The following is a 56,076-nucleotide window of genomic DNA, read 5'->3' as shown; positions in this document are numbered from 1 at the left end:
AGCAAGGATGAATTGCAGCGTGAAGTTGGCTGGGCCAGTGCAAACAAGCAACCAGGCCCGCCCGGGATGGTAGCAAGCCTGATTTCTGGCAGGTTAATTGCGCTGGCGGCGCCGACGTGTAACCAGGCCCAATACGCTGAATCCGGCCAGCAGCATTGCATAGGCACTTGCTTCCGGCACGGCGGCGATATTGGCAACTACCTGGATGGATTGCAGGTTGATCGCCGCGGTGCCTATCACGCCTTGGGACTCATATATATCCTGCCAGTAACCCTCCTCTACCCATTGGTCGGGTTCGCAGATTCCATATTCGTCACAAGGCCCTGGCACGTAATAGCCGCCGGTGATAATCCACTCCTGACCCATATAGACATCAATCATGGTGTAGTCTGCCCAAGCTTCAAAAGAACCAGCGATTGTGGGTAGAGTCGTACCAGGAATGATACCTGTTGCGCTGAAACTGGAGCCATACCCGTCAGTGCCGGAAAATGATGCTCCTGGGCCGCCAATGCTCACACCCGCGGCACCCAGGCTACCGTTTGACGCGTCATAAGTGCCGGAATAGGTGATGGAGTAGCTTTCGATGATCTGGCCGGGATGCGCAGTAAAGGACAAAGGCAGGGAAAAAGCGCCTGAAAAACTTTCGTAACTAAAATAACGGCCACCGTCTGCGCTGACATACAGCGAGCCGCCAAAGTTGATGGAGACGCCGTTGGTAACACCGGATATTGAAGCAATACTGTTATCCAGTATTTGCTCGCCGTAATATGCATCATTGATCTGGAACTGGAATGTATCCGGATCGTAGCTGATATCGACGGCGTTGGAGTTGATGGTGGTAGGGGCAGCCAGTGCGGGAGCAGCGGTTGCGAGTATGGCGACGACACTCAAGTAACGCATCTTCATTTTGAATCTCCCAGGGTGATGGAGACTATGATTATGGGCGCTTTAAAAGTATATTGATATTGCCTGTTAATGGTCCGAATGGACTATCGAGATTGTCTTTTGTGATTGCGCAGATTTGAGGTGGGAAGTAGTTCTCTATTTTTCGCTGTCGCATTCAGCCGTTATACTTCTTCCCATCAGGCTAAGCCTCTCGGGAGTCATTTCATGCAGCAGCAACATCACCAGATCATCCAGCATACCAACGGGCGCCGTTTGTATGATATTACGCCTGCTGTGACGCGGTGGGTGGAAGACTCCGCTATTCGGCACGGCTTGCTGACGTTGTATATCCAGCACACCTCGGCCAGTATTCTCATTAATGAGAATTACGATTCTGATGTGCTTGTGGATATGGAAAGCTTCTTTGAGCGCTTGGTGCCTGATGGCGATGCGTTGTTCATTCATACTGCCGAAGGACCGGATGATATGCCAGCGCATGTACGCTCTGCATTGACGCAGACCAGCATCTCCATACCGGTTATGGATGGCAAGGCCGCGCTGGGAACCTGGCAAGGCATCTTCCTCTATGAGCACCGACGCATGTCGCATACGCGTAAGGTGTTGCTGCACTTGCTCGGTGAATAGAAACGACAGAAAAGCGCGTGGTTTCTGATGGTTTGAATATACTTTTTATAGTCCGGAGTTGAGTGGTGCCCGGTAGGGGGGTTACTTTACCACGCTCCAGCTCAGCGGGTCGAAAGGCTTGCTCTGGAGCCGGAGTTCGAAATAAACGCCGTGTTGCTCGTTGCCGCCGCTATTGCCAACTGAGGCAATCGTATCCCCGCCCTTGACGTTGTCGCCGACCTGTTTCAATACGGCCTGATTGTTGCCATATAGGCTCATGTAGCCGCTACCGTGGTCGATGATGATGAGATTGCCAAAACCGCGTAGCCAATCTGCAAATACTACCTGGCCACTGGCGACGGACTTGACTTCGCTGCCCTCATTAGCGCGAATGAACAGGCCTTTCCATGAGATACCGGTGTCGGCGCGACTGCTGCCAAAACGATTGGTGATTTCACCGCGTACCGGCAGGTTGAGCTTACCCTTGAGTGAGGCGAAATTGGTGCCGTCGAAGGCATTGCTGGGCAAGGTTTCATTGCGGCCAACGATCTTGCTGCTGGGTGTTTTTTCACTGGGTGAAGTGGTTGCCTGTCTGGATCTTTCCCGAGCGGCTTCACGTTGTGCTTTTTCCCTGGCAGCCTTTTCACGGGCTGCTTGTTCGCGTGCGGCCTTGGCAAGCTTTTCCATCAATTGCGTCAGGCGTTGTTCGTCGCGCTTGAGTTTGTCGATCTCGTTGCGTTGAGCACTGATCTTGCTCGACAGCTGTTTGACTAGTTTATCGCGCTGGCTTTTTTGTTGTTGTAGCTCCGCGCGTTCTTTTTCCTGTTGCTCTTGCAGGGTATCCAGTTCCGCCAGGGTTTTGCTGGTTTCCGCATTGAGCGTCTCTATCTTGGCAATGTTTGCGGAGGCTGCATCCATCAGTTCCTTGCGCGCGCGTGAAACGTAGCCGAAATAATGCAACTGGCGCGTGGCGGCGTTCGGGTCTTGCTGTTGCAGCAGAACCTGGGCCTGGTTGGGTTTGCCATGCAGGTATTGTTGATAGAACTGCTGGTTCAGCAGTGATTGTTGTTGCTTGAGCTCAGCTTCGTGTGCGGTTTTCTCACGGCGCAGCGCTTGCAAGGTCTGGCTGCTTTCCTGTTGCTGCTGTTTGAGGTCAACCAGTTTGCGGTTGGCATCGCTGATCGCCTTTTCACTTTTCTTGAGGGCATCGGCAGCTTCGGCGTGTGCTTCCTGCGAGCTACCCAGCTCCTTCTTCAGTGACTCCAAGCGCTGATGGATGACATCTAGTGCTTCACGCGGCTTTTCAGGCTCGCTCTTGGCAGCCCATGCTGCTGGCACGGCAGAAAAGCTGCTTGCCAGCAGCATGCAGAGCCAGCGTTTATACATCAGCTATTGCGCCTGGAAGTTGACCAGGGATTTTCCGGTCATGTCGGAAGGCTGCCTGAGGCCCATCATGGCGAGCAGCGAGGGGGCCAGATCGCAAAGCGAGCCTGTGCCAGGGGCAGCCAGAGTTGCTGGCTTGCCGATGAAGAACAGCGGCACCACATTGGTGGTGTGTTGCGTATGCGGCTGGTTATTCTCGTAATCAAGCATTTGCTCGACGTTGCCGTGATCTGCCGTGATGAGCATTTGTCCGCCTATGCTTTCCATCGCCTTGACGATGCGGGCGAGGCAGGTGTCTATGGTTTCCACTGCCTTGATGGAGGCATTTAGGTCGCCGGAGTGGCCAACCATGTCGCAATTGGCATAGTTGCAGATGATGGCGTCATATTTCTTGCTGAGGATAGCGGCTTCCAGCTTGTCAGTGAGCTCAAAGGCGCTCATCTCTGGTTGAAGGTCGTAGGTGGCAACCTTTGGGGATGGCACCAGAATACGATCCTCCCCGGCAAACACCTGTTCTTCACCGCCGTTGAAAAAGAACGTGACGTGAGGATATTTTTCTGTTTCGGCGATGCGTAATTGCGTCAGGCCTTGCTGCGCGACATATTCGCCAAAGGTGTTTCGGATTTCCACTGGAGAGAAGATCGGCGTGGCGCGGGTTTCTGCCTTGTCATACAGGGTCAGGGTGTAGAAGCCTGCCAGTTTGGGCTGGCGACGGCGGTTGAAGCCTTCAAAGTCAGGGTCAAGCAATGCATGGGTCAATTGGCGGGCACGGTCAGAGCGGAAATTGACGAAAATCACCACGTCGCCATCTTCCATGCTTACCGCCTGTTCGCCAGCAGGGACGATGGCAGTTGCCTTGACGAATTCATCCTTCTCGTCGCGTGCGTAAGCCGCTTGCAAGCCTTGCAGTGCGCTGGTGGCAGTGAATTCACCCTGCCCATCGGTGATCAGGTTGTAAGCAGCCTCGACGCGGGGCCAGCGCTTGTCTCTATCCATGGCATAGAAGCGACCACAAATCGAGGCGATTTTGCCGCCGCCAATGCGTACACAGGCTGCTTCCAGTTTTTCCAGGTAAGGTTGGGCACTGATGGGTGGGGTATCACGGCCATCAAGGAATGCATGCACATATACCTTTTCCACGCCTGCCTTGACTGCCATTTCAATTGTGGCGTGGATATGATCCTGATGGCTGTGAACGCCACCATCAGAGACGAGGCCCAGGATGTGAATTGCCTTATGGCCAGCTTTGGCCTTGTTCACCGCTTCCAGCAATACTGGGTTGGTAAAGAATTCGCCTGATGCAATCGAGCGATTGATGCGCTCGAAATCCTGGAATACCACGCGCCCGGCACCAATATTCAAGTGACCGACCTCAGAGTTACCCATCTGCCCGCCCGGCAAGCCGACGAAGGTCTCGGAGGCATTGATCAGGGTGTGCGGGTATTCTTTCCAGAAACGGTCAATGTTGGGGGTGTTGGCTTGGGCGATGGCGTTGTCGCGGCTATCTTCACGGTAGCCGAAGCCATCGAGGATCACGAGTAGGGCGGGTGTTACAGTCATTGGGGTCAGGATTCCGGTGAACTCAATCAATAGCCCTGTATTTTAGAGAGTTTTTGCCAGTTACGCATGTTTAATCATGGATTTCGTCTGCCGGGAATGGTTTTTGTTCCGATTTTTACAATCAGGGCTTGAATTTTCCCTGGCTGGCATCATCTAGTCACAAATGGCCGCCTGTCAGGCGGGGTAATTTGAGTACAATAGTGCCTTTCGGGCATATTCTTGAGGTGACTGTGGATTTTTTTGCAAACAACGCATTGTGGATTGGGCTGGCAATAGGTTCTGGCGTGATGTTGCTATTGCCGACGATCAAGCGTGGTGCTGGGGCAAGTGTCAGCGCCAGTGAAGCTGTTATCTTGATCAATCGCGCCCATGCCGTCGTGCTGGATGTGCGTGATGATGCTGAATTTGCAGCCGGGCATATTGCCGATGCCAAGCATATCCCTTTGGCACAGTTGCCAGACCGTTTGAAGGAGTTGACCCGGTTCAAGGATAAGCCGGTGCTGGTGTATTGCGAAAGTGGCGCTCGCTCTGCCAAGGCGGCTGCTATCCTAGCTAAAAATGAATTCAAGCAGGTGCAGCAATTACAGGGCGGAATCAAAGCTTGGCAGGATGCCAAGCTGCCCTTAGTGAAAGGATAGAGTGTGGCGAATATCCTCATGTACACCACTGGTACTTGCCCTTACTGCATCAATGCCGAGCGCTTGTTGCTGAGCAAGGGCGTGACCCAGATTAATAAGGTACGTGTAGACCTTGAGCCAGAGCTCAGGGTGAAAATGATGGAACAGACTGGCAGGCGCACTGTTCCACAAATTTATATCGACGATGTGCATGTGGGTGGTTTCGATGATCTACGTGCTCTCGATATGGCTGGCAAGCTGGACCCGATGCTGGCGAAGTAGTGTCATGGTTTTGTAGTACAAAACCTGCGCTGATGCGGATAGAATGACAAGCTTGAATTTTAGACGCATCTAAATATTTTATTTAATTTATATATGGGGAAGCGCTTAGCGCGACCTGAATCAAGGGAAGAGTCATGGCAGAAGAGCAGGCAGTAGCACAAGAGCAACAACCAGCATTCGGTATTGAGAAGGTCTATGTGAAGGATCTCTCACTTGAAATCCCGCATGCCCCACAGATTTTCATTCAGCGCGAAGCTCCCCAAGTTGCGATTGAGTTGAGCAATGCGATGACTCAATTGGAAGAAGGCATTTATGAAGTTGTCGTGACGGTAACGGTCACTTCCAAAATTGCTGACAAGACTGTGTTCCTGGTGGAAGTTGCGCAGGCTGGTATTTTCCAGATTCGCAACGTGCCCGAAGACAATCTCGATATCATCCTGGGTGTGACTTGCCCGAACATCATTTTCCCGTACGCACGCGAAACTATCTCCGATATCGTGACTCGTGCTGGCTTCCCACCTGTCTTGCTGAACCCTGTCAATTTTGAAGCGTTGTATGCACAGCAAAAGCAAGAACAGGCCAAGGCTAATGGCGCAACAACCCACTAAGTGGTTGCTGGCGGCGGCTCTGCTGCTGGTGCCTGCATTGGCATCAGCAGTTGAGTTCCGTTCTGTTTCCGTACCTAAGGCCGTGCTGTATGACGCGCCATCCGCACAGGGAAAAAAGGTGTTCATTCTCGGCCAGGGTTATCCCGTCGAGGTGATCGTCAATCTGGGCGACTGGATCAAGGTGCGTGATGCGCAGGGCGGCCTCAATTGGGTAGAGGCCAAGCAGTTAGCCAACAAGCGGACCGTGCTGGTCAAGGGTGGCCAGGCCGATGTGCGGCAGGCTGCCGATGCAGCGTCGATATTGCTGGGCAAGATCGACAAAGATGTTGTGCTTGATATGCTGGAATCTCCGGTCAATGGCTGGGTCAAGGTCAAGCACAGGGATGGCATGACAGGGTATGTGTTAGCTTCATCCTTGTGGGGCTTTTGATGCGGCTTTATAAGTAGTTCATGATGAAAATTTCAGTTTTAGGCGCTGGCGCCTGGGGTACGGCGCTGGCCCTGCAAATCAGCCGTCAGCATCAAGTTTCGCTCTGGACGCGTAACCAGGCGCATATCATGGATATGCAGGTGACACGTGCCAATGTGCAGTATCTTGGTGATTTTGCCTTTGGCGACCAGCTGACGGTGGAGGGAGATCTTGCTCGCGCACTGGATGGTGCAGACCTCATTGTTTCTGTCGTGCCAACCAATGGTTTCCGTAATGCCTTAAAAGACATCAAGCGCCTGGGCTGCAATGCTCCTGTGGTATGGGCATCCAAAGGCCTGGAAGCTGCTACTGCCAAGTTACCGCATGAAGTTGCGCAAGATGAGCTGGGTGATAGTCGCGATTGGGGCGTGTTGTCTGGGCCGAGTTTTGCAGCTGAGCTGGTGCGCGGCCTGCCAACAGCAGTCACGTTAGCCGCGAATAATGCAGATTTTGCTGCAAAGGCAGGTGCAATGCTGCATGGAGGTAATTTCCGTGTTTACACCAGTACTGATGTCACCGGTGTTTCGGTTGGTGGTGCGCTCAAGAACGTATTGGCGATCGCAGCCGGTATTAGCGATGGTATGCAGTGTGGCAACAATGCACGTGCAGCCTTGATTACGCGTGGCATGGCTGAAATGACGCGTTTTGGTGTGGCACTGGGCGGTGCCAAGGAAACCTTTATGGGCCTCACTGGGGCCGGTGACTTGATACTCACCTGTACCGGGCAATATTCACGGAATCGTGAAGTGGGCCTACGTCTAGCCAACGGTCAGACCTTGCAGGAAATTCTCAAGACCCTGGGCCATGTGGCTGAGGGTGTGCATACGGCGCGTGAGGTCATCAAGCGCGCCAGCCTGCTGGGTGTGGAAATGCCGATTACGCATGAGGTGGATCAGGTGCTGTCACATGGCCGCTCTCCACGGCAAGCGATGGAAAATCTGTTGAGCCGTGAGCAGAAGTCAGAGTCGTTATAATCACGACATGATTTGTACAAAAAAGCACCAGTGATGGTGCTTTTTTGTTTTTAAGGACTATTCAATGGGAGCTTGAGTCGCTGGGGTATTCTTGCACCTAATTACACTAGATGCTTATACCGCGCCAGCAAAGTCATGTTGGCGCCATGCCTCGTAAAGCAATATAGCTGCCGAGTTCGACAGATTAAGGCTGCGGCTCTCTGGCATCATGGGCAGGCGCACTCTGTGCTCGGGGGTAAATTCGGCACGAATCTCTTCTGGTAGTCCGCGGGTTTCCGGGCCAAACACAAACACATCACCAGCCTGGAACTGGATATGGTGGTGATTGGTGCTGCCTTTGGTCGTGAGTGCAAACATCCGGCGGCTTGCCAACGCTTGCTTACATGCCTCCCAGTCTTCGTGGACAACCAGGCTGGCATATTCATGGTAATCCAGCCCAGCACGCTTGAGTTGCTTGTCTTCCAGAGTAAAGCCGAGTGGTTTGACCAAATGCAGGCGCGTGCCACTATTGGCACAAAGGCGAATGATATTGCCGGTATTGGGCGGGATTTCCGGTTGGTAGAGCACGATGTCGAACATGATATATAAAGGCAAGAGTTGGTAATCAGGCGCCATTTTACATGGCAGTGGCCATGCCCTGCTTGATGTTACTCCGATACTGTTCTCGCAACCACCCAGCACTCTACATACCTTGCACCCGCTGCCTTCACCGTTTTTGCCAAGGCGTTGAGGCTGGCGCCCGTCGTCATCACATCATCCAGCAATATCACATGCTGGCCGGTCAGGTCAGCGTTACACGCAAAAGCTCCTTGCATATTCTTGATGCGTTGCTTGTAAGGCAGGCTGGCCTGCGGTGGCGTAGGTTTGATGCGATGGCAGGCCTCTAGGTGAATGGGTAAATGTAGTTGTTTGCTAATGACTTTAGCAATTTCCGCAGATTGGTTGAAGCCCCGCTCTTGCAAGCGTTGCCGGTGCAATGGCATGGGAATCAGGCAGTCGGCTGGTAATGGCTGGCTTATATGAGCAGAAAACAATACTCCCATGGTGCGTGCCAGGGTAAATAATTGTCCATATTTGTATTGTTGCAGCACTGTAGAGAGTGGAAATTGGTACTGAAACAAACTGCGCGTTGCATCAAACATGGGCGGGGCCTGCAAGCATTGCCCGCATAACAGATTGCCATTACTGGGCAGTGCACATTGGGGGCAGACATGATCAGTGTGCCAAGGCATATCGCGCAGACAGCCATCACATAGCCCTAAGGTACCGCCTTGCCGACTTGAGCAAAGCAGGCATGACTGGGGGAGTAGTGCTTCGATGAGTCCTGCAAGATGCATCGCTTGTTATTCAGTCGCAGAAGGAAGCTAAATTGTAATGCTTAATTTCTGCCTGTTGGCACATGGCTCAATATGCAGTCATGTGGCCTACCTTGCTTACTGGGTTTCTAGCTTGATGTCCTGCCAGGATTCCTTTTGTGCCTTTATCAAGGCGGAGAGTCCTGCAGGGACAACGACTAAAAATGCAATGGCCCAGAGGATCAGGATTAAATGTACGGCACTTCCGGCCATTGGAATCAATACACCCGCAAAGATCATGGAAGCAAGCAGGCAGCCTGATATGCCATAGAATCTATAACCCGCATATTGGGTATATTGCCGTACCTGCGGGCTGGGGTGCTGAATATTTGCCGAGTATACAAAAATGGAAATCCCTATCCAGATAAATAGCACAGGGAAGGCTGGCATCAGCAAAGTCGCAATGATCGAGCCTAGATTGAATATCTGGGCGCATCGCTTTTGAGATTGAGCGCTGATGGTAGGGCTTGCTTGTTGCCTCATGATCTTGATGACCGAGTAGTGATGGTCAATCAATGATGAGCGCTTTTTTAAGATAAATATAACGAAACTTATTTGAATTTATTATTTAATATTTTTATATTAAATCTTGGCGGGAAGAACGAATTCCGTATGTTGTGACCAATTGGAAGGAGCATTGGCTACGTCGTGCAATAAAGCGATATAGCTGGCGAGCTCCTGATTATGCCGTTCACGTGGATACACGAGGTATATGGGATGAGAAAATTCCGGGGTTTGCGCCACAATCTCAAATATCCCTTCATCTAGGTATTTTTGCACGACCCGGGTCCTAAAATAGCCACTGCCACCGTGCTCAAGAATATGAAAAAGTGCCAGGGGGCCAAGATTGACAGCCATGCTGGATTTCAGCCGGCCCGATAATGCGGTGTCATGCTGCAGGCGGAATTCATCTCCCCAATCAATAAAAATATAGGGTTCGGGTTGCTGCTTGGAGCGAATGCAGATGAGTTTTTCTTCCAGGATTTCCGTGACCTGCATGCCTGGCCAATAGTCAGGATGGTGAACTAGTGCTGCATCCATTGTGCCAGCGACCATTTGGCTATGAAGTTGCTTGGGGTCTGCCACAATTGCTTTTACAAATAGCGTGGGATATGTGGTTTTGAGAGCGGATGTCCAAGATAAAAGTAATGGGTTCCACAGGCTGACCTCACCCCCAATGGTGAGCATGGCATTGGTGCCCTCGGGGAACGGCAGTTCTCGACGTGCCGCTTCCCAGGTCTGGACAATCTGGCTGGCATAGGAAACAAATTTTTCGCCATGCGACGTCAGCTTTGCGCCGCTACGATTCCTGACAAACAAGATGCAGCCCAGGGCTTCTTCCAGGTTCTTGATTCGTGTGGTGACAGCAGTCTGGGTGATATGAAGCTTTTTTGCCGCATTGATAAAGCTGCCTGTACGGGTGATCTCAAGAAATGTCAGCAGTAAGTTATGATCCATGATTATAAAAAATTGATATTAAATTAATTTAAATTAGTGAATATTTTATCTATGTTAATAGCGCAATATGCTGATGCGCTACTTTCTCACATGAAATTATTTCTTACATTCATCAGAGCCTAGACTGACAGCGAGATCAATCGCTCGCCTACATAGGTGGGTGAAAATCTCCTTTAGCATGAAGTTTCATTTCAATGACTACATTAAAGGAGAACGTGATGAAGATTTTCAATAGCGCCATCGTGTCAGCTTTTCTTGTCATCTTTATGCCGAACGCACATGCGGATAATTCCGTGGATATGCCACCCGCACACAAACAAAAACATAATGTTCCTGATTCCACTGAACACGGGAATTACTTGGAGCCACAGGATCAAAGTACTAGCGGTGGAGAGCAAATGAAAGACGGTGCTGTGCCAGGTAATGCCAAGGAAAAAAGCCAGCGCTTCAAGCAACAACCTGAACAAGGTGGCACTGACGTGCAACAGAAAAAGTCTAAATAACCCAGTGCCTGTCAGGGAGGCTTTCTCGCATTAATGATTCCGTTTTGATTAATATTTAATCAGTTGTTTAATTGTTGTTGACTTGAATGTTGACAAGCTATAATCCGGGTTTTCAATTCCATTTTAATATCATGGCTACCAAAATCATCACGGCTAAGCAGCAGATGCGGGCGGCGCAAAGCTTCCCCTTCTTTTCGAGTCTTGCTGTGGTGGTACCAGTGTTGATCCCTTTCTGGATTGCCGCCTCCATTTTTACCTACTGTGCCATGGCAAACCATCCCTGTACTCGCGTGTGTGACTATCTCGTGCCCGCGGGGTATCGTTTTTATGGTTTGCTGGGCGCCTGGGTGGTACTGCTCAACTTTAGTTCCAATATGGCAGGTTGGGTGGGTGGGGGCTTGAATCTGGCCCTCATCATCTGGGCAATCAGTATCCTGGTGATCGTCCCACTGGGGGTGCGCGATATCTTGCGTGCACGCAAGGAGCCATGGCAGGAATATACCGTCGAGACAACAGAATAAAAGGAAACACATGCGAGATTCAGTGATTGATATACGTGGCCTGGACCGTGTAGAGCGTGCCAAGGTCCAAGCGCGCGTGGAGGCGCCACAGCGCTGGACTGTTGATGAAATCGTGGCACTATTTGAGTTGCCGTTTTCAGATTTGATGCACCGTGCACAATCTGTACATCGCGAGCATTTCGACCCGAATGGCGTACAAGTGAGTACGCTACTGTCGATCAAGACTGGCGGCTGTTCCGAGGATTGTGGCTATTGCCCGCAAGCGGCTCGTTATCATACTGATGTGGAAAAGCAGGACTTGATGCAACTGGAGGAAGTGCTGGCTGCGGCTCGTGCCGCCAAGGAAAATGGTGCCAGCCGCTTCTGTATGGGGGCTGCATGGCGTAGCCCAAAGCAGCGCGATCTTGAGCCAGTCTTGAACATGATTCGCGAAGTCAAGGCAATGGGCCTGGAAACCTGCGCCACGCTTGGGATGCTGAAAGATGGTCAAGCCGAACAATTGAAGGATGCTGGCCTTGATTATTACAACCATAACCTGGATACCGCGCCAGAATATTATGGTGATGTCATTACCACACGTACCTATCAGGATCGTCTGGATACGCTGGATCGCGTGCGTGAGCAAGACATCAATGTTTGCTGCGGCGGTATTATCGGCATGGGCGAATCCCGTGCGCAACGCGCTGGCTTGCTGGCTCAGCTTGCCAATATGGAGCGTCCGCCCGAGAGTGTGCCAATCAACCTGCTAACCCAGGTGGAAGGGACCCCGATGTATGGTATGGATGAGCTGGATCCTTTCGAGTTCGTACGCACGATTGCGGCTGCGCGCATCACTATGCCACAGAGCTTTGTGCGCTTATCCGCTGGCCGTCAAAGCATGCATGAAGGCATTCAGGCTTTGTGTTTCCTGGCAGGAGCTAACTCGATTTTCTACGGCGAGAAGCTGCTGACTACGGATAACCCAGAAGCCGAAACTGACCGTAAGCTCTTCGGCAAGCTCGGCATTCATCCGCTTTAATCCGCCGCATGTCTTCCATGCTGGAATCTCAGCCGGTGAAGGCAAACCCTCCATTGCTTGAAGCATTGCAGGCCGAGCTCGCCGAACGTACGAGCCTGGGTTTGCTGCGCCAGCGTCGCGTTTTAAATGGCATGCAGGGTGTGCATGTCGAGGTTGACGGTAAGCGCTTGCTCTCGTTTTGCAGCAATGATTATCTGGGATTGGCTTCACATCCTCATTTGATCGCTGCGATGCGTGATACCGCAGCGATTGCCGGGGCGGGTAGTGGGGCTTCGCATCTTGTTACCGGACACCAGCAAGCTCACGAGGCACTAGAGCAAGCCTTGCAAGCCTTGATGTGCCTGCCAGGCATTCTATTGTTCACCACCGGTTACATGGCAAATCTGGGCGTGATCACTGCGCTTTGCGGGCGCGACGATGCCATCTTTGCCGATAAGCTTAACCATTCCTCGCTCAATGATGCAGCATTGCTGTCGCGTGCGGAGCTCAAGCGCTTCCCCCATAACGACTTGAGCAGCCTGGAACGTTTGCTGGCGCAGAGCCAGGCTAGGCGTAAGCTGGTGGTGGCTGATGCTGTATTCAGCATGGATGGTGACCTGGCTCCTGTGCCTGAGTTACTCGCGCTATGTGAGCGTTACGATGCTTATTTGATGTTGGATGACGCCCATGGCTTTGGCGTGTTAGGGAGCGAAGGGCGCGGTATTCTCGAACATTTTGCGCTTGATTCGCCGCGAATTATTTACATGGCGACGTTGGGAAAGGCTGCTGGCGCGGCTGGTGCATTTGTTGCTGGCCCAAAGATATTGACCGATTACCTGATGCAAACTGCCAGGCCATATATATATACCACTGCCAGCCCGGCCCCAGTAGCTGCAGCAGCCATGGCAGGTGTGCAATTGATCCAGCAAGATCATGCACGACGTGCACATTTGCATCAGCTCATTGCCGAGTTCAGGGCCGCATGCCAATTGCAGCGCTGGCAATTGATGGCTTCTGCCACTGCCATCCAACCCATCATCATCGGCAGTAACGACGAGGCTTTGCAGGTAAGCAAGCGCTTGCTGGAGCAGGGCATTATCGTGCCAGCGATTCGCCCACCTACCGTACCCAAGGGTACGGCAAGGTTACGCATTTCCCTTTCTGCCGCGCATACGCATGAGGACATTGAGCAATTGCTGCAAGCATTACATACACTGGAAGCCACATGAGCCATCTGCATGTCGAGATCGTCGGCAAAGGCCAACCACTGGTGCTGATTCATGGCTGGGGCATGCATGGTGGCGTTTGGCAACCCTTGGTGAAAAAACTATCGCAGTCCTTCGAGCTGCACATTGTCGATTTGCCAGGCATGGGCCTAAGCCAGGAGGGAATTGCTAGTAATCTGGATGAAATGGTGGCAGCGCTGCTACCTGTCTTGCCATCACATGCACATGTACTAGGCTGGTCTTTAGGTGGTCTGGTGGCCATGCGATTGGCAGTACATTATCCTGAGCGGGTGAGTAAGCTGGTGCTGGTGGGGAGTACGCCATGTTTTATCAATACGCCATCCGGGCATCCCCAACCGTGGGAGCATGGTATTAATGCCAGCGTATTCCAGGCATTTGCGCGCCAGGTGAGCGAGGATTATGCCGCCACCCTAATCAAGTTTCTCACCTTGCAGTGTATGGGGGCACAAGATGCACGTGCCACTATCAAGGAGTTGCGCCTAGCCTTGGCTGCACGTCCTGCACCATCGCCGTTGACGCTCGAATCGGCATTGGATGTATTGCTGCAAAATGATTTACGTCCAGACCTGACTGTATTGCAGCAGCCTGTGCTGCTGGTACATGGTGATCGTGATACTTTGGCACCCGTGCAGGCGGCACATTGGTTGTCCCAGCATTTGCTTCATGCCAGCCTGCGCGTGATTGCTGGTGCAGGGCATGCTCCTTTCCTCTCTCACGCATCGCAGTTTGTCGATAGTGTGCGCGACTTTCTTCAACCCAATACAGAAGTGAACGGATGAGTGACGGTTATCGCATAGACAAATCCAGAGTGCGCGCCTCATTTGACCGTGCGGCGGGTAGCTATGATGCCGCGGCTATCTTGCAGCGCGAAGTGCGCGAGCGCATGTTGCAACGCCTTGAACTCATCAAGCTGACGCCACGCGTTATTCTCGATGCGGGCTGCGGTACTGGGCATGCCACGGTGGCACTGGGTAAGCGCTATCGCGATAGCCAGGTGATCTCGCTGGATATTGCCATGGGCATGTTGCAGCAAACCCTGGGACAGTACCCATTGATGAAGCGCATGCTTGCGCCGCTCACCGGCCAGAAACGACCTGTGGCATTATGTGCCGATATTGAAAACCTGCCGTTGCAACCTGGCAGCGTGGATTTGATCTGGTCCAACGTTGCTATCCAGTGGTGCAATGATCTGGATGCGGCTTTTGCAGGCATGGCTCGCGTGTTGCGCCCAGAGGGCTTGTTGATGTTCAGCACTTTTGGCCCTGATACACTGAAGGAGCTGCGCGCGGCTTCCAGCGATGGCAATGTGCATGTCAGCCGGTTTATCGATATGCATGATATTGGCGATGCTCTGGTGCGAGCTGGGTTTGCTGACCCCGTGCTCGATGTCGAGCGCTTTGTGCTCACTTACGATGATGTCATGGCTGTCATGCGAGACCTGAAAGCCATAGGTGCCCACAATGCTGCCGAAGGCCGTGCGCGTGGCCTGTTGGGACGGGGCTTCCTCGGGCGTCTGACAGAGGCTTATGAGCAATTCCGTCACGAAGGTAAGTTGCCCGCGACTTATGAAGTGGTATACGGCCATGCCTGGAAGGCGCAGCCGAAACAGCCAGGGTTGTCGACCGTGACCTTGCATCCGAGAAAACCAGCATGAGCAACAAGCAAGCTTACTTTGTCACTGGCACCGATACTGGTGTTGGCAAGACCATGATCAGCAGTCTGCTGGTACGCCAATTTGCCCAGCGAGGGCTACGCAGTGTGGGCATGAAGCCCGTCGCCTCAGGATGTGAGAAGCGCGATGGTCAGTTGATCTCTGAAGATGTTACCCAATTGCTGGCGGCCAGTAATGTTGATTTGCCATTGGCCTATATTAATCCCTATGCTTTTGAGCCAGCCATTGCACCGCATATCGCAGCTAAACAGGCGGGTGTGCAGATAGACCTGGATCATATCCAGTCAGCCTTCCAGCGCCTGCAGGCTTATGCTGAAGTTGTTATCGTTGAAGGGGCAGGTGGTTTTTACGTGCCACTGGATGACGAGCATGACATTGCCGACCTGGCGCTTAAGCTTGATTTGCCAGTGATACTGGTGGTCGGCATGCGCCTGGGATGTATTAACCATGCCTTGCTCACTGCAGTAGCGATCCAGCAACGCGGCCTTACCTTAGCTGGCTGGGTGGCCAATCAGGTCGATCCTGACATGGCAATGCTTGAGGAAAATTTGCAGACTTTGCGACAGCGTATGCCGGCTGCATACTTGGGGTTTGTGGCTTGGATTGGTCCGTCGCATACTACTGATATAATAGATATTGTCAGCGAGCTATTGAAATAGACTGGCTTGAGTGTGAGTGGCGATAGATAGGTTGCCGCATAAATGCCTACGATTGGTGATATAAGGCCTGTTGGTTGATGTATGCCAGCACCTTGCCAGGCAATAAGTAACGTGGAGTTTTGCCTTCCGCAAACTGTTCTCGAATCTGGGTTGCGGAAATATCCAGCGCGGTAATTTCCTGCTTCAATATTCCATTTTCTGCTTGCCTACACAGTAATTGTGCACTGGCGATTGCATGTTGTTGCGACCATTCATCTAGCGCTGTATGGCTCACAGGCAATGTCGTCCCCGGCCTGGTTGCGACCACGATATGCGCAAACTGCAACAACGCCTGCCAGCGGTGCCAACTGGTAATGCCAGCAAAAGCATCCAACCCCATCAGCAGGCAAAGTCTTGCCTGGCCTTGCAACTCTTCATTGAGCGATTGCAAGGTGTCTATAGTGTAGGAGTAGCCTTCTCGCTGTAGTTCCCGCGTATCCAGCTTGAATAGTGGATTATCGGCAATCGCAAGCGCTACCATGTCTGCTCGTTGCTGGGCCGACGTCATGGGCAGGTCACGGTGGGGCGGGGTAGCTGAGGGGATAAAGCGGACTTCTGTCAGATTCAGTCCTTCGGCCAGCTCCTGCGCCATGCGCAGGTGGCCGAAGTGGATGGGGTCGAAGGTGCCGCCCATGATGCCGATGAGCGGTAAAACCTGGGCTTGAGGGTTGTCGCCCACGTCCATCGTTATGCTGGTGAAGTGCAGGTGTGAGGGCATCAGGCCCGGACTTCTCCATCGCCCAGCACAATGTATTTCAGGCTGGTCAGGCCTTCGAGGCCAACCGGGCCACGAGCGTGCAACTTGTCGGTGGAAATGCCGATTTCGGCACCCAGGCCATATTCAAAACCATCCGCAAAGCGGGTGGAAGCGTTGACGATGACGCTGCTGGAGTCTACTTCGCGCAGGAACTGGCGGGCGCGAGTGTAGTTCTCGGTGACGATAGCTTCAGTATGTTGAGAGGAGTATTGGTTGATGTGGGCGATTGCTTCGTCCACATCGGCAACCACTTTCACCGAGATGATCGCAGCGAGAAACTCCGTGTAGTAGTCTTCTTCTGTGGCTGGTTTGGCCTGCGGCACCAGTGTACGGGTCTCGTTGCAACCACGAATTTCCACACCTTTGCTGACCAGCATCGCAGCCAATGCTGGCAAGGCTTCTTGTGCAATGCTGCGCGCTACTAATAGCGACTCAGCGGTATTGCAGGTGCCCAGACGCTGGGTCTTGGAGTTTTCCAGGATACGCAAGGCCTTATCAAGGTCGGCACTTTCGTCGACATAAATATGGCAATTACCGTCCAGGTGTTTGATCACGGGAATGCGTGCTTCGTTGGAGATGCGCTCGATCAGGCCCTTGCCGCCACGTGGCACGATGACATCAACGTATTCTTTCATGGTGATAAGCTCACCTACGGCAGCGCGGTCAGTGGTAGCGACGACTTGTACTGCTGTCGCAGGTAGCCCCGCAGCAGCGAGACCTTCGTGTACGATGGCTGCCAGGGCGCGATTGCACTGGATGGCTTCGGAGCCGCCCCGCAGGATGGCAGCATTACCAGATTTGATACAGAGGCCAGCAGCGTCTACAGTGACGTTGGGGCGCGCTTCATAGATGATGCCGATCACGCCCAGCGGCACACGCATTTTGCCAATTTGAATGCCGGAAGGACGATATTTGAAGTCGGACATTTCGCCAATAGGGTCTGGCAGGCTGGCAATCTGCTCCAGGCCTTCGGCCATGGTGGTGATGCCTTTTTCACTCAATACCAGGCGGTCCAGCATGGCAGGCTCCAGGCCATTGTTGCGCGCGGCTTCCAGATCGGCGGCATTGGCTGTCAGCAACGTGTCACGCTCACGGCGAATGGCCGTGGCAATTGCGCGCAAGGCCTTGTTCTTGGTGTCTGTATCAGCGCGAGCCATGGCGCGGGAGGCAGCACGTGCCTCCATGCCAAGCTGTTGCATATAGTGTTTGATGTCTTCCATTCTTGCCTCTATGCCTATTATTTCCTGCTGCCTATGCGTGCCAGGCCAAAGCACAAGCGCGAGATTTCCAGCCATGGATCCTGGTTCAACAAGCCTTTGCCCGCTTTGTCGATTTCCGCCAGTTTCTGTAGCGCTGCTTCTAGTTGGCGCATATTCAGGCGAGATAGCGCTCGTTTAACCAGGTTTTGCCTATCACCATAAATCCTGGCCTGCTGCATGGCACTGCTGACGTTGCTGCCCTGGGTTTCAGCATATTTTACCTTGATTAGTCCGCGCAAGACCCAGGCCAGTGCACTCATGATAGCCACTGGCTGCGCACCTTCATCGCGTAAGCCATGCAGGATGCGTACAGCATGTTCGCTGTCGCCGCTCAAGACTGCATCGCCCAATTGGAAAGCATCATAACGCGATACATTGAGTACGGCTTCCCTTACTTTGCTGCCGTCCAGTGCTCCCTCGGGATAAAGTAGCCCCAATTTCTGGATTTCCTGATGGGCGGCCAGCAGATTGCCTTCCACCTGATGTGCAAGAAACTCCAGTGTTTCCTGGTCGGTATGCTGTCCTTGCTGGGAGAGGCGGGAAGCAATCCACTGTGGCAATGCCGATGGTGCAACCTCATGTAGCGCAAGCGAGACGCCGTGATTTTCCAGTGCCGCAAACCAGGCGCTGTTCTTGGCATCGCGTTCCAGCTTGGGCAGGATAATGATGGTGACGGTGTCTGGGATAGGCTCCATCGCAAGGGCTTGCAGCACCTTACCACCATCTACACCAGGCTTGCCGGAAGGAATGACGATTTCGAGGATGCGGCGGCTGGCAAACAGGGAAATGGATTGGCCAAAGGCAGTCACTTGCTGCCAGTTGAAGTTACGCTCAACAGTCAGGCGGGTACGTTCGTCATGCCCTGCGGCGCGCGCTGTGGCACGGATGGCATCCAGGCTTTCGCGCTGGGCGAGTGGCTCATCGCCCATGAGCACATATAGCGGTGCCAGGCCTTGGGCGAGGTGACGCTCCAGCTCCTGTGGCTTGAGCCTCATTCCACGGTGTCGTCCAGCGGCGATTTTAAGTCTGCAGCGCGAGGCTTGCCTTGAACCGGTTTGACCACCATCAGGCGACGCAATAGTTCGCGCACTGCATCGTCTTTCATGTCGTTGTAAAGCCGTTCCTGCTCAAGCTGTTTCGCCAGTAATTGCGAGTCATCATAAGTAATCTCGCGCCTGCCCTTGATCGTTTGTACCTCGCCCCAGGTTTCACTGGAAGGATCGCGCAGGCGAAAATTGACGGTGTAGAACAGCTCGTATTCACGCACCAGGCCGCGTCCGCTCAAGGATAAGATGCGTTGTTCCTGCGCTTCGCTCATGATTTCCAGCAGGAGTTCAGCCTGATCCTTGGCACTGACAATCTTGACGCCATTCACCGCGAGTGAGCGCTTGAATGGCTTGGAAATTGAGATCGTCGGCCCTTGTATGTACAGGGTGTGGAACTTGAGGTCGGCAACGCCCCGCATCTGGAAGCCACAGGCTGTCAGGGCCAATAGCATGGCAAGCAGAATCCAGCGGGTAGCGCGCATATACATGGTTTATCCTACGACGATGTTGACGAGTTTGTTGGGTACGACAATGATCTTACGCACGCTGCCTTCGGCCAGGTATTTCTGGATGCTTTCCTGTTGTACCGCCAGTGCTTCAATGGCTGCCTTATCCAGCGTACGGGCGACGGTCATGCTGCCACGCAGTTTGCCATTGACTTGCAGCATCAGTTCAATCTCATCCTGCACCATGGCAGCCTTGTTGGCAACTGGCCAGCGAGTATCAAGCAGTTGGCTATTGGGACGTAGCTCTTGCCAGAGCGTATGGCTGATGTGCGGCACGATAGGCGAAAGCAATAGCACGACATTTTCCAGCGTTTCTTGGCGGATGGCACGCGTGATGGTGTCGTCGCCTTCCAGCTTGGCATAGGCGTTCATGAGTTCCATCACCGCGGCGATTGCCGTGTTGAAGGAGTGGCGGCGACCATAGTCATCACTGACCTTGTCGATCGTCTGATGCAATTGGCGGCGGAAGGCCTTGAGTTCGGCAGATAGTTCGCCGGTGCTGAAAGCCGTTGTGATACCGGCTTCTACATGCGAGGCGACAGCAGCCCAGACGCGCTTGAGGAAGCGGTGCGCGCCCTCGACACCCGCATCGGACCACTCCAGGCTTTGCTCGGGTGGTGCTGCAAACATCATGAACAGGCGTGCGGTATCCGCACCGTAATTGTCGATCAACTCCTGCGGGTCTACCGTATTGCCCTTGGACTTGGACATTTTGCTGCCGTCCTTCAATACCATGCCTTGCGTCAGCAACTTAGTGAAGGGTTCATCATGCTGGATCAGGCCGACATCGCGCATCAGCTTGTTGAAGAAGCGTGCATAGAGCAAGTGCAGGATGGCATGCTCGATGCCGCCGATGTATTGATCAACAGGCAGCCAGTAGTTGGCGCGCTCATCCACCATGCCGTTGCTGGCATCAAAGCTCGCGTAACGGGCAAAATACCATGAGGACTCGACGAAGGTATCCATGGTGTCGGTCTCACGCGTGGCTTTCTCGCCGCAGCTTGGACAAGTAGTGTCGTAAAACCCAGGGTCTTTCTTGATCGGCGAGCCGACGCCATCCATGACGACATCTTCCGGCAAGACAACAGGCAGCTGATCTGCTGGCACAGGCACTTCACCGCAGCTTGGGCAATGCACGATAGGGATAGGGCAACCCCAGTAACGTTGGCGCGAGATGCCCCAATCACGCAGGCGATATTGCGTACGCTTGTTGCCAAGGTTCTTCGCAGCCAATGCCGTAGCGATGGCATCGCTGGCCTGGTTGAAGTCGAGACCGTTGAAGTCAGCAGAGTCAAATAGAATCCCATGCTCGGTATAGGCTGCTTGTAAGGGCAGCTCCAATTCGCCATGAGCAGGCTTGATGACAGTCTTGATTGGCAACTTGTACTTGCTGGCAAATTCAAAATCGCGCTCGTCATGCGCTGGTACGGCCATCACTGCACCTTCGCCATAGCTGATAAGCACGTAGTTGGCGACCCATACTGGTAGTTGCTCGCCAGTGATCGGGTGCAGTACGAACAGGCCGGAGGCCATGCCCTTTTTCTCGGCGGTGGCCAGGTCGGCTTCGGCAACGCTGCCTCGCTTGCATTCGTCGATAAAGGCTTGTAACTCGGGGTTGTTTTTGGCGGCTTCTGTGGCTAGCGCGTGTTCTGCTGCAACGGCAACGTAAGTTGCACCCATGAGCGTATCAGGGCGAGTGGTGTAGACCTTGAGCGTACCTTCACCGGTGGCGAGTGGGAACTCCACTTCGCAGCCATAGCTCTTGCCGATCCAGTTGCGTTGCATGGTCTTGACCTGCTCGGGCCAACCTTCCAGTGTGTCGAGGTCTGCCAGCAGTTCTTCCGCATAGGCGGTAATTTTCATGAAGTATTGCGGGATGTCGCGCTTTTCAACCAGCGCACCAGAGCGCCAGCCGCGACCATCAATCACTTGTTCATTCGCCAGCACGGTTTGGTCGACTGGGTCCCAATTGACGGTTGCAGTTTTCTTGTAGATCAGGCCTTTTTTATAAAGCTCGGTAAATAGCCATTGTTCCCAGCGGTAATAGTCTGGTTTGCAAGTCGCGATCTCACGCTGCCAATCTACGGCCAAGCCCAGGCTTTTGAGCTGGCCTTTCATATGTTCAATATTGCTATAGGTCCAGCCTGCTGGTGCGACATTGTTCTTGATCGCGGCATTCTCGGCAGGCAAGCCGAAAGCATCCCAGCCCATGGGTTGCATGACGTTAAAACCACGCATGCGATGGAAGCGGCTCAGTACATCACCAATCGTGTAGTTGCGCACATGCCCCATGTGTAGCCTGCCAGATGGATAGGGGAACATGGACAGGCAATAGTACTTGGGCTTATCGGACTGCTCCGTGGCCGCGAAAGTGGCATTGGATTCCCAATAGGATTGCGCTTGTTGCTCGATTTCACGGAATGGATACTGCTGCTGCATGATGGTGGTCTGGGTAAAAATTCGGAAAGCAAAATTATACCTGAAGCGGCAGTATTTTCCCGAGACAAGCGCGAGCATCTAATGAGATAGGTGGCATGCATGAATGAAAGTGTAGCCGTGCATGGCTGATGGCTATCGAAGTGTTAAGCACTTTGTTTTGCATAATGTAATTTGCAAATAAGCGTGATGGTAAAGTCAATGCAGGAATTGGGGTGTTGCTTTTTTTGGAGCTGTCAGGATTATGTAAGCATTGATTTTTTTGAAAGGTTTGATACGCCTTGGCTTAAGGTGGGTAATCTATTTTTTACAAAAATTTAACATTTTTTAGTAAAAATAAATTAAAGAAACTCTTTTTAAATGCCGTTGGGACATGAGTGTGTTCAGTCATTTATAAAGGGGGACGATGTTGGATCAGGAGTCCATATTAGAGGTGTTGATGTTTACCCTGGGAGGGGAGCACTACGGCATCAATATCCTGAGTGTGCAGGAAATTCGTGGTTATGAGCAGGTGACGCAGATCGCCAATGCGCCTGAATACCTCAAGGGTATCGTCAATTTGCGCGGCATTATTGTGCCGATTGTCGATATGCGTATCTGGTTTGGCCAGCTTGAACCTACATATAACCAGAATACGGTGGTGATCGTATTGAATCTGGAAGAGCGCATTATCGGCATGGTGGTGGATAGTGTGTCTGATGTGATGGCACTTGATGCTGGCCAGATCAAAGGGCCACCAGCTATGGGTGCCGCAATGGAAGCTACATTCCTGCTTGGGGTAGCAACTGTGGATGAACTCACAGTCATGCTATTGAGCATCGACAAGCTTATGACCTCAGTGGCATTGGGCAGTGCCATTCAGCAAGTGTCGGCATAAGTAAGAACAATAAAAGGAGAAACAACTATGAAGTTTGCAGATTTGAACATTGGAGTGCGTTTGGGGGTCGGCTTCTCGGTGATTTTGGTGTTGATGGCGATCATGGCTACAGTTGGCTTGACTAGGATTTCTGCTGTTGGTGCCACTGCACAAAAGATGGCGGATGAAGATTTGGTCAAAGAGCGTTTGGCAACGCAGTGGTTTGGGAACGTGAAGGAAAATGGCGTCAGGACGCTAGCGTTCCTGAAAGTTAGTGATCCGGCAACGTTGGAGCGCTATAGAAAACAGATGCAGGAAACAATCGCGGTCAATGCTGCATTGGTGCAAAAGCTGGAGCCCATGCTGCAAAGTGCAGACGGCAAACAAAAAATGGCGACAGCGCTAGCAAAGCGCGATGCATTCAATACCTTACGCAACAAGTTGGTTGATATGCGCGAGCACAATGTGGATCAGGCTACGCTAGATCAAATCGTGGAAAATGAGTTTCTACCGGCCCGCCAAGCTTTTTACGACAGCATGGATGATATTGTAGATTTCCAGCGAGAGGTCTTGAATGCTGCTAATGCTGATATCCAAAGTGTCAAGTATTCCAGCAGCTTGATATTGGCCATATTGGCGGTGGTGTCAATTTTGGTGGGGGCGATGTCTGCATGGCGCTTGGCATTAGGTATCACCCGTCCTTTAGGCAGAGCGGTAGAGGTGGCGGAGACAGTGGCAGCGGGAGACTTGACGACTTCTGTTGCGGTGCATTCCAAGGATGAAATCGGTCAGTTGCTTCAGGCCTTGAAGAAAATGAATGACAACTTGGCGGGGATTGTCGGTGAGGTGCGTACTGGTACAGAAACGATTGCCACAGCTTCCTCACAGATCGCTTCGGGTAATCTGGATTTGTCATCTCGTACCGAGGAGCAGGCCAGCTCCCTTGAGGAGACGGCTTCAGCGATGGAGGAACTTACTTCCACCGTGAAGCAGAATGCAGACAATGCGCAGCAGGCTAATCAACTGGCTGCATCTGCCTCTGGCGTAGCGGTGCAAGGTGGGCAGGTGGTCGAGCAGGTTATTTCTACCATGCAGTCCATCAGTGATTCCTCAAAGCGGATTGCAGATATTATCGGCGTGATCGACGGAATTGCTTTCCAGACCAATATCCTTGCATTGAACGCCGCAGTGGAGGCAGCCCGCGCTGGCGAGCAAGGGCGCGGTTTCGCTGTGGTGGCAAGTGAGGTGCGCAATTTGGCGCAGCGCTCTGCCAATGCTGCCAAGGAAATTAAGAGCTTGATCACAGATTCCGTGGAAAGTGTGGAGGTAGGGAGCAAGTTGGTCGAGCAGGCTGGAGCAACCATGCGCGAAGTGGTGAACAGCGTGCAACGTGTCACAGATATTGTTAGTGAGATCAGCGCTGCCAGCCATGAGCAGAGCACGGGCATTGAGCAAGTCAACCAGGCGATTGGCCAGATGGATGAAGTGACACAGCAGAATGCTGCATTGGTGGAAGAGGCGGCAGCGGCTTCGCAGTCGCTACAGGATCAGGCGGCTAGCTTGGCACAGGCGGTGAGCGTGTTCAAGGTCAGTCATGTTCAGGCTCGGGCAGTAGCCCCGCGTGCAGCCAGCAAACCTCAACCTGTTGTGGCTAAGTCTAAAGTCTCTAAGTCAGCACCGCCTGTAAAAGCAGTGGCATCTTTAATGCCTGCGAGTGCAGGCTCCGCAGATGAGTGGGCTGAGTTTTAGTTAGCGACCCGTTGGCATAAAAAAAGCCGAACCATCATGGTTCGGCTTTTTTATTAGTGGCAGGTTTGCTTAGGTGGATTATGTACCTAAATTATTTAGATGAATTATTTACCTAAGGCTTGCAGTACCTGCGCACGGATATTGCTGACTTCGCCCAGGCCTGTGATTCGGACATACTTGGGGGCCTTGGCGCTGGCTTCAGCAGCCCATGTTGAGTAGTAGTCCACCAGTGGCTTGGTCTGGCTGTGGTATACCTCCAGGCGCTTGGCGACTGTTTCTTCCTTGTCATCATCGCGTTGTACCAGGTCTTCACCGGTGACATCATCCTTGCCTGCAACCTTGGGTGGGTTGAACACCACGTGGTAGGTGCGGCCAGAAGGCAGGTGAGTGCGGCGACCGCTCATGCGCTTGATGATTTCTTCATCAGGCACATCAATTTCAACCACATAGTCAATGTCCACACCGGCTTGCTTCATTGCTTCGGCTTGGGGGATGGTGCGTGGGAAACCGTCAAACAGGAAACCTTGCTGGCAATCTGCATCCTTGATGCGTTCCTTGACCAGGCCGATGATCACGTCATCGGGCACCAGGCCACCGGAATCCATATAGCGCTTGGCTTCCAGGCCAAGCTGGGTGCCCGCTTTTACTGCGGCGCGCAGCATGTCGCCGGTGGAAATTTGTGGGATGTTGAATGCTTCCTTGATGAAGGTGGCCTGGGTGCCCTTACCTGCACCTGGTGCGCCTAATAGTATGACTCTCATGTGGTCTCCTCTGTTCAATCCGCGATTATATCAGCCGCGCTTCATGCTGCTAGATAGTTAGCAATCGCAACAAATTTGGCTGGTGAAATATTTTCTGCCCGCAATTGTGGGTCGATGTTGAGCGTTGCAAAACCTGCGTCATCCAGTAATCCCTTGAGGGTGTTACGTAGAGTCTTGCGGCGCTGGGCAAATGCTGCGGTGACCACTTTCGCAAACAAGGCTTCGTCCTTGGCTGGATGAGGCAGGGTGGCATAAGGTACAGCACGTACGAAAGCCGACTCTACTTTTGGGGCCGGGTCAAAGGCCTCGGGCGGCACTGTGAGCAGGTATTCCATCTGCAAGCGGTATTGCAACATGACCGACAGCCTGCCGTAAGCCGCGCTGGAAGGCTCTGCCACCATGCGCTCTACCACTTCCTTCTGCAACATGAAGTGCATGTCGATGATATGCGGCACATTGTCGAGCAGGTGGAACAAGATTGGGGTGGAAATATTGTAAGGCAGATTGCCGACGACGCGCAGGCGTGGGGCGATACTGCCAAAGTCAAACTTGAGTGCATCGCTGGCGTGAATACTAAGTTTGCCTGCGGGGTAATAACCCTGCATCCATTCGATGATATCGCGGTCTATTTCCACCACGTGTAAGTGCGCCAGGCGCTCCAGCAATGGTTTGGTCATAGCCCCCAGGCCAGGGCCTATCTCAACCATGCAATCTTCCGCTTTGGGGGAGATTGCTTCAATCAAGCTATTGATAATGGCTTTGTCGGTCAGGAAATTCTGGCCGAAGCGTTTTTTTGCTATGTGCTTCATTGTGCTTGCTTACGGTTCTTGGCTAGGGTGATGGCGAGCTGGATTGCACTGAGCAGACTGCCAATCTCGATATTGCCTTTGCCTGCAAGATCAAGCGCAGTGCCGTGATCGACCGATGTCCTGATCATGGGTAGCCCCAGCGTGACATTGACGCCACCACCAAAGCTGGCATGTTTGAGCACAGGCAGGCCTTGGTCGTGGTACATCGCCAGCACGCAATCTCCTTGCGCCAGATTGTGTTGAGTAAAAAGGGTGTCGGCAGGTAATGGGCCTTTAAGGAGCATGCCTTCGGCGCGCAATTTTTCCAGCACCGGGGTAATAGTGGTGATTTCCTCCATCCCCAGATGTCCACCTTCACCCGCATGAGGGTTGAGGCCGGTGACCAAGATACGCGGGTTGCGGATGCCGAATTTGTTGACTAGGTCCTCATGCAGGATGCGGATAGTTGTCTCCAGGCTATCTTGCGTAATAGCCCGACTAACCTCAGCCAATGGCAGGTGCGTGGTTGCCAGTGCAACACGTAATTCACCACCGACTAGCATCATGACGACTTGCGGTGTGTGGGTGCGCTCAGCGAGGAATTCTGTGTGTCCGGTAAATGCAACGCCTGCATCGTTGATGACGCCTTTATGCACCGGCGCTGTCACCATCGCATCAAACTCGCCTTGCATGCAACCATCAATCGCACGTTCAAGTGTTTCTAACACATAGGTACCGTTGTGTGTATCCAACTGCCCGGCGATGACCTCGGCAGGGCAGGGTTGATGCAGGACGGTGAGTTGATCTTGTCCCAGGTGGCTAGGCCAGTTGTCAGGCGCGTAGCGTTGAAGCTGCAATGGCAGTGTTAAGGCCTGGGCGCGCGCTGCCAATACATCCTGGTCGACAATCACAACCAGGTGGCATGGCAATGCTTGGCCAGCCAACATGACACAGAGGTCAATCCCGATACCGGCAGGTTCGCCAGCCGTGATGACGATGCGGGGCAAAGTTTGCAATGGCTGGCCTAGTATTTGTCTTCCAGGCGATATTCGACATAGGCACGATCACGCAGCTCGCCCAGCCAATCCTGGAAGGCATCATCGGCCTTGCGCGCGCGGATTTCTTGTCTTGCCTTCATCCGTGCGGATTCCTGGGTCATGTCCTGCTTACGGCGCTCCATCACTTGCAGGATATGCCAGCCAAATGGACTACGCACTGGTTCGCTGATCTGGTTGATGGCAAGGCCATTCATCACTTGCTCGAATGCGGGCACGGTGTCGCCAGGATTGGTCCAGCCTAAGTCGCCACCATTATTGGCGGAAGCATCTTCTGAATACTGGCGTGCCAGTTCGGCAAAATCGGCGCCGTGATCCAGCCGCTCCTTGATCGACTTAATCTTCTGCTCAGCTTCCATCTCCGAAACGACTTCGCTTAGCTTGATAAGGATATGGCGAACATGGGTCTGATCCACGACCAGTGGTGAGCTACCGCCGCGGCGATTGAGCAGCTTCAGGATGTGGTAGCCATTTGGGCTACGCAATATTGGGGAGAATTGACCTGGTTGCAGGCCTTGTAAGGCATCCGTAAACAAGGCAGGTAGCTGGGCAGATGTTTTCCAGCCCAATACCCCACCTTCGAGTGCATTCGGAGCATCCGAGTAACCTGCTGAGATTTGGGCGAAGTCTGCACCTCCTTGCAATTCTTTCAAGGCGGTTTCCGCCTTGGCCTTGAGTTTTTGCAATTCTTCTGGCGTACCTTCTTCCGGTGCGCGCACCAGAATGTGGGCTACCTCGAATTCATCCTTGATATCGTTACGAGAGGACTGCGTGGTAAGGAAGTTGTCGATTTCTGACTCGGTGACATTGACGCGGTTATCAACTTCACGCTCGCGCAATCGGGCCAGAATGATCTCATTGCGGATATCTTCCCTGAACTTGCGGTAAGGTATGCCTTCGGCTTCAAGCGCTTTGCGGAATTCGCCAGTGCTGAGCTTGTTCTGTTCGGCAATCCGTTCAATGGTCTTGTCGAGCTGCGCATCATCTACGCGCAAGCCCGTCTGCGTTGCATATTGCAGTTGCAGCCTGTCGTTGATCAAGCGTTCCAGAATCTGTTTTTGCAGCACTTCGCGCGGGGGGAGCTGCGTGCCTTGTTTTTCCAGTTGGGCAGTCACGGTCTGGATACGGTCATTGAGCTCTTTTTCAGTAATGACGCCTTGGTCAACAATGGCGACAATACGATCCATCTTGGCAATGTCTGCTGCCATGGCGGAGATGCTGGAAAACAAAAACAGGGCCAGCAGGCCATGCTTGGCGATAGTCTTGAAAACGTGATTGTGCATAAGATGATTACTGGTAGGAATCCGGGATCAGGCTGGAGCTAGTATAGCCGGGAATGGCGCGGTTAAGAAGTTTGAGCGGGTTCTGGCCGATAGAGGCTAAGCCTCCCAACTCAAGCTGGAAATAGAGTGCATAGTTGGCATCTGCGGTCGCGGTGGAAACACGTTGCATGACGGCTCTGGCTTGCCAGCAATCGGCGTCATACTCTAGGCCGGCAATCCCTTCAATCGGTTGGTTCTCGCGCAGCGAATAGTTCCAGCGCCCAAGCCCATACCAACCCTTCCCTAGAGGCCATTGGCCGGAGATATTGATTTGCTCTAGGCGATCTTCGGTGTAGCGGTAGCCAAGGTTGAGCGTCTTGCCGGGCTCGGGGTTGTAGCGTGCGCTGATGTTGTTACGCACATAGACATTTCGGTCCGTGTTGTACTGACCAAAGATATCAATGTTCCAGTTATTAAGCAGGCGGGCAGTGATTTCTCCGATGATGTCAGAGGTGTCGCCAGAACGTGGGTTCACACCGGGTAGATATACTTTTTCATCTGCAAAGTAATAGCGCTGTCCCACCGTGACAGCTAAGCGCTGTTCACCAGTCTTCTTGCTTATCATGCGGCTGGTGAAAGCCATCGTCAACTGGTTGGCATTATTAATGCGATCCTGGCCGGTGAACTGGTTTTCCAGGAACAGCGAACCCATGTTCAAGTCAGCTTGGCTGGAGTCGTAGACCGGCAGCAGCGATTGATCACGATAAGGGATATAGACGTAGTAAAGCCTTGGCTCCAGTGTCTGCGTGTAACGGTTCTTGACGATGCGTACGTCGCGATCAAAGTAGAGGCCGCTGTCTATACTGAATATTGGCAAGGTACGGCTTTGCGATTGATATTCGTCCTGCGATGTAATATTGCCGTTACTATCCCTGATGGTAAACGCGCCATTATCAACTTCATACTTTGTGTAATGCAGGCCTAGCTTCGGTGTGATGTAACCGTAAGGTTGTGCCATTGGCAGGCTGATGCTGGGGTAGGCGACCAGTCGTTTGCCTGTAACCAGCGTGTCGAGAGTGCCGCCACTCAAGGTGGATTGCGTGCTGATAGCATTGCTGTTGCGGTCAAAATTTGCCCACTGTGTCAATAGCTTGACGTCGAATGGGCCCCATTCGTCATTGCCGGTCAATGTGAGTTGTGGCAGGCGTTGCAGAGGATAGTTGAGTCCATCCAGTGTCTGGAATTTTTGCACCAGTGCATTGAACGTCCAGTTTTCATCAGCGTAGTTCACGTAGGCTTGTTGCGGCAGGTTCACCCGGCTGGTGGTGACAATACGGGTGGACATTTCGGAGAAATATTTATCGTCCGAGACTTTTTCCAGGTTGTACGCCGCAGTCCAACCATTGTGGAAGTTATGCAGGTGCGCAAACTTGGCGTAGTAGCGGTTGTCGCCCGTACTGGTGTCGCTAGGCAGATACTCTAGGTTGGCAGTCCCTTGGTAGTCTTCGTTCAGGTAGCGGAATTCGCCTTGGTATTGCATGCCGCGCTTACTCAGGAAGCGTGTACCTATGGTGGCATCCATGTCAGGTGCAATATTCCAATAGAACGGTACCAGGAATTCGAAACCGCTACGGCTGGTGGTACCCCAGGTAGGAGCCAGAAAACCAGATTTTCGCTGGTTCAGGAATGAGAAGTTGACCCAGGGTGTCCATAGGATAGGTACGCCCTGGAATTCCACACGTGCGTTACGCGCAGTACCTGTTTTGGTGTAATCATCCAGCTCCAGCTCCTTGGCGCGGATGTACCAATCATCGGAGCCTACTTCACATGTCGTATAGCGTGCACTCTTGAGGCGTTTGCGATCAGGACCTTCAAATACGACACCTTTTGCATCGCCGCGTGAGGCACCCTGCTTGCGGCTCAGGCCAGGCGCATAGCCGCTGTCTTCAATGTTTTGCTGCGTTAATGGAGTTGTATTGTTGCTGTTGTAGATCAGGTTGTCATTGTCCTGGCGTTGGTTGCCAGTGGTGCCGAATTGCGGCAGGTTGGCAAATTGCGAATCCAGTTCGAAAGTCGGGTTTTTCATTTCACCGATGCTTTCTGATGGCTTCATGCGCAGCTCGGGGCCTTTGATACGACCACCCTTGGTTTCCAGGCGAACGTTGCCAATAACGTGCAACTCCTCATTCTGCACATCATATTCTATGGTGTCGCCATGCACTTCCTGAGCACCTGTTGTCAGTGAGGCATTGCCTATGGATTTAAGCTTGCGATCCAGGTAAACCTGTACCTTGTCGCCTTCAATAATGATGGCATCAGGATCTGGCAGGTTTTCAGATGGGGTATTGCTGGCATCTGTTTCCAGGGTGTCTTCGGCGTACGCGTGACCTAGTCCCAGGCAAACAAGCGCGACAAGAAAAGTGATGGGGCGAATTTTCACAATGATTCAGTGGTGAGGAGGCTTAAGTAAGCGCGTGTTTGTTTTATGGGTGATAAAATCGCATAATTTGCTGCTTTAGGCAATCCATAAATCGTGCGAAGGATTGCTTTGTGGCTGAATTAAAAGGAAGTTTAAATTTTCCGGCATGTTGTAAATGTGCCTGGTTTTCATGTTGTACGATCACAAAGTGATCGCATATTTCTAGGATAAATCGTTCGTGTCGCGTCTTGATCAATTGAATGATTGGCTCGCCCAGGTCTTGCAGGGCAAATCTCATCATCTGACTACAGCTTCTGCCGATGCCAGTTTCCGGCGTTATTTCCGTGTCCACCTGGCGGATGGCACTACCCTGATTGCCATGGATGCGCCTCCTCCGCAGGAGGATTGCGCGCCCTTCGTCAAAGTGGCGGCCTTGTTCCAGGAGGAAGGCTTGAATGTACCGAATATCGTGGCACAGGATTTGGAGCATGGCTTCCTGCTGTTGAGTGATCTCGGAACACAGACTTTCCTGGACGTGCTGAACGAGGAAAACGCTGATGCCTTGTTCCGCGATGCGATTGACGCGCTAGTCACCTGGCAACTTGCCAGCAAGCCCGACGTATTACCTGTATACGACGAGGCCTTGTTGCGACGTGAGCTGGCACTGTTTCCGGATTGGTATATAGCGCGCCACCTTAATGTCGAGCTCAACGATGCACAGCGCAGTGTGCTGGAAAATGCTTTTAGCACGATTGTGCGTTACAACCTGGCCCAGCCATCGGTGTATGTGCATCGCGACTATATGCCGCGCAACCTGATGGTGAGTACGCCTTCTCCTGGCATTCTGGATTTCCAGGATGCGGTCTATGGCCCGATCAGTTATGACGTGGCATCGCTGTTCAAGGATGCCTTCATCAGCTGGGAAGAGGAGCGGGTGCTGGATGGCGTGATTCGCTATTGGGAAAAGGCGCGCAAGGCTGGCTTGCCTGTGGCCGCTGATTTTGGCGATTTCTACCGTGACTTTGAATGGATGGGGCTACAGCGTCATCTCAAGGTACTGGGCATATTCGCCCGCATTCATTATCGCGACGGCAAGCCCAAATATCTGGCGGATACTCCGCGCTTCATGAACTATGTGCGCGCTGTCTGTGTCCGTTATGGTGAGTTGAAGCCGTTGCTACGCTTGCTCGATGAGTTGGAAAAACGCGAATCGCAATTCGGCTATACCTTCTAAGGAGGACCTTGCCTTGAAAGCCATGATTCTTGCTGCTGGTCGTGGTGAACGCATGCGGCCATTGACCGATGTGACTCCCAAGCCGTTGTTGCAGGTAGGCGGTAAGCCGCTGATCGTCTGGCATCTTGAGCGACTGGCAGCGGCTGGTTTCAAGGAGGTAGTTATCAATCATGCACACCTCGGGCAGCAGATTGAAGATGCACTTGGCGATGGTGGGCGTTGGGGTGTTGCCATTCAATACTCCCCGGAAAAAGCCGCTCTGGAAACCGCAGGCGGCATAGCTAATGCTTTGCCTTTGCTGGGCGATCAACCGTTCCTTGTAGTCAATGGCGATGTGTTTACCGATATTGATTTCGTGCAGATGCGCGATGGTTTGCAAGCAGGGCAGTTGGCATATCTGGCACTAGTGGATAACCCGCCACAACATGCGCATGGTGACTTTGCACTGGATGATGGAAAGCTGCTACTTGATGGTCAACATCGCCTGACTTTTTCTGGTGTGGCTGTTTATGATCCAGCCTTATTCAAGGGCGTGTTGAGAGGTGATGTGGCTAAGTTGGCACCCTTGCTCAAAGAGTCGATTATGCGGGAGCAGGCGTCGGCTTTTCATCATCAGGGCGTATGGCATGATATTGGCACGCCAGAGCGCCTCAGGAGCTTGGATCAACATTTGAGCCAGGCATGACTAAATATGAATCCTCCCCATGGAGTGCTCGAACAGGGCTAGTTGAAACAGTGCAAATCGAAGAATTCAAGGCGCGTAGACAGGCGCTGATGCAGAAAATGGGCCATGGCGTGGCAGTGATTCCTACTGCAGCCGAGGCAGTGCGCAATCGTGATAGTCATTATCCCTATCGCTTTGACAGTTATTTTTATCACCTGACAGGGTTTGATGAACCAGAGGCTGTCGTCGTGATTGTTGCCGGGGATAGCCCCAAGAGTATTCTCTTCTGCCGCGACAAGGATATGGAGCGTGAAATCTGGGATGGTTTCCGTCATGGTCCCGCAGGCGCGCGGGAGGTTTTTGGTTTTGATGAGTCGTACAGTGTCAGCGAGCTTGATCAGCGCATTGGCGACTTGCTGGCCAATCAGCCGCAACTATTCTTTGCATTAGGCGCGGATGCCGCTTGGGATCAGCGGCTAGGCGGCTGGCTCAAGCACCTCGCCAGCCAGGCACGTAGCGGCATCGCCGCACCAGCAGCGATTGTTGATGTACGCCGCCTGTTGGACGAGATGCGCTTGATCAAGTCGCCTGCTGAGCTGGCCTTGATGCGAGAGGCAGCCGATATCACGGTTGATGCGCACAAGCGCGCCATGCGGATGACCAAGGCAGGCATGATGGAGTACGAAGTTGAGGCTGAGATTCTGCACGAGTTTTACCGTCGTGGTAGCCGTGCGCCAGCTTACACCTCCATCGTCGCTGGTGGTGGCAATGCTTGCGTGCTGCATTACATCACCAACCAGGATCGGCTCAAGGATGGTGATCTGTTGCTGATAGATGCTGGCTGTGAGTGGCAGGGCTATGCCGCTGACATCACCCGCACTTTCCCTGTCAATGGCAAGTTCAGTGCGGTGCAAAAAGATGTTTATGAGTTGGTATTGGCAGCCCAGGATGCCGCGATGGCACAAGTCCGACCAGGACAGCACTGGAATGCCCCGCATGAAGCAGCATTGCATGTGCTGGCGCAAGGCTTGATCGATTTCGGGCTGTGTCAGGGCTCGCTGGATAGCGTGCTGGAATCAGGCGATTACCGTCGTTTCTACATGCATCGCACTGGGCATTGGTTGGGCCTGGACGTTCATGATGCCGGGGAATATAAGCAGGCTGATGGTGCTTGGCGACCATTGATGCCGGGCATGGTCTTGACAGTGGAGCCGGGTTGCTATATCCGGCCTGCCGACAACGTACCTGAGCATTTCTGGAATATTGGTATCCGCATTGAAGATAATGCCGTGGTGACCGCTGATGGACATGAGATCACCACTGTAGCCGCACCAAAAACCATACAGGAAATCGAGGACTGGATGGCTGCACGATGAGTAGTACAAGTGAGCAAGATATGTTGATTGTCGGCGGTGGCCCGGTGGGCGCTACCTTGGCGCTGGCGTTGCAACTCAAGGGCATCAATGCCACCGTACTTGAAGCGCGTGGCCGTGGTGCTGCGCATCAGGATCAGCGTGCCCTGGCATTATCGTATGGCAGTATCTTGATCTTGGAGCGCCTGGGATTATGGGATGAACTTGAGCCAAAGGCGACGGCCATCAATACCATTCATGTCTCACAACGCGGCAGCCTGGGGCGTAGCTTGCTCAAGGCCGAAGAGCATGGTCAGCCAGCCTTGGGCTATGTGCTGGCTTATGGTGATCTTTCTGCGGCGCTAGATCGGGCCATTGAGAAATTGCCAGGTATCACGGTGCATTACGAGGCCGAAGCGCTGGCAATTGAGCCTGGCCATGACACGGCGCAGGTGAAGTACCAATATCAAGGCCAAACCTATACCATCCAAGCCAAGATGGTTGCGCTGGCAGATGGTGGACGCAGTTTGGGTGATATTCCAGGGTTGGAGCGTGAAACTAAACACTATGGACATGATGCGCTGGTGAGCAAGGTGTCATGCGAGTTGGCGCATGACAACATCGCCTATGAGCGTTTTACGCCTGCTGGTCCGGTCGCCTTGCTCCCCAATGGTCCTCGGGATTTCTCGTTGGTCTGGACTGGTAAGGCTGAAGAAGTGCAAGCCCTGCTGGCGCTGGATGATGCTTCTTTTCTCCAGGCTTTGCATGCCCATTTTGGCGACCGTGTCGGACGTTTTCTGACTGTTGGCAAGCGTCTCACGTTTCCGCTCAAGCTGTCTTATCTCAAGCCTGTCACTGCTCCGCATCTCGTCGTTATTGGTAATGCCGCGCAGACCATGCACCCGGTCGCAGGGCAGGGTTTCAATGTCGGCATGCGTGATGCCTGGGAGCTGGCGCAGTTGCTGGCCTCTACACCGCTTTCCACATGGGGGCATGAAGCAATGATGCAGGCCTATCAGGCCAGCCGCAAAGCTGATACTCGTGGTGGTTTGTTGTTTACAGACTTCCTGATCAACGTGTTTTCCAATGATATGGTTGGTTTACGCAACATTCGCTCTTTGGGCTTGGGGTTGATGGATCTGGTGCCATTTGCCAAGCAGCACCTAGTGAGCAAAATGAGTTTTGGGCCCAAGGGGTAAGCTGACATGGCAAATTTGAAACATGAGTTTGACATGATTGTACTCGGGGCTGGCTTGGTGGGAGCTGCTGCTGCGGTGGCGCTCAAATTGCAAGGTTACCGTGTGGCTGTGCTGGAACGTGGACAGGTTGGCGTTCAGCTCAGCGAGCAATGGGATAGCCGGATCTATGCCCTCAGCCCAGGCAATGTTGCCTGGTTGACGGAACTAGGTGCTTGGCAGGCAATGGATGCTGGCCGCTATTGTGCGGTGGAGAGCATGCAGATATGGGGTGATGATGGTGCCTACCTGGAGCTGGATGCCTATGCTGCCAATCTTGCCAGCCTGAGTGTGATTGTTGAAGGTAACCGCCTCCAGCAGGCTTTGCTATCGCGGCTTGATGCTCTGGATGTGCCCATCATCGAGAGCGTGAGCATTGACCATGTGACATGGGGGGCTAGTGCTGTTGAACTACAGGCAGCGAATAGCGAAATATATGGCGCTGGATTACTTGTGGGGGCTGATGGCGCGGCCTCCTGGGTACGTGGGCAGGCCGATATGACGGTGAAACGTCATGATTACGCCCAAATGGGCGTCGTAGCTAATTTTGCTTGTGAGCGCCCGCACTTGTCGCAAGCCTGCCAGTGGTTCAGCGGTAATGATGTATTAGCCTGGCTGCCCTTGCCGCAACAGCATATTTCCATGGTCTGGTCGGTGGATAATGTCAACGCTCAGTCCTTGCTGGCGCTGGATGCTGAGGCATTGGCAGAGAAGGTGGCCGCCGCCGGGGAGTATCGTCTTGGGCGCTTGAGCGTGGTAACACCAGCTCAGGCTTTTCCACTGGCGATGCAGGAGAGTAGTAGTTTGATACGCCCAGGTTTGGCCCTGGTCGGGGATGCTGCGCACCAGGTGCATCCCTTGGCGGGGCAGGGCGTGAACTTGGGGTTCCGTGATGTACAAGCCTTGGCTGCAGCACTTGCGGCGCCACAGTCCAGGCGACAGCCTGGTGACATGATGGTCTTGCGTCGCTATGAGCGGACACGCAAGGCCGATATGATGTCCATGCGTTTATTGACGCATGGCCTGAACAGTTTGTATGCGCATCCTGCGCCTTGGCTCAGGATGTTGCGCAATGGGGGTATGCAATGCCTGAATCGCATGCCGACGTTAAAAAAGCAATTGATACAGCATGCCGTTATCTAAAGCTTTGAATTACAGCGAGAGAATTTAACTTATGTCTAAGAAGTGGATTGCAATATTGGCAGCTTCGTTGTTTGCGGCGCATGCCTGGGCTGATGAAGCTAGCCTGAAGAAAACCATAGAAGCCACTTATCCCAAGGTGAAAGTGGAGAGCGTCGTGAAAACGCCTTATGCCAGCCTGTATGAAGTGTTCCTCGATGGGCAAATTATCTACACAGATGAAAAATTCAGCTTCCTCATTGCCGAAGGTCGGTTGGTGGAGCCCAAGACCAAGCGTGATATTACTGGCGAGCGCATGGACGAATTGACCAAGGTGGATTTTGCCGCCTTGCCGCTTGACCAAGCCGTCAAGGTGGTCAAGGGTAATGGTAGCCGCAAGCTGGTGGTGTTCTCTGACCCGGATTGCCCTTATTGCAAGCGCCTGGAGCAAAAAGAGCTGAGCAATATCACGGATGTGACCATCTACACATTTCTGTTCCCGCTGGAGCAATTGCACCCTGATGCTGCCAACAAGTCGCGTGCGATCTGGTGTGCACCTGATCGTGCCAAAGCGTGGAATGACTGGATATTGAATGGTCAATTACCCAAGGCGCAAGGCACTTGCGATACCCCGATTGAAAAGCTGGCCGAACTGGGCCGCAAGATCAATGTGACCAGCACGCCAACCCTGATTTTCGCTGATGGCAAGCGCATGCTGGGGGCATATCCAGCCAAGGATATTGAGAAGGCCATGACGGCGGCAGCAAGTAAAAAGTAAAAGACTGTGTCGTGCTTGATTCAAGCATGAGCACCACATTGAAGAAGTGAGCAAAAAAGGGAGCACTAGGCTCCCTTTTTCTTGAGCGCTGTGGCCTACACTACTTGGCCCATCTTGAATATCGGTAGGTACATCGCAATCACCAAGCCGCCGATCAGCGTACCCAGTACCACCATGATAATCGGTTCCATCAGGCTGGACAGGGCTTCCACGGCATCATCAACTTCACCTTCATAAAAATCTGCCACCTTGCCCAGCATGGAATCCAGTGCGCCAGACTCCTCACCAATCGCTACCATTTGCAACACCATATTAGGGAATACCTCGGTATTTTGCATGGCGACAGTCAAGCTGGCTCCGGTGCTGATTTCGCTTTGCACCTTCTTGGTGGCGTCATAGTAGACGCGGTTGCCAGAGGCACCCGCTACCGAGTCCAGTGCCTCGACCAGTGGTACGCCGGCTGCAAACATGGTGGAGAGGGTGCGGGAGAAACGGGCGATGGTGGCTTTGCGGATCACTTCGCCAAAAATAGGCATCTTGAGCAAAAGCCTATCCATACTGGCCTGCATTTTTTCCGAGCGTTTCCAGGTATAGAAGAAGAACCAGAGTGCGCCGCCAATCGAGCCAAAGATCGCCCACCAGTAATCGACAAAAAAGTCGGACATCGCCATGACCATGACGGTGGGGGCGGGTAGGTCGGCACCAAAGCTGCTGAATAATTCCTTGAAGGCGGGAATCACGAAAATCATGATCACCGCGGTAATGACGAATGCCACGACGAGAATGGAAATTGGGTAAAACAAGGCGGACTTGATTTTGCCCTTGATGGCGAGGATTTTTTCCTTGTAGGTAGCCAGACGATCCAGCAAGGAATCCAGAATACCGGCTTGTTCACCCGCACCGACTAGGTTGCAGAACAGATTGTCAAAATACAGGGGATACTTGCGAAAGGCTTGGCTCAAACTACTGCCAGTCTCTACGTCAGCCTTGATGTCGCCCAATAATTTGCTGACTGCCGGGTTGCTATGACCTTTGCCCACGATGTCGAAAGCCTGCAGTAAGGGCACCCCTGCCTTCATCATGGTGGCGAGCTGGCGCGTGAAGAGGGTCACATCCTTGTCCGATATCTTGCCGCCAGTCTTGAAGCGTTGCTTGCTGATCTTGACGACATTGACACCCTGGCGGCGCAGGGTGGCCTTGACGAATGCCTCACCGCTGGCCTTCATCTCCCCTTTCACGCGTTTGCCTTTTTTATCCGTACCCTCCCAGGCGTACGTGACTTCCTTGGTTTCTTTGGCAGCCATGGCTTCCTATTGTGTGTTATTCGTTGGTGACAGCTTCAATTTCTTCCAGCGAAGTTAGCCCCTGCTTGACCTTGAGTAGGCCTGATTGCCGCAAATCGCGGACACCCTCTCGCTGGGCTTGATCTGCAATGTCGTGCGATGTGCCATTTTTCATGATGATGCGGCTCATTTCATCGGAAACCGGCATGACTTGGTAAATGCCCACTCGTCCTTTATAGCCTTGGTTACAGTGGTCGCAACCATCTGGATTAGCGGCATAAGGTTGCCAGCTACCATCTAAATCTGCTTCCTTGAAGCCAATGTCCAGCAAGGCTTCACGTGGAATGTCTGCAGGTACTCGGCAATGCGGGCACAATTTGCGTGCCAGACGTTGTGCTGTTATTAACGACACGGCAGAGGCAATATTGAAGGGGGCTACCCCCATATTGACCAGTCGGGTCAAGGTTGATGGCGCATCATTGGTATGCAGTGTGGAAAGCACCATGTGCCCAGTAGAGGCAGCCTTGATCGCCATGTCAGCAGTTTCCAGATCACGGATTTCCCCAATCATGATGATGTCTGGGTCTTGGCGCAGAAAGGACTTCAACGCGGCGGCAAAAGTGAGTCCCTGCTTGTCATTAACGTTGACTTGGTTAATGCCTGCCAAGGGTATTTCTGCTGGATCTTCCGCGGTGGAAATGTTCACGCCGGGTTCGTTGAGGATATTGAGGCAGGTATAGAGAGAAACGGTCTTGCCAGATCCTGTTGGTCCCGTGACGAGCACCAGACCGTAAGGCCGTGTTACGGCATGTAGCAACGCTTCCTTCTGATCAGGGTCATAGCCGAGCGCATCAATACCGAGCTTGGCGCTGCTGGGGTCAAGGATACGCATGACGATCTTTTCGCCATTAATCAATGGCAGTGTGCTCACACGAAAATCGATAGTCCGCGTTTTTGAGAGCACCAACTTCATGCGGCCATCTTGCGGCACGCGTTTTTCCGAGATGTCGAGGTTGGAAATTACCTTGATACGTGAGGCCAGCTTGTCCTTGATCGCGAGCGGTGGCTGGGCGATCTCGCGCAATATGCCATCTACTCGGTAGCGGATACGATAAAATTTTTCATAAGGCTCAAAGTGCAAGTCAGAGGCGCCCATGTTGATCGCATCCATCAGAATCTTCTGGATGTATTTGACGATAGGGGCATCGTCGATTTCTATTGTGGGTTCCGGTTCGCTGTCTTTATCCTCTATCTCCAGGCCGAAGTCGTCTTCGCTGACCAGCGATTGCATGGTGGTATCGCTAGCTTCTACCAGCTTGTCAATCCATTTACCCAGCTTGTCGTCCTCGACAATGATGGGCATCAATGTCTTGCCCGTCTGGAACTGCAATTCATCCAGCATGTGCAGATTAGTCGGGTCGGATAAAGCCACAAACATGTTATTGCCACGATGGTAAAGCGTGATCGCACGATAACTTTGCATGAGTTGCGGGCTGATGCCCTTGCTGGGCATGAACTCTGGATTGAGCGTGCTCAGGTCAAACAGTGGATAGCCGAATGCTTGGGAGCAGGCTTGGGCAATTTGCAAGGCTGTGAACCGGCGGGATTGCAACAACTGGCTGATGAATGAGATTTGCTTCTTGTCGGCTGAGGTCTGGATGCTGATTGCTTCATCCTCGTTCAGCAGTGCTTGATGAATCAATACCCGGGCCAGTCCGCCCAATTTATTCGGTGAAGTGACAGCAGCCATTGATCTTCAAGCCAGCCTTTTCCATAGTTTACGCAGTGTCTCCGGCGATGATGCATGCTGGGATTTTTTTTGTAAAGCGCTCAGGAATTTTATACTGCGTTAATCAATGTAAAGACATCATTATGATAAAAATAACAATTAGCATCTAAAAGCGCTTGACTTATTTGAATAACCCACGTAAAAACGCAAAAGGCGTTTGGAATTCGAGTGCATTGTAGCCGGCAACTACCGACTTTAATTCTTGAAGTACAAACTTTTGGGGTCGCCTCCCCTTAGATATATGCAAGGAAGTATTGAAATGGCAACAGGTACCGTAAAGTGGTTTAATGATTCCAAAGGCTTTGGTTTCATTACCCCGGACGATGGTGGCGACGATTTGTTCGCTCACTTCTCCGCGATTGTAGAAGCTGGCTACAAGAGTCTGAAGGAAGGTCAACGCGTATCATTTGATGTTACCGAAGGCCCTAAGGGCAAGCAGGCTTCTAATATTCAGAAGGCCTAAGCTTGGCTCACTGATGACTGTATAGTCTTCAAAAATAAAAAAGGCCGGAGAAATCCGGCCTTTTTTATTTATCTGGCCCATTGTCTATCGTTGAGAACAGTGGGCCAGAGTATTACATGTGCTTGACGATCTCGGCACCAAACTCGGCACTGCCTATTTGCGTAGCACCTTCCATTTGTGAGGAGAAGTCATGGGTGACACGTTTTGCCTGGATTGCCTTGGCAACGCCAGTCAATACCAAATCAGCGGCTTCAGTCCATCCCAAGTGACGCAACATCATTTCTGCAGACAAGATCAATGAACTCGGGTTTGCGATATCCTTACCTGCAATTTTGGGTGCAGTGCCGTGCGTAGCTTCAAACATGGCGACGGTGTCGGAAATATTCGCGCCAGGGGCAATACCAATACCGCCAACTTGTGCTGCAAGCGCATCTGAGATGTAGTCGCCATTCAGGTTCAGCGTGGCAACAACATCGTAATCAGCTGGGTGTAGCAAGATTTCCTGCAAAAATGCATCAGCGATGCAGTCCTTGATGATGATACCGTTAGGCAATTTGCACCATGGTCCGCCGTCAATCTCAACGGCACCGAACTCTTCCTTGGCGACTTCATAGCCCCAGTTCTTGAAACCACCCTCAGTGAATTTCATGATGTTGCCCTTGTGGGCAATAGTGACTGACTTGCGGTTGTTGTCGATAGCATACTGGATGGCCTTGCGCACCAAGCGCTTGCTACCATCAACAGACACAGGCTTGATGCCAATGGCAGAAGCCTCGGGGAAGCGGATCTTCTTGCGTACGCCCATGTCGCTGAGGAAATCGATGACCTTTTTGACTTCGTCTGTACCAGCTGCCCATTCGATACCTGCGTAAATGTCTTCAGTGTTCTCGCGGAAAATCACCATATCGGTTTTTTCCGGGTGCTTGACTGGGCTTGGTACGCCTTGGAAGTACTGGATGGGGCGTAGGCAGACATACAGATCAAGTTCTTGGCGCAGCGTTACGTTGAGTGAGCGAATGCCACCGCCAACTGGTGTGGTCAATGGGCCCTTGATGGAGATGACGTAATCCTTGACGGCCTTGAGTGTTTCATCAGGCAGCCAAGTGTTGTCGCCATAAGTGTTGACAGCTTTTTCGCCAGCGTAAACTTCCATCCAGGCAATCGCACGCTTGCCGCCATAAGCCTTGGCCACGGCGCTATCCACGACATGGCGCATAGGCGGGGTGATATCGACACCGATACCATCGCCTTCGATAAATGGGATAATCGGGTGATCGGGAACATTAAGCGTGTTATCAGCGTTAACGCTGATTTTCTCGCCAGTGGCTGGTACTTTGATTTTTGTAGACATTCAGAACTATCCTATTCAAACGCTAGAAAGACGGGCGTCATCATTCCATGAGACCAAGATGCTGATTTTATTCAATAAGCCCTATGGTGTAATTTGCCAGTTCAGTCCGCATGAAAAGCACGAGACATTGAAGGATTATATTGCCGTGCCTGGGGTTTATGCCGCCGGGCGGCTTGATACTGACAGTGAGGGTCTGCTTATTCTAACCGATGATGGCAGACTGCAACACCGCATATCGCATCCCAAGCATAAAGAATTCAAAACTTATTGGGTGCAGGTGGAGGGCGACCCCTCGGATGAAGCGTTGGAGCCATTACGACACGGCGTAGACCTGGGAGATTTTATTACCCAGCCTGCCAGGGTCAGGCGTATTGCAGAGCCTGCGAATCTATGGTCGCGCAACCCGCCGATCAGGGAGCGTAAGGCTATCCCTACCACTTGGCTGGAGGTGATCATTAGCGAAGGAAAAAACCGCCAGGTGCGTCGCATGACCGCCAAGGTTGGATTTCCTACCTTGCGCCTGATTCGCTATGCCGTTGGGCAGCATGTGCTTGATGGGATAGCGCCTGGCGAGTGGAAGCGGATTTAGCCTGCCAAATCATGGAGCCGGATATGTTAAACTCCGGTTCTTATTCGTATATTCCATAGTAGATACCATCCATGTCCGGCAATACCATAGGCACTCTGTTTACCCTGACTTCTTTTGGCGAATCGCATGGCCCTGCCATTGGGGGGGTGATTGATGGTTGTCCGCCAGGGCTGGAGTTGACAGTGGAAGATATTCAGCAGGAGCTGGATCGCCGCAAGCCAGGGACTTCGCGCCATGTGACGCAGCGCAAGGAGCCGGATACCGTGGAGATATTGTCTGGCGTATTTGAAGGCAAGACCACAGGCACGCCGATTGGTTTGCTGATTCGCAACCAGGATCAACGTAGCCAGGATTACGGCAAGATTGCGGAAACCTTCCGTCCCGGACATGCTGATTACACCTATTGGCAGAAGTATGGCATTCGAGACTACCGTGGTGGCGGTCGTTCCAGTGCGCGTGAAACGGCGGTGCGTGTTGCCGCAGGGGCGATCGCCAAGAAGTGGCTCAAGCAGCGTTATGGTGTCACTGTCCGTGGTTATATGAGTCAGTTGGGGGAAGTCCATATTCCTTTCAGCTCATGGGATGTTGTGAATCAAAACGCATTTTTTTCACCCAATGAATCCATCCTGCCTGAGCTGGAGAACTATCTCGACAACATCCGTAACGAGCGTGATTCTGTAGGTGCGCGTATTACCGTGGTTGCTGATGGTGTGCCCGTAGGCTGGGGCGAGCCGGTATATGATCGCCTCGATGCAGACATTGCCCATGCAATGATGGGCATCAATGCTGCCAAAGGTGTAGAGATTGGGGATGGCTTTGCCAGTGTGGCACAGCGTGGATCGCTACATAGTGATGAACTTACGCCAAATGGATTTGCCAGCAATCATGCTGGTGGCATCCTTGGTGGTATTTCCAGTGGGCAGGCGATTGTCGCCCATGTCGCGTTCAAGCCAACCTCTAGCATTCCACAACTACGCCATTCTATTGATAAGCAAGGTCTGGCATTGGAAATGCAGACCACAGGTCGCCATGATCCTTGCGTGGGGGTGCGTGCTACGCCAATCGTTGAAGCCATGATGGCCTTGGTGCTCATGGATCATGCTTTGCGCCATCGTGCCCAGAACGCGGATGTCTCGGTAGATACCATCAAGCTTTAACAATTTTTACCAGGCGGGGAGCTGTGTGCTGATCATGATCCAATGGCCCCCATGCATTCAATCAGCATGAAACATCATGTTTCCCTGCCTTACTGGCGCTTATCCGGCTTTTACTTCGCCTATTTTGGCTTTGTCGGTGCGTTTACCCCATTCTGGACCTTGTATCTCAAGTCTCTGGCATTCAATGCCTTCCAGATCGCCATCCTGATGTCTTTGTTCCAGATTGCACGCAGTTTTTCACCTAGCCTGTGGGGTTGGGTGGCGGATCATCGCGGCCATCGGGTGCCGATTATCCAATTCCTGGCTGGGGCCAGCTTGCTGGCTTATGTGGGTGTGTTTTTCGGCAACAGTTTTTACTGGTTGTTTGCCATCATGTTGACCTTGAGCTTTTTCTGGAGCGCCTCTTTACCCTTGATCGAGGCAGTGACACTGGGACATCTTGGCGACAGGTTGGACCGCTATGGGCATATCCGCCTTTGGGGATCGATAGGGTTTGTCGTCGCTGTGATTGGACTAGGGTATGCCGTGCAATACCTGGGCATGATGGCCTTGTTGTGGGTGATCCTGTTTCTGTTGGCTGCTGTCTGGGTCTTGTCATGGCGCTTGGCGGATCCGCTGGTGGCGTTGCAGCATCATGATGGTGATGGTTCATGGTGGGCGATATTGCGCAGGCGAGAAGTGATTGCGCTAATGGTTGCCTGTTTTGCCATGTCTGCTGCGCATGGTGTCTATTACACGTTTTACTCCATCTACCTGGTGGATCATGGCTATAGCAAAGGGATCGTGGGCTGGCTATGGGGCTTGGGCGTGATGTGCGAGATCATGGTATTCCTGTATATGCCCAAGCTAACGGCGCGTTTTGGCCTGCGGCATATCATGCTTGCCAGCTTGTTCTTGGCATTTGTGCGTTTTTTCGTGATCGGCTGGGCTGTGGATGTCTGGTGGCTGATTGTGCTTGCGCAGACATTGCATGCAGCGACATTTGGTTCTTATCATGCGGCAGCGGTTGCGCTGACACACCGCTATTTCAAGGGTAAGCATCAGTCCAAGGGGCAAGGTTTGTATACCAGTATCTCTTATGGTGTTGGTGGCACTCTGGGAGCCGTGATTAGCGGTTTTGCCTGGGAAAGCATAGGCCCAAGCTGGACATTTACCGTTTCTGCACTATGCGCTATGCTCGGCTTTATCTTTTTCATGTTCATGATGCAGGAAGATTAAAAGGGGAAACCATGCGGACATGGATGTGGCTGCTACCATGCTTGATGTCATCATTGGCGTGGGCAGAAACCCAGGTGAATATTGTGGGTTTGTTTCAGGGTAAAGCCATCATGGTCATCAATGGCGGCAAACCACGTACCCTTGCAGCAGGCGAATTCAGCCCTGAAGGCATACGCTTGGTGGCTGCCAGCAGCGATAAGGCAGTTATCGAGGTGGATGGTATCAGGCGCGAATTGGGCATGGGGCAGGCGATTGCGTTACCTAGCAAAAATGCCATGGCAGGTAGCAGTAGCGTCACCTTGTATGCTGACTCTACGGGACATCATTTCGCTGATGGCTATATCAACGGTGCATCTTTGCGATTTCTTGTCGATACCGGGGCATCGGCGATCGTGATGAATAGCGGCGATGCCAAATATGCCAAGATTGATTACAAAAGCGGTACGCCAGTCTCAGTGCAAACCGCTAACGGTGTCGCTAACGCCTATAAAGTCGTGATTGGTAATGTGCGCTTGAATAGTTTGATATTGAACCAAGTGGATGCGCTAGTCATGGAGGGTGGGTCTCCAGCAGTTGTGTTGCTGGGCATGAGTGCACTTAATCGGATGGAGATGAAGCGTGATGGGATTGCGCTTACCTTGACCAAGAAGTATTGATGCATGAATAACGGCAAATAAAAACGGCAGCCTAGGCTGCCGTTTTTATTCAGGTGATGGCTGTATGGCCATCTTTATCCTGCGTCGCTTGCTTAGTGACGCTTGTCTTTTTCAATCAGTGCGTAAGCAGAGTGATTGTGGATGGACTCGAAGTTTTCTGATTCCACCGTGTACTTGACGATGCGAGCTTCGGCGTTAAGCTGGGCCGCCACATCACGCACGATATCCTCGACGAATTTCGGGTTGTCGTAGGCGCGCTCGGTGACGTATTTTTCGTCAGGACGCTTCAATAAGCCATAAACCTCGCAGGAGGCTTGTTCTTCCACCAGGCGAATGATGTCTTCCACCCAGATGAAATCATTGATCAATGCGGTGACAGTAACGTGGGAGCGCTGGTTGTGCGCACCGTAGTCAGAAATCTTCTTGGAGCAAGGGCACAAGCTGGTTACGGGTACCACTACCTTAACGGTAATGTCGTAATTGCCTTGGTTGATTTCGCCAATAAAGGTGACTTCGTAGTCAGACAAACTTTGTACACCCGATACTGGAGCCGCCTTGTTGACGAAGTAAGGGAAGGTCATCTCAACGTGACCAGACTCTGCATCCAGCCGTTGCACCATACCACGCAGGATGCTTTCGAATGATTCCACGGAAATTTCGCGCTCGTTGTTGTTGAGAATCTCAACAAAGCGTGACATGTGCGTGCCCTTGAAGTTGTGTGGCAGGAACACATACATATTGAAATTGGCTACGGTATGTTGCACGCCGCCAGTCTTGTCCTTGACCTTCACTGGATGACGGATGGATTTGATCCCTACCTTGTCAATGGCGAGTTGCCGGGTATCCGGGGTGTTCTGCACATCTTCAATCGGTGGAATAGAGGGTTGGTTCATGAGATTCCTGAGACGCTATAAGTGAATTCGGTAATAGTTGAGTATACTACTTGGTTAATTTTTTCTCAATTGCGGCAGCAATGCCTGTAGCGTTGAGACCGCATTCCGCCAGCATGGTTTCATGTACTCCATGCTCGATAAAGGTGTCAGGCAGACCCAGGCACAGCACAGGTGTGTGAATGTCCATGTCTTGCATGGCTTCCATCACCGCAGCACCCGCCCCGCCCATAATGGCGTTTTCTTCCACGGTAACGATGAGCTCATGGCTTTGCGCTATCTCGCTGATCAATGCAATATCGAGCGGCTTGACGAAGCGCATGTTGACCACGGTGGCATCGAGAGTATCGGCCGCTTGCAGCGCTGGCGTTAGCATACTGCCAAAGGCGAGGATGGCTACGCGCTTGCCTTGCCTGCGAACCTCGCCTTTGCCCAGCGGCAGCAACTGCATGTTCTTCTCAATGGTGGCACCAGGGCCACCACCACGAGGGTAGCGAACGGCAGAAGGGCCATCATGCTGGTAGGCCGTATACAGCATCTGCCGACACTCATTTTCGTCGCTCGGTGTCATGATGGCGATATTAGGAATACAGCGCAGGTAGCTAAGATCAAAGCTGCCCGCATGGGTTGGGCCATCTGCCCCTACCAAGCCTGCGCGGTCAATTGCAAACATCACGGGCAGGTTTTGCAGGGCAATATCGTGGATGAACTGGTCGTATGCGCGTTGCAAAAATGTCGAGTAAATGGCGACAACAGGCTTAAGCCCATCGCAGGCCATACCAGCGGCAAACGTGAGGGCATGTTGCTCGGCAATGCCGACATCATAAAAGCGGTCAGGAAATTGCTCGGCAAACGCGTTGAGGCCAGAGCCATCGCACATGGCAGGCGTAATGCCAATCAAGCGCTCGTCTTGCGTGGCCATGTCGACCAGCCAGTCGCTGAACACCTGCGTATAGGTTTTTTTGCCAGCCTGCGTGATGGAGCAGCCATTACTCGGATCGAACTTGCCTACGCCGTGATACTTGCCGGGATTGTCTTCTGCGGGCTGGTAGCCATGGCCTTTTTGCGTGGCAATATGCAGGAACTGCGGGCCCTTGAGCTCGCGGATATTGCGCAATGTGGCAATCAGCACATCAATGTCGTGGCCATCAATCGGTCCGATGTAATTAAAGCCAAATTCCTCGAACAACGTACCTGGAGTCACCATGCCTTTGACGTGCTCTTCCGCGCGTTTGGCGAATTCACGCACAGGCGGTACTACACCTAGTACTTTCTCGCCAGAACGGCGCATTGAGGTATAAAGCGGTCCGGAAAGCAGCTTAGCCAGATAGTTTGTCAGTGCGCCAACATTGGGCGAGATCGACATATCGTTGTCGTTAAGAATCACCAGTAGGTTGGCATCCATCGCGCCTGCATTGTTGAGTGCCTCAAATGCCATGCCTGCGGTCATCGCGCCATCGCCGATGATGGCGATCGAATGGCGGTCAGAGCCAGTTTTCTGTGCCGCAATCGCCATGCCGAGCGCGGCTGAAATGGAAGTGCTGGAGTGCCCAGTGCCAAAGGTATCGTAAATGCTTTCATCTCGACGCGGAAAGCCTGCAATGCCACCTGGTTTGCGCAGGTTGCTCATGGCTTCACGGCGGCCAGTGAGTATCTTGTGTGGATAGGTTTGGTGACCTACATCCCAGACGACACGGTCTTCTGGTGTGTTGAAGACATAATGCAGGGCAATGGTCAGCTCGACTACCCCGAGGTTGGAAGACAGGTGTCCGCCGGTTTGCGCAACGCTATTGACGAGAAAGCCACGTAATTGCTTGGCAAGCTCATGTAGCTCCCTGCGGTCTAGTTTGCGCAGTTGCTCTGGTGAGTTAATGCTTTCTAGCAGTTTATACATGGCCGACCCGCTTAAAAGCTACGTTGAGTAATGAAATATGCCACCTGCTTGAGCTGCTGCGCGGCATCGCCATATGAGGCTAACGGTGCCAGTGCATCGTCAAGCAGCTCCTGCGCCAATCGCTTCGCTTGGTCTATGCCCAGAATGGTGACGTAGGTAGGTTTATTACTTTCCGCATCCTTGCCTGCAGTCTTGCCAAGGGTTTCGCTATCCGCTTCTGCATCAAGAATGTCATCCACCACCTGAAATGCAAGGCCAATGGCTTGGGCATAGTGATCAATGGCATGCAGTTGATCTTGGTCCAAGTCATCGGCACAGTGTGCGCCCAGCAGGGCCGCAGCACGGATTAATGCACCGGTTTTGTGGATATGCATATATTCCAGCTCGGTTTGGTCCAATGCCTTGCCTACGCTGGCGAGGTCAATCGCTTGGCCTCCTGCCATGCCACGTGAACCGCTAGCGATGGCGAGCAGATTGACCATGTCCAGTTGACGAGCAGGCTCGGTACATAGGCCCGGGGTTGCCAGCGATTGGAATGCCAGGGTTTGCAACGCATCGCCAACTAGCAGGGCGGTAGCATCATCGTATTGCTTGTGACACGATGGTTTGCCACGGCGCAGGTCGTCGTCGTCCATGCAGGGCATGTCGTCGTGCACGAGGGAATAGGCGTGGATCAATTCCACGGCAGCGGCAGCAATATCCACTTTTGCCGGATTGGCGCCACAGAGCTCACCTGCGGCATGGGCCAGCAATGCACGCACACGCTTGCCACCACCTAGCACGGCGTAGCGCATGGCTTCATGCAAACGGTCGGGAGCAATATCGGAGGCTGGCAGCAGGCTATTCAGCACTTGCTCCATACGTTGTTGGGTATGTTGAGCCCAGCTTTGGAAATCGGTCATTTAGTATCGTTGTAGGGTTGTAGCTGGTTGGATTCAGTGAGGATACGTACTTGTTGCTCAACATCTGCCAGGGATTGCTGGCAATGTTGCACAAGCTCCGAGCCGCGCTTGTAGGCCGCGAGGGATTGTTCAAGTGGCAACTGGCCGGACTCTATCTGTGCGACCAGGCTTTCAAGCTCTGTCATGGCGGCTTCAAAGCTCAACGCTTCAAATATGCTGGATTGCTGGTCGTCAGCTTTGGTTTTTTTACTCATGAAAACAACCGGTGCAGGAGCAGATAGCATCACTGCTGCTCGTTGCAGTTATTGAAAATAATGTGCCATTTTACGCTGAACTGCCCCTGTAAACCATGATTAAGTTAATGATAATCCCAGCTGGTGCTGCATAAAGCGGCGGATATCATCAATCTCTTCCATGCAAACCGAATGTGGCATCGGGTATTCGTGCAACTCCAGTGCATAGCCTTCGCCTTGTAGGGCCTGAACCGAGGCTTGATAGCGCGCAAGCGGAATCACATTGTCCTGGGAACCATGCGCCATGAGGATAGGGGTGGCTTGGTTGGCGGGATGTTTTTCCGTTGCCAGGCTGTCAGCTAGCCCGAGGTAGGTGGAAAGTGCCAGTACGCCTGCCAGTGGGGTGTCATGCCGTAAGGCTGTGTGCAGGGCAATGACGCCACCTTGCGAAAACCCCGCCAGCATGATGCGTTCTGCTGGAATCCCGCGGGCAATTTCATGCGCGATCAAGGCTTCAATTTTTTGCTGGGTAGCACGTATACCCTTGCCATCTTGTATGGCACCAGGCTGGAAGCTATAAATATCGTACCAGGCAGGCATGACATAGCCATTATTGACGGTCACTGCCATCGCAGGGGCGTGGGGCAAAATAAATCGGGTGTGGGGTAACGCAAGCTCACGCACTACTGGTGCAAAATCGTTGCCATCTGCACCCAGGCCATGCAGCCAGATCACGCTGTTTTGGATGGTATCGTCGGAAGCAATTTCAATAAAATCTAATAAAGACATCAATGTAGCCTAGTGTTGGGCGAAAATGGCATTTTGCCATGTAATGGCTATGGTGGCATGTTGCTACTGTGTTCGTGCGCCCTTTACGCTATGCTTCTGAAAAACCAGTACTTACTTGCATAACCAGACTGTCACTGTTCCTGCATGCGTCTTTCTTATTTTATTTCCCATCACTATATCCGCTTGTTACTTGGCGTGTTAGTGACCATCTTGCTGTTGGCCCATGTTGTAGGCGCATTCAACATGGGCTTTGTGAATGCCATGGAGCGTTTTGCCTATGATGCTCGCCTGCAATTACTGATGCCGGGTGGGCAAGATCCGCACATCGTGATTGTCGACATTGATGAAGCCAGTCTACAGCAGGAGGGCCACTGGCCTTGGGGGCGCAATAAGTTGGCGCATTTGCTGGATCAATTGTTTGATCATTATCAAGCCAGGCTAGTGGCTTTTGACGTTGTGTTTGCCGAAAAGAATGAAAGCTCTGGTTTGGCAGCATTGCAGGCTTTGCAGAAGGCGCGGCAACAGCCAGGGTTGGCAAGTGTGATTGATGAGTTGGCTCCCACGCTCGATTACGACCAATTATTTGCTAATAGCATTCGGGGGCGTGATGTCGTGCTGGGATATTATTTCCGGCACAATACACGCCTCAAGCAGAATATTGGCGTGCTGCCATCACCGGTTATCCAGGCTGGGGTATTGGAGGGGCGGGATATTGCTTATCTTTATGCCAGTGGCTACGGTGCCAATATTCCCAGCTTGCAACAGCAAGCAAAAGCCGCAGGACACTTTAACCCCGACCCTGATGAGGATGGCATCACCCGCCGCATTCCTCTGCTAGTCGTGTATCAGGGTGGTGTTTATGAAGCGCTGTCCTTGGCAGTGGCCCGACAAGTGCTGGGTGATGTAGCGTTGAAGTTAGGCTTCGCGGGTGGCGAGCAAGGTGCTGGTGTGGAGTGGTTGGCACTAGGGCAGCACAATATCCCGGTGGATGCTCACCTGAATGCCTTGATCCCTTATCGTGGCAGGCAAGGTAGCTTTGTCTATGTCTCAGCCGCAGATGTGTTGCATGGCAAAGTGCCGCAACAACAGCTAAAAAACCGTATTGTCTTGATAGGGACCACTGCGCCTGGATTGATGGATTTGCGGGCAACGCCAGCACAGAGTGTTTACCCAGGCGTGGAAATCCATGCCAACATGATCGCGGGAATTCTGGATGGCAGTGTCAAACAACAGCCTGCCTATACCTTGGGTGCGGAGTTTTTACTGTTACTCTTTCTTGGTGTCGGGCTGACTGTCTTGCTCCCTCGGATGCGACCAGCGCCAGCTTCGGTACTGGTGGTCTCGGTATTTTTACTGTTGATATTGTTTAACCTGCTGTCGTGGCAGATTGGCGTGGTATTGCCATTGGCTTCGGCCTTGCTGCTGGTCGTCGTGATTTACGTGCTCAACATGAGTTACGGCTATTTCATCGAATCACGCAGCAAACGTCAATTGACACAACTATTCGGTCAATATGTTCCTCCTGAACTGGTAGAGGAAATGGCGGCTCATCAACATGAGCTAGGGCTGCAGGGCGAAAGTCGTGAGATGACGGTGTTGTTTTGCGATGTCCGCGGATTCACCAGCCTGTCGGAAGCATTGGATGCGCCAACCCTAGCCAGGCTCATGAATGAATACCTCACAGCGATGACGCGCGTTATCCATCAACATCGGGGCACTATCGACAAATACATTGGAGATGCCATCATGGCCTTCTGGGGTGCGCCATTGCATGATGAGCAGCATGCCGCTCATGCTGTCAATGCCTCGCTGGACATGGTGCGAGAGCTGGAAAAAATCAATGCCGATTTCCAGCAACGAGGTTGGCCCGTGCTGGAAATCGGCATTGGCCTCAATAGCGGTGATATGGCCGTGGGTAATATGGGCTCCGAGTTCCGCATGGCCTATACCGTGTTGGGTGATGCAGTCAACCTAGGCGCGAGATTGGAAGGCCTGAGTGCTTATTATGCAGCGCCGGTGATCGTGAGTGAGTTCACCGCGCAGGCCGCAACGCAATATCGTTACCGTGAATTAGACCTAGTGCGCGTCAAGGGCAAGGATGTTCCCGTGAGGATATTCGCACCGGTTGCAAGTGATGATGCCTCAATGGACCAAGAGCTGAGCCAGTATGAATTAGCATTAACGGCTTATCGCCAGCAGCACTGGTCGCAGGCCCAATCGGCATTCATGGCATTGCAAGCGACATATGGTGCACGCATGATCTACTCAATCTACCTTGAGCGGATCACCTATTTCAGCCAACATGCACCAAGCGTAGATTGGGATGGGGTATTTAATTTTGAAAGCAAGCGAGGCGTAGCATGATGGTGAGAGTATTGGGCTGTAGTGGTGGTATAGGCCAGGGCCTGCGCACCACCTCCTTGCTGGTGGATGACGATATCCTCATTGATGCGGGCACTGGCGTAGGTGATCTGACGCTGGAGCAAATGGCGGTGATTGATCATGTCTTCCTCACCCATTCCCATCTTGATCATATTGCCTTCCTTCCACTGCTATTGGATGCTGTACTTGGTAAGCGTGATCAACCTCTCATCGTATATGCCTTGCCTGACACCATCATTAGCCTGCAAACCCACATCTTCAATGGTCAAATATGGCCTGATTTCAGCGAAATTCCTTCCATTGAGCAACCCTCCCTTGTCTATGCGCCATTGACTGTCGGCGATGTGGTTGAGATTGGCAGAAGAAAGATCACGGCATTACCCGCCAATCATACCGTTGCAGCCGTGGGTTATCTGCTTGATAGTGGTGAAGCTAGCCTGGCATTCAGTGGTGATACCACAAGTTGTGACGAATTTTGGCAGGCCCTGAATCAAGTGGATAATTTACGCCACGTGATTATCGAAACCTCATTTACCAATGCCGAAATCGCCCTGGCCCTGGTTTCTCGACATTACTGCCCAGCATTGTTGATGCATGGCTTGGATCAATTGCAATCTCAGCCACAGGTCTGGATCACACATTTGAAACCGGGTGAGGCGAGGGTGATTATGCGAGAGATTTATGAGGCGATGTATGTACTAAAGCCAAAAACTTTGCAACAGGTGCAGGCGATTTATTTTTAATAATATTGCATTGCCTACTCACTAAGTGACAAAGGCAGTTGAGAGTAGCTTTTTGTATGCCCAGTGTCATGTATTGAATGAAGTCTGAGATTGTAGTGACAGGATGGAGCTTTGCTATCCTGAAAAAGAAACAGGAGACAAGCTGATAATTGCTTTGTCTCCTGTGGAGGAAGATTAATTCTTTTTCGCTATTACCTTAGTGTAGTAAGTTAGCCTTGGCAGGTTTTTGGCGCGTATTTAGGCTTATCTGAAATATCAGAGCCGCAAGACCATGCGCCTGTTGTTGTGTCACGGGTTAGAGTAATCGTTCTTCCACTAATCTGACTAGGGGTATTTTGTAATGCACATGCAATAGTATTGCCAGTAACAGAAATGGTGCAGTTGCCTGTAGTGGCGGCTGGAACACCAATATCGGCAATAGCTGCTACCGTGCCACCATCGTTCACACGTACTTCAAATGCAGTTTTATAACCAGCAATCTCAGCTAAACCTGCGGTTACTTTTGCTTTTGCTTGATAGTCTGAATAAGCTGGAATTGCCACTGCCGCCAAAATACCAATAATTGCTACGACAATCATCAGTTCGATCAGCGTAAAGCCTTGTTGTACTTTTTTCATCATAAACCCCTTTTAGTTGAGTTGAGTTTGTATTGCGGTTGGAGGAGTACCGCATGGTTAGCTTATTGCAATGGATATGCCAACTTTTGGGCGTGATGAGTTTGTATTTGAATTTAAAGGGTTTTGCTGTGATTGAATAAAAAAGCGGAGCATTTGCTCCGCTTTTTTTGGCGTCACTTACTGACAAAAATTGTCAGTAAGTGACAAGACAAGTCGTTATTTGCCTTCGGCAACCTTTTTCAGGTTAGCTAGGCCTGCATCGTAAACACCGTTGACGGCATCAAGTGCAGATTTGTCATCCTGGCCTGGTGGGATTGGTGGGTTGAGTTTGTAGACACGGTAGAAACGGCCCATCCACTTCACTTCCGTCTTGCCGCCATCGGCTGCTTTAACTGTGATAGTGGAGTAGTAGTCAGCAACTGGCAGCACGCCTTCAATGATGCCGTACTTGAGTTGCTTGCTATCTTCGTCGATGCTCTTGAGGTTTTCAAGAATGGTGCCACCGCCCTTGAGGGTCAGCAGGCGCACGGTTTCTTCTTCACCAGCATCATTTTTGCGTTTGTCGAGCTTGGTGCTTTCAACGGCTGGGTGCCATTTCTGCATGTTGCCGAAGTCCTTGACCAATGCCCAGACTTTATCGGGGGTGGCATCGATAATGATGGTCTTTTCCACCTTTTGGGGAGCTGGGCCGTGAGCGGCTGCGGTCAATGGCAGCAGGCCTATAGCCAAGAGTGCGAGGATTTTCTTCATCTATATTTCTCCATGTTATTGCAAGTTAAAAAGCGGAACGATTAATGTGCTGTCTTGCTACCACAGGATGTGGGGCGGGACAGCGACTAACTAGCTCCTAATCAATGTGACGTCTTGTTGAGTATAAACTGCCCGAACGCCCGGCTTTGCTTGCCTGTGGGGATGTCCTGGACATGTTTATGGCTACTGGCGTCTATCACTGAAACCGAGTTGTCAAACCAGTTGGCAACGTAAATTTTGTTGCTGGCGGCATCATAATTGATACCTTCGGGGAAGCCGCCAACACGAATCTTGGTCACTTCTTTATGCTGTGTCAGGTCAATCACCGATACGGTGTCGGCCTGGGTATTGGTGACGTAAGCATAACGATTATCTGGACTCACCGTGACGCAGTATGGGTGTTCTCCCACGGCAATTGTATGTGTATCAAAAGTGTCCAGATTGATTACAGAGAGGCTGTTGGAATACACATTGACGGCAAGTAGTTGTTTGCCGTCAGGGCTGAGCGTGATGCCAAACGGGTGTTCGCCTGTGGCAACGCGTTGCAGCACCTTGAGCGTTTGCGTGTCGATAATAGCCAGGTCGTTGCTATCACGGTTGGCAACATAAAGCTTGCTGCCGTCAGGGCTGATGACGATACCAGCCGGGGCTTTGCCTATACTGACCTCGCGGCGTTGAGATGTGTCAGCAGTATCGATAACCAGGACACGGTTGTCATTCCAATCAGCGACATAAAGGCTTTTGCTGTCCGGTGACAGGGCGATGCCGACTGGTGAGCCAGAAATATCAATAGTATCGACGACGGTATAGGTATTGGTGTCAATGACTGAAACCGAATGGCTATCAACATTGCTGATATAAGCCTTGCCGAGGTTTTGCGAAGTGGCTACACCAACTGGCGCTTTGCCTACGGCAATGGTGGCGATGATGCTGTGATTGGCAAGGTTAATCACGGAAACCGTATTTTCGCCCTGATTGGTAATGTAAGCCTCATCGGCACAAGCCAAAAACGAGAGTGTCAGGAGAAGTAGGAAGCTACTGAGGGTACGGATGTTGTGTTTCACTGTTGATGGCTATTTTGCGATCGGGTTTTGCTGATTGAATAAAATAACGCGACAATGTCTGCTAAGGTTGACTTGGCAGTATACGGGCGTGCCGCAAACAGCGTCAAGACTGGATTTCTCCTGTGTTTCCCGGGATTGCAAAGCGGTAGAGCGGGCTTGCCCAGCTTTCAATATGGA

Annotated in this window: 56 protein-coding genes and 1 pseudogene; 28 read left to right on the top strand and 29 right to left on the bottom strand. The window is 52.3% G+C overall.

Annotated elements, in window-relative coordinates; translation table 11 throughout:
* Nucleotides 1-93: 93 nt before the first annotated feature.
* Nucleotides 94-906, bottom strand: a complete 813-nt coding sequence (locus LG202_RS13415; protein ID WP_230348887.1) for a PEP-CTERM sorting domain-containing protein — start codon at nucleotides 904-906, stop codon at nucleotides 94-96.
* A gap of 204 nt (nucleotides 907-1,110) precedes the next feature.
* Between LG202_RS13415 and LG202_RS13410 the strand changes: the two genes are divergently transcribed.
* A complete protein-coding gene (locus tag LG202_RS13410; RefSeq protein ID WP_230348886.1) occupies nucleotides 1,111-1,530 on the top strand; it encodes a secondary thiamine-phosphate synthase enzyme YjbQ in 420 nt (139 codons plus the stop codon).
* An 81-nt stretch (nucleotides 1,531-1,611) separates the two neighbouring features.
* On the opposite strand, the gene LG202_RS13405 is transcribed toward LG202_RS13410, so the two are convergent.
* Nucleotides 1,612-2,895, bottom strand: coding sequence for a murein hydrolase activator EnvC family protein (locus LG202_RS13405; protein WP_230348885.1), 1,284 nt, complete (start codon nucleotides 2,893-2,895; stop codon nucleotides 1,612-1,614).
* 3 nt (nucleotides 2,896-2,898) lie between these two features.
* Nucleotides 2,899-4,452 (bottom strand): 2,3-bisphosphoglycerate-independent phosphoglycerate mutase, encoded by a 1,554-nt coding sequence (gpmI, locus tag LG202_RS13400; RefSeq protein WP_230348884.1) that lies wholly within the window; start codon nucleotides 4,450-4,452, stop codon nucleotides 2,899-2,901.
* 230 nt (nucleotides 4,453-4,682) lie between these two features.
* On the opposite strand from gpmI, the gene LG202_RS13395 reads away from it, so the two are divergent.
* The 5 genes from LG202_RS13395 to LG202_RS13375 all read left to right on the top strand — a co-directional run bounded on the left by LG202_RS13395 (nucleotide 4,683) and on the right by LG202_RS13375 (nucleotide 7,402).
* Nucleotides 4,683-5,090 carry a rhodanese-like domain-containing protein gene (locus LG202_RS13395; protein WP_230349017.1) on the top strand — a complete coding sequence of 136 codons (408 nt, stop codon included), beginning with the start codon at nucleotides 4,683-4,685 and terminating at the stop codon, nucleotides 5,088-5,090.
* Nucleotides 5,091-5,093: 3 nt separating this feature from the next.
* On the top strand, nucleotides 5,094-5,351 hold the full coding sequence (grxC, locus tag LG202_RS13390; protein WP_230348883.1) for a glutaredoxin 3: 258 nt from the start codon (nucleotides 5,094-5,096) through the stop codon (nucleotides 5,349-5,351).
* 134 nt (nucleotides 5,352-5,485) lie between these two features.
* A complete protein-coding gene (gene secB, locus LG202_RS13385) occupies nucleotides 5,486-5,959 on the top strand; it encodes a protein-export chaperone SecB (RefSeq protein WP_230348882.1) in 474 nt (157 codons plus the stop codon).
* Entirely contained in the window at nucleotides 5,940-6,389 is a 450-nt protein-coding gene (locus LG202_RS13380) for an SH3 domain-containing protein (protein ID WP_230348881.1), read from the top strand. Before secB ends, LG202_RS13380 begins: the two co-directional genes overlap by 20 nt.
* 20 nt (nucleotides 6,390-6,409) lie before the next feature.
* Nucleotides 6,410-7,402 carry an NAD(P)H-dependent glycerol-3-phosphate dehydrogenase gene (locus LG202_RS13375; protein ID WP_230348880.1) on the top strand — a complete coding sequence of 331 codons (993 nt, stop codon included), beginning with the start codon at nucleotides 6,410-6,412 and terminating at the stop codon, nucleotides 7,400-7,402.
* A 114-nt stretch (nucleotides 7,403-7,516) separates the two neighbouring features.
* Here the strand turns inward: LG202_RS13375 and trmL are convergent, their stop codons facing one another.
* The 5 genes and pseudogenes from trmL to LG202_RS13350 form a co-directional block, all read right to left on the bottom strand.
* Nucleotides 7,517-7,981 carry a tRNA (uridine(34)/cytosine(34)/5-carboxymethylaminomethyluridine(34)-2'-O)-methyltransferase TrmL gene (gene trmL / locus LG202_RS13370; RefSeq protein ID WP_230349016.1) on the bottom strand — a complete coding sequence of 155 codons (465 nt, stop codon included), beginning with the start codon at nucleotides 7,979-7,981 and terminating at the stop codon, nucleotides 7,517-7,519.
* A 68-nt stretch (nucleotides 7,982-8,049) separates the two neighbouring features.
* The gene (locus LG202_RS13365) at nucleotides 8,050-8,544 is read right to left on the bottom strand and encodes a ComF family protein (protein WP_230349015.1); all 495 of its coding nucleotides are present in this window, start codon (nucleotides 8,542-8,544) and stop codon (nucleotides 8,050-8,052) included.
* 24 nt (nucleotides 8,545-8,568) lie between these two features.
* Nucleotides 8,569-8,739, bottom strand: a pseudogene (locus LG202_RS13360) (double zinc ribbon domain-containing protein); the annotation flags it as partial.
* A 96-nt stretch (nucleotides 8,740-8,835) separates the two neighbouring features.
* Nucleotides 8,836-9,240, bottom strand: coding sequence for a hypothetical protein (locus LG202_RS13355; RefSeq protein WP_230348879.1), 405 nt, complete (start codon nucleotides 9,238-9,240; stop codon nucleotides 8,836-8,838).
* A 99-nt stretch (nucleotides 9,241-9,339) separates the two neighbouring features.
* Nucleotides 9,340-10,215: a LysR family transcriptional regulator gene (locus LG202_RS13350; protein WP_230348878.1), complete on the bottom strand. Its 876-nt coding sequence runs from the start codon at nucleotides 10,213-10,215 to the stop codon at nucleotides 9,340-9,342.
* A gap of 218 nt (nucleotides 10,216-10,433) precedes the next feature.
* On the opposite strand from LG202_RS13350, the gene LG202_RS13345 reads away from it, so the two are divergent.
* The 7 genes from LG202_RS13345 to bioD all read left to right on the top strand — a co-directional run bounded on the left by LG202_RS13345 (nucleotide 10,434) and on the right by bioD (nucleotide 15,814).
* Nucleotides 10,434-10,718, top strand: a complete 285-nt coding sequence (locus LG202_RS13345) for a hypothetical protein (RefSeq protein WP_230348877.1) — start codon at nucleotides 10,434-10,436, stop codon at nucleotides 10,716-10,718.
* A 131-nt stretch (nucleotides 10,719-10,849) separates the two neighbouring features.
* Nucleotides 10,850-11,239 (top strand): hypothetical protein, encoded by a 390-nt coding sequence (locus LG202_RS13340; RefSeq protein ID WP_230348876.1) that lies wholly within the window; start codon nucleotides 10,850-10,852, stop codon nucleotides 11,237-11,239.
* 10 nt (nucleotides 11,240-11,249) lie between these two features.
* On the top strand, nucleotides 11,250-12,257 hold the full coding sequence (bioB, locus tag LG202_RS13335) for a biotin synthase BioB (RefSeq protein ID WP_230348875.1): 1,008 nt from the start codon (nucleotides 11,250-11,252) through the stop codon (nucleotides 12,255-12,257).
* 8 nt (nucleotides 12,258-12,265) lie between these two features.
* The gene (gene bioF / locus LG202_RS13330) at nucleotides 12,266-13,465 is read left to right on the top strand and encodes an 8-amino-7-oxononanoate synthase (RefSeq protein ID WP_230348874.1); all 1,200 of its coding nucleotides are present in this window, start codon (nucleotides 12,266-12,268) and stop codon (nucleotides 13,463-13,465) included.
* Nucleotides 13,462-14,262, top strand: coding sequence for a pimeloyl-ACP methyl ester esterase BioH (gene bioH / locus LG202_RS13325; protein ID WP_230348873.1), 801 nt, complete (start codon nucleotides 13,462-13,464; stop codon nucleotides 14,260-14,262). Before bioF ends, bioH begins: the two co-directional genes overlap by 4 nt.
* On the top strand, nucleotides 14,259-15,137 hold the full coding sequence (gene bioC, locus LG202_RS13320; protein ID WP_230348872.1) for a malonyl-ACP O-methyltransferase BioC: 879 nt from the start codon (nucleotides 14,259-14,261) through the stop codon (nucleotides 15,135-15,137). Before bioH ends, bioC begins: the two co-directional genes overlap by 4 nt.
* Nucleotides 15,134-15,814, top strand: a complete 681-nt coding sequence (gene bioD / locus LG202_RS13315; protein WP_230348871.1) for a dethiobiotin synthase — start codon at nucleotides 15,134-15,136, stop codon at nucleotides 15,812-15,814. The genes bioC and bioD overlap by 4 nt, the downstream gene beginning before the upstream one ends.
* 46 nt (nucleotides 15,815-15,860) lie before the next feature.
* On the opposite strand, the gene nadD is transcribed toward bioD, so the two are convergent.
* From nadD to leuS, 5 genes are read right to left on the bottom strand one after another with little or no spacing between them, the layout of a single operon-like run.
* Complete coding sequence (nadD, locus tag LG202_RS13310) at nucleotides 15,861-16,571, bottom strand: nicotinate-nucleotide adenylyltransferase (RefSeq protein WP_230348870.1); 711 nt, start codon at nucleotides 16,569-16,571, stop codon at nucleotides 15,861-15,863.
* Nucleotides 16,571-17,830 carry a glutamate-5-semialdehyde dehydrogenase gene (locus tag LG202_RS13305; protein ID WP_230348869.1) on the bottom strand — a complete coding sequence of 420 codons (1,260 nt, stop codon included), beginning with the start codon at nucleotides 17,828-17,830 and terminating at the stop codon, nucleotides 16,571-16,573. Before LG202_RS13305 ends, nadD begins: the two co-directional genes overlap by 1 nt.
* A gap of 17 nt (nucleotides 17,831-17,847) precedes the next feature.
* A complete protein-coding gene (gene holA, locus LG202_RS13300; RefSeq protein ID WP_230348868.1) occupies nucleotides 17,848-18,864 on the bottom strand; it encodes a DNA polymerase III subunit delta in 1,017 nt (338 codons plus the stop codon).
* The gene (locus tag LG202_RS13295) at nucleotides 18,861-19,403 is read right to left on the bottom strand and encodes an LPS-assembly lipoprotein LptE (RefSeq protein WP_230348867.1); all 543 of its coding nucleotides are present in this window, start codon (nucleotides 19,401-19,403) and stop codon (nucleotides 18,861-18,863) included. Before LG202_RS13295 ends, holA begins: the two co-directional genes overlap by 4 nt.
* 3 nt (nucleotides 19,404-19,406) lie before the next feature.
* Nucleotides 19,407-21,860: a leucine--tRNA ligase gene (gene leuS, locus LG202_RS13290; protein ID WP_230348866.1), complete on the bottom strand. Its 2,454-nt coding sequence runs from the start codon at nucleotides 21,858-21,860 to the stop codon at nucleotides 19,407-19,409.
* Between the two features lie 403 nt (nucleotides 21,861-22,263).
* On the opposite strand from leuS, the gene LG202_RS13285 reads away from it, so the two are divergent.
* A complete protein-coding gene (locus LG202_RS13285) occupies nucleotides 22,264-22,734 on the top strand; it encodes a chemotaxis protein CheW (RefSeq protein ID WP_230348865.1) in 471 nt (156 codons plus the stop codon).
* Nucleotides 22,735-22,761: 27 nt separating this feature from the next.
* A complete protein-coding gene (locus LG202_RS13280; RefSeq protein ID WP_230348864.1) occupies nucleotides 22,762-24,462 on the top strand; it encodes a methyl-accepting chemotaxis protein in 1,701 nt (566 codons plus the stop codon).
* Nucleotides 24,463-24,566: 104 nt separating this feature from the next.
* Here LG202_RS13280 and adk read toward each other — a convergent pair whose 3' ends face one another.
* The 5 genes from adk to LG202_RS13255 are packed head-to-tail and all read right to left on the bottom strand — an operon-like array spanning nucleotide 24,567 to nucleotide 30,768.
* Nucleotides 24,567-25,223 carry an adenylate kinase gene (adk, locus tag LG202_RS13275; protein ID WP_230348863.1) on the bottom strand — a complete coding sequence of 219 codons (657 nt, stop codon included), beginning with the start codon at nucleotides 25,221-25,223 and terminating at the stop codon, nucleotides 24,567-24,569.
* A gap of 41 nt (nucleotides 25,224-25,264) precedes the next feature.
* Nucleotides 25,265-26,032, bottom strand: coding sequence for a 16S rRNA (adenine(1518)-N(6)/adenine(1519)-N(6))-dimethyltransferase RsmA (rsmA, locus tag LG202_RS13270; RefSeq protein ID WP_230348862.1), 768 nt, complete (start codon nucleotides 26,030-26,032; stop codon nucleotides 25,265-25,267).
* On the bottom strand, nucleotides 26,029-27,027 hold the full coding sequence (gene pdxA, locus LG202_RS13265) for a 4-hydroxythreonine-4-phosphate dehydrogenase PdxA (protein WP_230348861.1): 999 nt from the start codon (nucleotides 27,025-27,027) through the stop codon (nucleotides 26,029-26,031). Before pdxA ends, rsmA begins: the two co-directional genes overlap by 4 nt.
* An 8-nt stretch (nucleotides 27,028-27,035) precedes the next feature.
* Complete coding sequence (locus LG202_RS13260) at nucleotides 27,036-28,349, bottom strand: peptidylprolyl isomerase (protein ID WP_230348860.1); 1,314 nt, start codon at nucleotides 28,347-28,349, stop codon at nucleotides 27,036-27,038.
* Nucleotides 28,350-28,356: 7 nt separating this feature from the next.
* Nucleotides 28,357-30,768, bottom strand: a complete 2,412-nt coding sequence (locus LG202_RS13255) for an LPS-assembly protein LptD (RefSeq protein ID WP_230348859.1) — start codon at nucleotides 30,766-30,768, stop codon at nucleotides 28,357-28,359.
* A 217-nt stretch (nucleotides 30,769-30,985) separates the two neighbouring features.
* Between LG202_RS13255 and LG202_RS13250 the strand changes: the two genes are divergently transcribed.
* The 6 genes from LG202_RS13250 to LG202_RS13225 are packed head-to-tail and all read left to right on the top strand — an operon-like array spanning nucleotide 30,986 to nucleotide 37,129.
* Nucleotides 30,986-31,981 (top strand): aminoglycoside phosphotransferase family protein, encoded by a 996-nt coding sequence (locus LG202_RS13250; protein WP_459724978.1) that lies wholly within the window; start codon nucleotides 30,986-30,988, stop codon nucleotides 31,979-31,981.
* A 22-nt stretch (nucleotides 31,982-32,003) separates the two neighbouring features.
* Nucleotides 32,004-32,666, top strand: a complete 663-nt coding sequence (gene murU, locus LG202_RS13245) for an N-acetylmuramate alpha-1-phosphate uridylyltransferase MurU (RefSeq protein WP_459725036.1) — start codon at nucleotides 32,004-32,006, stop codon at nucleotides 32,664-32,666.
* On the top strand, nucleotides 32,663-34,021 hold the full coding sequence (locus tag LG202_RS13240; RefSeq protein WP_230348857.1) for an aminopeptidase P N-terminal domain-containing protein: 1,359 nt from the start codon (nucleotides 32,663-32,665) through the stop codon (nucleotides 34,019-34,021). The genes murU and LG202_RS13240 overlap by 4 nt, the downstream gene beginning before the upstream one ends.
* A complete protein-coding gene (locus LG202_RS13235; RefSeq protein ID WP_230348856.1) occupies nucleotides 34,018-35,196 on the top strand; it encodes an FAD-dependent monooxygenase in 1,179 nt (392 codons plus the stop codon). Before LG202_RS13240 ends, LG202_RS13235 begins: the two co-directional genes overlap by 4 nt.
* A 6-nt stretch (nucleotides 35,197-35,202) precedes the next feature.
* Complete coding sequence (locus tag LG202_RS13230) at nucleotides 35,203-36,375, top strand: FAD-dependent monooxygenase (RefSeq protein ID WP_230348855.1); 1,173 nt, start codon at nucleotides 35,203-35,205, stop codon at nucleotides 36,373-36,375.
* A gap of 31 nt (nucleotides 36,376-36,406) precedes the next feature.
* The gene (locus LG202_RS13225; RefSeq protein WP_230348854.1) at nucleotides 36,407-37,129 is read left to right on the top strand and encodes a DsbC family protein; all 723 of its coding nucleotides are present in this window, start codon (nucleotides 36,407-36,409) and stop codon (nucleotides 37,127-37,129) included.
* A gap of 95 nt (nucleotides 37,130-37,224) precedes the next feature.
* Here LG202_RS13225 and LG202_RS13220 read toward each other — a convergent pair whose 3' ends face one another.
* Both LG202_RS13220 and pilB read right to left on the bottom strand, forming a co-directional pair.
* Entirely contained in the window at nucleotides 37,225-38,433 is a 1,209-nt protein-coding gene (locus LG202_RS13220; RefSeq protein WP_230348853.1) for a type II secretion system F family protein, read from the bottom strand.
* A 16-nt stretch (nucleotides 38,434-38,449) separates the two neighbouring features.
* Nucleotides 38,450-40,162: a type IV-A pilus assembly ATPase PilB gene (pilB, locus tag LG202_RS13215; RefSeq protein WP_230348852.1), complete on the bottom strand. Its 1,713-nt coding sequence runs from the start codon at nucleotides 40,160-40,162 to the stop codon at nucleotides 38,450-38,452.
* 298 nt (nucleotides 40,163-40,460) lie between these two features.
* Here pilB and LG202_RS13210 point away from each other — a divergent pair, with 298 nt between their 5' ends.
* The gene (locus LG202_RS13210) at nucleotides 40,461-40,664 is read left to right on the top strand and encodes a cold-shock protein (protein WP_011480361.1); all 204 of its coding nucleotides are present in this window, start codon (nucleotides 40,461-40,463) and stop codon (nucleotides 40,662-40,664) included.
* A gap of 112 nt (nucleotides 40,665-40,776) precedes the next feature.
* On the opposite strand, the gene icd is transcribed toward LG202_RS13210, so the two are convergent.
* Nucleotides 40,777-42,015, bottom strand: coding sequence for an NADP-dependent isocitrate dehydrogenase (gene icd / locus LG202_RS13205; RefSeq protein WP_230348851.1), 1,239 nt, complete (start codon nucleotides 42,013-42,015; stop codon nucleotides 40,777-40,779).
* Between the two features lie 58 nt (nucleotides 42,016-42,073).
* Between icd and LG202_RS13200 the strand changes: the two genes are divergently transcribed.
* From LG202_RS13200 to LG202_RS13185, 4 genes are all read left to right on the top strand, one after another.
* Nucleotides 42,074-42,604, top strand: coding sequence for an rRNA large subunit pseudouridine synthase E (locus LG202_RS13200; RefSeq protein WP_230348850.1), 531 nt, complete (start codon nucleotides 42,074-42,076; stop codon nucleotides 42,602-42,604).
* A gap of 71 nt (nucleotides 42,605-42,675) precedes the next feature.
* On the top strand, nucleotides 42,676-43,761 hold the full coding sequence (aroC, locus tag LG202_RS13195; RefSeq protein WP_230348849.1) for a chorismate synthase: 1,086 nt from the start codon (nucleotides 42,676-42,678) through the stop codon (nucleotides 43,759-43,761).
* A 66-nt stretch (nucleotides 43,762-43,827) separates the two neighbouring features.
* On the top strand, nucleotides 43,828-44,979 hold the full coding sequence (locus LG202_RS13190) for an MFS transporter (RefSeq protein WP_230348848.1): 1,152 nt from the start codon (nucleotides 43,828-43,830) through the stop codon (nucleotides 44,977-44,979).
* An 11-nt stretch (nucleotides 44,980-44,990) separates the two neighbouring features.
* A complete protein-coding gene (locus tag LG202_RS13185; RefSeq protein ID WP_230348847.1) occupies nucleotides 44,991-45,635 on the top strand; it encodes a retropepsin-like aspartic protease in 645 nt (214 codons plus the stop codon).
* Between the two features lie 92 nt (nucleotides 45,636-45,727).
* Here the strand turns inward: LG202_RS13185 and folE2 are convergent, their stop codons facing one another.
* From folE2 to LG202_RS13160, 5 genes are all read right to left on the bottom strand, one after another.
* The gene (gene folE2 / locus LG202_RS13180; protein WP_230348846.1) at nucleotides 45,728-46,528 is read right to left on the bottom strand and encodes a GTP cyclohydrolase FolE2; all 801 of its coding nucleotides are present in this window, start codon (nucleotides 46,526-46,528) and stop codon (nucleotides 45,728-45,730) included.
* A 46-nt stretch (nucleotides 46,529-46,574) separates the two neighbouring features.
* Nucleotides 46,575-48,419 carry a 1-deoxy-D-xylulose-5-phosphate synthase gene (dxs, locus tag LG202_RS13175; RefSeq protein WP_230348845.1) on the bottom strand — a complete coding sequence of 615 codons (1,845 nt, stop codon included), beginning with the start codon at nucleotides 48,417-48,419 and terminating at the stop codon, nucleotides 46,575-46,577.
* Nucleotides 48,420-48,430: 11 nt separating this feature from the next.
* A complete protein-coding gene (locus LG202_RS13170; RefSeq protein WP_230348844.1) occupies nucleotides 48,431-49,321 on the bottom strand; it encodes a polyprenyl synthetase family protein in 891 nt (296 codons plus the stop codon).
* Nucleotides 49,318-49,575: an exodeoxyribonuclease VII small subunit gene (locus LG202_RS13165; RefSeq protein ID WP_230348843.1), complete on the bottom strand. Its 258-nt coding sequence runs from the start codon at nucleotides 49,573-49,575 to the stop codon at nucleotides 49,318-49,320. Before LG202_RS13165 ends, LG202_RS13170 begins: the two co-directional genes overlap by 4 nt.
* Before the next feature lie 99 nt (nucleotides 49,576-49,674).
* A complete protein-coding gene (locus LG202_RS13160; RefSeq protein WP_230348842.1) occupies nucleotides 49,675-50,343 on the bottom strand; it encodes an alpha/beta hydrolase in 669 nt (222 codons plus the stop codon).
* Between the two features lie 144 nt (nucleotides 50,344-50,487).
* Between LG202_RS13160 and LG202_RS13155 the strand changes: the two genes are divergently transcribed.
* A complete protein-coding gene (locus LG202_RS13155; protein WP_230348841.1) occupies nucleotides 50,488-52,707 on the top strand; it encodes a CHASE2 domain-containing protein in 2,220 nt (739 codons plus the stop codon).
* Complete coding sequence (locus LG202_RS13150; RefSeq protein ID WP_230348840.1) at nucleotides 52,704-53,468, top strand: 3',5'-cyclic-nucleotide phosphodiesterase; 765 nt, start codon at nucleotides 52,704-52,706, stop codon at nucleotides 53,466-53,468. The genes LG202_RS13155 and LG202_RS13150 overlap by 4 nt, the downstream gene beginning before the upstream one ends.
* Nucleotides 53,469-53,677: 209 nt before the next feature.
* On the opposite strand, the gene LG202_RS13145 is transcribed toward LG202_RS13150, so the two are convergent.
* The 3 genes from LG202_RS13145 to LG202_RS13135 form a co-directional block, all read right to left on the bottom strand.
* Entirely contained in the window at nucleotides 53,678-54,085 is a 408-nt protein-coding gene (locus LG202_RS13145) for a pilin (RefSeq protein WP_230349013.1), read from the bottom strand.
* A gap of 216 nt (nucleotides 54,086-54,301) precedes the next feature.
* Nucleotides 54,302-54,835 (bottom strand): SRPBCC family protein, encoded by a 534-nt coding sequence (locus LG202_RS13140; protein WP_230348839.1) that lies wholly within the window; start codon nucleotides 54,833-54,835, stop codon nucleotides 54,302-54,304.
* 101 nt (nucleotides 54,836-54,936) lie between these two features.
* Complete coding sequence (locus LG202_RS13135) at nucleotides 54,937-55,899, bottom strand: YVTN family beta-propeller repeat protein (RefSeq protein ID WP_230348838.1); 963 nt, start codon at nucleotides 55,897-55,899, stop codon at nucleotides 54,937-54,939.
* Nucleotides 55,900-56,076: the final 177 nt, after the last annotated feature.

The sequence above is a fragment of the Methylobacillus methanolivorans genome, from assembly GCF_054588515.1.
Note: the sequence above shows the minus strand (reverse complement) of the source record. Positions and strands in the feature narration are given on the sequence as shown.

Excerpts from the sequence above, each read along its gene's own strand:
- LG202_RS13415 (WP_230348887.1), bottom strand. The coding sequence starts at position 906 with ATGAAGATGCGTTACTTGAGTGTCGTCGCCATACTCGCAACCGCTGCT.
- LG202_RS13410 (WP_230348886.1), top strand. The coding sequence starts at position 1,111 with ATGCAGCAGCAACATCACCAGATCATCCAGCATACCAACGGGCGCCGT.
- LG202_RS13405 (WP_230348885.1), bottom strand. The coding sequence starts at position 2,895 with ATGTATAAACGCTGGCTCTGCATGCTGCTGGCAAGCAGCTTTTCTGCC.
- gpmI (WP_230348884.1), bottom strand. The coding sequence starts at position 4,452 with ATGACTGTAACACCCGCCCTACTCGTGATCCTCGATGGCTTCGGCTAC.
- secB (WP_230348882.1), top strand. The coding sequence starts at position 5,486 with ATGGCAGAAGAGCAGGCAGTAGCACAAGAGCAACAACCAGCATTCGGT.
- LG202_RS13380 (WP_230348881.1), top strand. The coding sequence starts at position 5,940 with ATGGCGCAACAACCCACTAAGTGGTTGCTGGCGGCGGCTCTGCTGCTG.
- LG202_RS13375 (WP_230348880.1), top strand. The coding sequence starts at position 6,410 with ATGATGAAAATTTCAGTTTTAGGCGCTGGCGCCTGGGGTACGGCGCTG.
- trmL (WP_230349016.1), bottom strand. The coding sequence starts at position 7,981 with ATGTTCGACATCGTGCTCTACCAACCGGAAATCCCGCCCAATACCGGC.
- LG202_RS13365 (WP_230349015.1), bottom strand. The coding sequence starts at position 8,544 with ATGTTTGATGCAACGCGCAGTTTGTTTCAGTACCAATTTCCACTCTCT.
- LG202_RS13355 (WP_230348879.1), bottom strand. The coding sequence starts at position 9,240 with ATGAGGCAACAAGCAAGCCCTACCATCAGCGCTCAATCTCAAAAGCGA.
- LG202_RS13350 (WP_230348878.1), bottom strand. The coding sequence starts at position 10,215 with ATGGATCATAACTTACTGCTGACATTTCTTGAGATCACCCGTACAGGC.
- LG202_RS13345 (WP_230348877.1), top strand. The coding sequence starts at position 10,434 with ATGAAGATTTTCAATAGCGCCATCGTGTCAGCTTTTCTTGTCATCTTT.
- LG202_RS13340 (WP_230348876.1), top strand. The coding sequence starts at position 10,850 with ATGGCTACCAAAATCATCACGGCTAAGCAGCAGATGCGGGCGGCGCAA.
- bioB (WP_230348875.1), top strand. The coding sequence starts at position 11,250 with ATGCGAGATTCAGTGATTGATATACGTGGCCTGGACCGTGTAGAGCGT.
- bioF (WP_230348874.1), top strand. The coding sequence starts at position 12,266 with ATGTCTTCCATGCTGGAATCTCAGCCGGTGAAGGCAAACCCTCCATTG.
- bioH (WP_230348873.1), top strand. The coding sequence starts at position 13,462 with ATGAGCCATCTGCATGTCGAGATCGTCGGCAAAGGCCAACCACTGGTG.
- bioC (WP_230348872.1), top strand. The coding sequence starts at position 14,259 with ATGAGTGACGGTTATCGCATAGACAAATCCAGAGTGCGCGCCTCATTT.
- bioD (WP_230348871.1), top strand. The coding sequence starts at position 15,134 with ATGAGCAACAAGCAAGCTTACTTTGTCACTGGCACCGATACTGGTGTT.
- nadD (WP_230348870.1), bottom strand. The coding sequence starts at position 16,571 with ATGCCCTCACACCTGCACTTCACCAGCATAACGATGGACGTGGGCGAC.
- LG202_RS13305 (WP_230348869.1), bottom strand. The coding sequence starts at position 17,830 with ATGGAAGACATCAAACACTATATGCAACAGCTTGGCATGGAGGCACGT.
- holA (WP_230348868.1), bottom strand. The coding sequence starts at position 18,864 with ATGAGGCTCAAGCCACAGGAGCTGGAGCGTCACCTCGCCCAAGGCCTG.
- LG202_RS13295 (WP_230348867.1), bottom strand. The coding sequence starts at position 19,403 with ATGTATATGCGCGCTACCCGCTGGATTCTGCTTGCCATGCTATTGGCC.
- leuS (WP_230348866.1), bottom strand. The coding sequence starts at position 21,860 with ATGCAGCAGCAGTATCCATTCCGTGAAATCGAGCAACAAGCGCAATCC.
- LG202_RS13285 (WP_230348865.1), top strand. The coding sequence starts at position 22,264 with ATGTTGGATCAGGAGTCCATATTAGAGGTGTTGATGTTTACCCTGGGA.
- LG202_RS13280 (WP_230348864.1), top strand. The coding sequence starts at position 22,762 with ATGAAGTTTGCAGATTTGAACATTGGAGTGCGTTTGGGGGTCGGCTTC.
- adk (WP_230348863.1), bottom strand. The coding sequence starts at position 25,223 with ATGAGAGTCATACTATTAGGCGCACCAGGTGCAGGTAAGGGCACCCAG.
- rsmA (WP_230348862.1), bottom strand. The coding sequence starts at position 26,032 with ATGAAGCACATAGCAAAAAAACGCTTCGGCCAGAATTTCCTGACCGAC.
- LG202_RS13260 (WP_230348860.1), bottom strand. The coding sequence starts at position 28,349 with ATGCACAATCACGTTTTCAAGACTATCGCCAAGCATGGCCTGCTGGCC.
- murU (WP_459725036.1), top strand. The coding sequence starts at position 32,004 with ATGATTCTTGCTGCTGGTCGTGGTGAACGCATGCGGCCATTGACCGAT.
- LG202_RS13240 (WP_230348857.1), top strand. The coding sequence starts at position 32,663 with ATGACTAAATATGAATCCTCCCCATGGAGTGCTCGAACAGGGCTAGTT.
- LG202_RS13235 (WP_230348856.1), top strand. The coding sequence starts at position 34,018 with ATGAGTAGTACAAGTGAGCAAGATATGTTGATTGTCGGCGGTGGCCCG.
- LG202_RS13230 (WP_230348855.1), top strand. The coding sequence starts at position 35,203 with ATGGCAAATTTGAAACATGAGTTTGACATGATTGTACTCGGGGCTGGC.
- LG202_RS13225 (WP_230348854.1), top strand. The coding sequence starts at position 36,407 with ATGTCTAAGAAGTGGATTGCAATATTGGCAGCTTCGTTGTTTGCGGCG.
- LG202_RS13220 (WP_230348853.1), bottom strand. The coding sequence starts at position 38,433 with ATGGCTGCCAAAGAAACCAAGGAAGTCACGTACGCCTGGGAGGGTACG.
- pilB (WP_230348852.1), bottom strand. The coding sequence starts at position 40,162 with ATGGCTGCTGTCACTTCACCGAATAAATTGGGCGGACTGGCCCGGGTA.
- LG202_RS13210 (WP_011480361.1), top strand. The coding sequence starts at position 40,461 with ATGGCAACAGGTACCGTAAAGTGGTTTAATGATTCCAAAGGCTTTGGT.
- icd (WP_230348851.1), bottom strand. The coding sequence starts at position 42,015 with ATGTCTACAAAAATCAAAGTACCAGCCACTGGCGAGAAAATCAGCGTT.
- LG202_RS13200 (WP_230348850.1), top strand. The coding sequence starts at position 42,074 with ATGCTGATTTTATTCAATAAGCCCTATGGTGTAATTTGCCAGTTCAGT.
- aroC (WP_230348849.1), top strand. The coding sequence starts at position 42,676 with ATGTCCGGCAATACCATAGGCACTCTGTTTACCCTGACTTCTTTTGGC.
- LG202_RS13190 (WP_230348848.1), top strand. The coding sequence starts at position 43,828 with ATGAAACATCATGTTTCCCTGCCTTACTGGCGCTTATCCGGCTTTTAC.
- LG202_RS13185 (WP_230348847.1), top strand. The coding sequence starts at position 44,991 with ATGCGGACATGGATGTGGCTGCTACCATGCTTGATGTCATCATTGGCG.
- folE2 (WP_230348846.1), bottom strand. The coding sequence starts at position 46,528 with ATGAACCAACCCTCTATTCCACCGATTGAAGATGTGCAGAACACCCCG.
- dxs (WP_230348845.1), bottom strand. The coding sequence starts at position 48,419 with ATGTATAAACTGCTAGAAAGCATTAACTCACCAGAGCAACTGCGCAAA.
- LG202_RS13170 (WP_230348844.1), bottom strand. The coding sequence starts at position 49,321 with ATGACCGATTTCCAAAGCTGGGCTCAACATACCCAACAACGTATGGAG.
- LG202_RS13165 (WP_230348843.1), bottom strand. The coding sequence starts at position 49,575 with ATGAGTAAAAAAACCAAAGCTGACGACCAGCAATCCAGCATATTTGAA.
- LG202_RS13160 (WP_230348842.1), bottom strand. The coding sequence starts at position 50,343 with ATGTCTTTATTAGATTTTATTGAAATTGCTTCCGACGATACCATCCAA.
- LG202_RS13155 (WP_230348841.1), top strand. The coding sequence starts at position 50,488 with ATGCGTCTTTCTTATTTTATTTCCCATCACTATATCCGCTTGTTACTT.
- LG202_RS13150 (WP_230348840.1), top strand. The coding sequence starts at position 52,704 with ATGATGGTGAGAGTATTGGGCTGTAGTGGTGGTATAGGCCAGGGCCTG.
- LG202_RS13145 (WP_230349013.1), bottom strand. The coding sequence starts at position 54,085 with ATGAAAAAAGTACAACAAGGCTTTACGCTGATCGAACTGATGATTGTC.
- LG202_RS13140 (WP_230348839.1), bottom strand. The coding sequence starts at position 54,835 with ATGAAGAAAATCCTCGCACTCTTGGCTATAGGCCTGCTGCCATTGACC.